The following is a 50,737-nucleotide window of genomic DNA, read 5'->3' as shown; positions in this document are numbered from 1 at the left end:
ACCCCCGCCACACCGACGATCTCCCCCACCCGCACGGTCAGCGACACACCGGCCAGGGCGGCGCGGCCGGGTCCGGGCGTGACCACGCCCTCGACGGTCAGCACCGGGTCACCGGCGGGACGGCCCGCCCTGCGGGGACGCAGATCGATCTCTCGTCCGGTCAGTTGCCGGGCCAGCTCCGCGGTCGTCGTCTTCGCGACCTCGGCGTCGAAGACCCGCCGTCCGTCGCGCAGCACGACGACTCTGTCTGCGACAGCGGCGATTTCGTCCAACTTGTGCGTGATCAGCAGTACGCCGTGGCCCTGCTCGGCGAGCCTGCGCAGCACGACGAACAGGGCGCGGGCCTCCGACGGCGTCAGCACGCCGGTGGGCTCGTCGAGTATCAGCAGCTCGGCCCGGCGATAGAGCGCCTTGAGGATCTCCACCCGCTGCAGCACCCCTACCGGCAGTGCGCCGACCGGCTCACGCAGCGGCACCTCCAGGCCGTATTCCACCGCGAGCGCGGCCACCCGGCGCTCGGCGCCCCGGCGGTCCAGCACTCCCCATCGGCCGGGTTCCGCGCCGTACACGATGTTCTCCAGCACCGACATGTCCGCGAACAGCTGAAAATGCTGGAACACCATCCCCAGACCGTGCGCGATGGCCGCGGCGGGCGATCGGAACGCCACCTCGCGGCCGTCGATCAGGATGCGGCCGGAGTCGGGCCGGTGCACCCCGTACAGAATCGACACCAGCGTGGACTTGCCCGCGCCGTTCTCGCCGATCAGGCCGAGAATCTCGCCTCCCTGCACGGTCAGCGAGATCTCGTCGTTCGCGAGCACCGTGCCGAACCGCTTGGTAATCGCGTCCAGGGTGAACGTGTGCATCGGTTCAGTTGTCCTTGTGCGGCACGGTGATCCGGCCCGCGATGATGTCCTCGCGCACCTGGCGAACCCGGGTCAGCACGTCCGGGTGTCGCAGTATCGCGCAGCCGCTGCCGGCCGCGTCCGCGGTCAGGCTGGTGACGGTCGAGCCGTCCTCGGCCAGTCCGAACGCGGTGGACGTTCCGCCCGGCCTGCCCTGGTGAATCTGGGTCAGCAGATCCAGCACCACCTTGTCGACCCGCTTGATGGCGTTGTCCACGATGACCCCCGGCGCCTGCGGGCACTGGTTGACATCGACGCCGTAGGCCAGCACGTGGTTCTGCGAGGCGGCCTCGAACACGCCGCCGTTGCCGCCGCCGGTCACCCCGTAGATCTGATCGACGCCCGATTGAATCGCGGTGAGCGCCAACTCCTTCGACCGTGCCGGATCGCCGACCGCGTTGGCGCCGCCGACGAACAACTGGGTGTCGGTCACCTGCGGGTTCACGCTGCGTGCACCTTGCGCGAACGCGTCGGACCAGCGATGGAAGAACGCGGAGTCGATCGCCGCCACCGTCCCGACATGCCCGCTGCGATCCAGCAGACCAGCCTCCACCCCCAGCAGATAGGACGGCTCGTACTCCTTGAACGTGCCGCACCGCAGATTGGGCGGGATCTTGGCCGGGCACGAATCCACGAGCACGAACTGCTGATCCGGGTACTTCTCGGCGAATTCCGTGACCAGGTCGTTGAATTCGTAGGTGATCAGCACGATGGCGGTCGGCCGGCGCTGCACGGCGGCCTCGAGATTCGACCGGCGTGACTGCTCGTCGGTGCTCTCGTAGGTGCGCGCGCTCTCGCCCAGTTGCTCGGCGGCCTGCTCCGTACCGGTCTTGCCCAGTTGCAGGAACTGGTTCTGGCCGATGGGCGCGTCGGTGATGTAGACGATCTCCTTGGCGCCGGAGTCGGCGGCGTCGCCGCCGCACCCGGCGACCGCCGCGAGCAGGGCCGCGGCCGCCGCGATCGCGGCTGTCCGGAGGATCGGTCGAATCATGAGCACGGTGTTCTCCTGCGACGTTATCTGAGCTCGAAGCCCTGGCGGTGGAAGGTGTTACGGATGCCCTGGCGACCGTGCAGGCTCTCGGGTGTCGAGATCCGGCCCGCCAACCGGTTTTTCACCCAGTCCTCCGGAAGCTCCTGCTCGCGGTAGTAGGCGTTGATGCGATCCAGATAGTCGGCCACGTCGGCCTCGGCGGGCGGGGTGTAGGTGTTGCGGTGCACGACCACGCTCTGGCCGTACCGCGGTTTGATATCGGCCGGGTCCGCGGGATCGGGAATCCCGATCGCGAGCCCGTACACCGGAAAGGTCCACTCCGGCAGTCGAAGCGCCTCGATCACGTCGTCGATGTTGTTGCGCAGCGCACCCACGAAAGTGATTCCGTAGCCCAATGATTCGGCGGCGACCGCGGCGTTCTGCGCCGACAGCGTGACGTCGACGATGCTCGATATCGTGCTGTCCAGGTACGAGGTCGCCTCGATGGTGTGCCCGTGCGCGCGGGCGAGCGCGACGTTGCGCGACCAGTCGGCCACCCACACCAGGAATACGGCTGCGTCGAGCACCAGTTGCTGCCCGCCCGCCAGTTCGGCCAGCCGGGCCCGCAGTGCGGGATCGTCGATCACCACGACGCTCGTGAACTGGAAGTTGGCCGACGTCGACGCCGACTGCGCCGCCGCGAGGATCAGGCCCAGCTCCTGTTCGCCGATCACTCCCGGCAGGTAGCGGCGTACCGTGCGGTGCCGCAGCAGCACCTCGAGCGCCGGGTTACCCGACGTCTCGGCGCGCGGCCCGGCCGGTCCGTACCGCTTGTCCAGCTGTTCCTGTAGCTCGCTCGGGATTACCTCGGTCACCGATCATTTCCTGTTCTGTCGATCTGCGTTCTGGGACGGGTCATTCGGTCGGTGGCTCGGCGAAACTCGGTGGCAGATCCGGCGTCCGGGTGAACTGACCGGCCGCGTGCCGATAGGCGATCCAGTCCAGGTCGTTCCACCACTGCCGCAGCACGAACACCAGCTTCGGGTTGTGTTCCTCCTCCTCGAGCCAGGACCGCCGCGCGATGATGTCGAATTCCGTTGTCGCGTACTCGGAGCGGTCCGGTCCGGAGGATGCGTACAGCTCGGCGAGCTTGCGCAGCTTGCCCGGCGACGGGATCTTCCGCTCGGCGGCGAGGATGATCCGCGCTCCCGCCCAATACAGGTCGTAGAGCTCGGCGGACTGCTCGGAGTTCAGCAGTTGCGCGACGACCTCCACCGCGAATAGTGACGTGATCAGGTGCAGTACGACGAAGTCGCCCGGGTCGGCCAGGTAGAGCAGGGTGACCGTACGGCGAACCGCCGAGCGCCGGGCGTCCGGTGCGAGCGTGAGCGCCCACGGGGCCGCGTCCGCGAGTTCGGCGATGCCACTGTGCGCCACTGCGGCGACCCTGGCCTGTAAACCGGACCGGTTCAGTTCGGGATGCAGCTCGGTGACCGCGTCGGTGTCGCCGACGACCGCCTGCACCGCGGCGCGGAAGCTGTCGTCGTGGGCCCAGCTCCGGCTCAGCGCGAGCACGGAATCCCACGGCGTGCTCGCGCCCGCTGGCCGTTGGGCGCCGCCTACCACCGGAACGAACGAGAAGGCAAGGTAGGCAAGCGCTTCTGCGGTCATACCAGGATGCCTGGCCCAGACCGCCCAGCCCAGATGGATGGTGGCGTGGGTGAACGCGCCGATCCAACCGCGCAACAGTTCCGGCGCGTAGCGCGCGACCGCGCCGTCGATCCCGAGCCGCGCGACCTCGCCGTCGAAGAACGCGCTGTAGGCGCTGAAGTACTTGCGCGCCCCGAGAAAGTCCCGCCAGGTATCGGAGTCGATCGGCCGTGCCGACTCGCGTGCGGGTTCGAGCGGATATCCGTAGGCGGTCAGCTGAGCATAGTTCTTGTAGTAGTCGCGAATCAGCGACTCGGGCGCACCGAGTGCGGCCAGTGCGACCACCGCGTGTTTGACGTGATTGGTGAGATGCCCGTTGAATTCGATGTGGTGACTGCGGTCGTCGAGCAGATCCGCAACACCCGCCACTGTGTCGGCCGGCATGTGTCAGCGCCTCTCTGTCTGTTCGTGTGTCATCGAATTCGGTGCCGCCGTGGCCTTTTCCGGATTTCCGGTGGCGAATCCGACCACCGCCTGCAACACCGCGATGGCCAGCAGCACGCCCAGCGGTACGCCCCAACCGTCGGTGAACCGGCGGATCAGGCCGACCGCGTACGGCCCGGCGGCGGCGATGAGATAGCCGATACCCTGTACGGCACTGGACAATTCGATCGGCCGCGCAATCGCGCCCGCACGCACCGTGACCACCGTCAATGCCAGGGAGAACACCGACAACCCCGTCCCGAGCACCACCGACCACACCAGCGGCGCCGCGGCCGGGGCGATCAGGAACCCGAGAACACCCGCCACGGTGCACAAACTGAATCCCGCGAGCCAGCGCGAGGGGTGCGCCGAGGCCGTCACCAGCGGTGGTACCAGGAAACTGATCGGCACCGCCGTGCAGGTGAGCAGCCCCAGATACCCACCCGCGGCTCCCGCGCTCACACCGGCGTCCTCGAGTACGGACGGCAGCCACCCGATCACCACGAATGCGACCATCGCTTGCAGCCCGAAGAACAGCGCCAGCACCACACTGTTCGTCCGGCGCAGCACCGCAAGAGGATTGACCGTCCGACGAGCTTCCACCGGCTGCACATCCCCGCCGCCCAACGGCGACCGCCACAGCGCGAAGATACCGACCACCGCAACCACTGCCCACACCGCCAGCGCCCACCGCCAGCCACCCAGAACATGCGACAACGGCACCACCGCAACAAATCCCGCCGCCGAGCCCACCTGCAGCGCCGTGGTGAACGTCGCCACCAGCACACGGGTGTGCTCCCCGACGCGCACAACCACTGGCAACAGCACCGCCAACAGCCCCACCCCGATCGCCGCCGCGAACGTCGCGACAACGAAGACCACCAGATCCCCCCACGGCCGCACCGCAAGACTGACCCCGGTCACCGCAAGCGATACGAACAGCCCCGCCCGCAAGGAAATTCGTGCGAGCACAACCGGCGCGAGCAAGCTCGTCATCGCAAACGCGATCACCGGCGCGGCAGTCACAACCCCCGCCGCACCCGCTCCCGCACCAAAATGCCCGGTAACCGCGTCCAGCACCGGCCCCACCGAGGTAATACCCGGCCGCAGATTCAACGCAACCGCCGCCACCGCTGTCGCCAGCGCGACAAGCGCGACCGGCCGCACAGACTCCGGATGCCGACTAACCATCACGCCACCCCACACTCACCAGCACTACAAACGCCACCAGACCAGCGCGCTCCAGATGCCGAATCACCACTGAGCCCCCACAACAGCCGCCAGCGCGACAAGTAGCACTGGACCAGCGGACTCCAAGGCCGGGTAGTCATCGGACTCTCACCATCGCGACCAGGCCGACGTTCTCCAGACACCGCATCGCCGCACACCACAACAGTCGACAGCTCGACGGGCGTCACCGGATCGACGAGACTCGCGGGACGGGTTGCCGTCGAACTCTTACCGACACGACGAGCTTCACCGGGACGACGGATTCGGGGGTGCCGGGTCATCATCAGTAGTCCGGTGAGCGCAGGGGCGCGGCGCCGGCTCGGTCGGTGATCAACGGGCGGTAGACGCGTTCTTGCCAGTGGTCGGGGTTCACCGGGGCGAGGCCGATCGAGACTGCGCCGTCGCGAACTCCGAAGGCGCGCGTTACCGCCGCGACGATGTCCTTTTCCAGTCGTTTTCTGGTCGGCTCGGTCAGATCCGCTGGGAAGTGGGAGATCTCAACGTGTGGCATGTGGCACCAACTCCTGACTCATGCTGTGTTCCAGGACTGCCGCGGCGATGTCGAGTGCACCGGCGGTCACGATCTCGTAGTGGTGGTAGGGCAGGTTGCCGACCGGACGGACGCGCTCGCGCAGCGGGACGACCGGGATGTCGGCGAAGCTCGGTCCGTCACCGCGCGCACGCAGGAATACGCTGTGGTCCAGCAGATCCGGATCGACGGCGCTGGGTTCGGAACGGAAACGGTAGGTGTGTTCGACCACCGCGACGATCCGTTTCACGATCTCGCGCCCGAAGTCCGGCACCCGCTCGGCGATCAGATCCACGAACTGCTCTCGCGTGGTGACCAATTCGTCGAGTTCGGCCGTGAACGGCGGATCGATGCGCCCGCTGAACACCGACGCCAGCACCCGCTTGAAATATCCGGTGGCGTAATCGATCTCGCCGGTGTCGGGCAGCCCGGCCAGCACCGGCGATCCGGGCGCGATCAGCACCAGCACCTCGACCTGCCGCCCCGCCGCGCGCAGTCGATGAGCGACCTCGGTGGCGATCCGGGCGCCGAAGGAGTATCCGACGATGCGCAGCGGTCCGGCCGGCCGAAGCCGCTGTACCTCGGCCACGTCGTCGGCGATCAGGGCCGCCAGATCACCGTGCGGTGTCTCGCCGACGTTGAGCCCTCGGGCCTGCATCCCGTACACGGTGTGACCGTCCTGCTCGAGCTCCCGGGCCAGGGTCCGCAGGCTCATCGGATAGCCGCCCAGCCCGGGCCACAGTACGGTCGCGGCGGTCGATCCGGTCCCGGCCAGCGGTATCAGCCGGGACACGCGTCGATCCGGCGTTTCGATTGTGGCGGCGGCCAATTCGGCCAGCGTCGAATGCCGAAAGAGGGTCTGCACCGGCAGATTCACCCCGAACCGCTCGGCCAGCGCCCGCAGCAGCCGCAGCGCCGACATCGAGTTGCCGCCCTGGGCGAAGAAGTCGTCCCCGCGGTAGACCGGCTCGTATCCGAGCACCTCCGCCCACACCTGCGCCACGGCGCGCTCGCGGCCGGATGCGGGCGGATCGGCCTGCCGCTCGCCGGCGGCGAGTTCGGCCGCCAGCCGGGACAGCGCACTGCGATCCTGCTTCCCATTCTGCGACAACGGAATACGGTCCACGACGTGAATCGTGGCAGGTACCATGTAAGCGGGCAGGACGGAGCGCAGGTCCTCGACGAGCAGTTCCTGCGGGCCCTGCATGTGCACGACGTCCTCGCCCATGCCGGTCGCGGCGAGTTGCTCGTCGCTCACCTGCCCGGCCAGCGCGAAGTAACTCAGCGACCGCAGCCCGAGGATATCGTCGAAGCGCCGGGCGGACGGCAGGTCCCGGCCGGTCAGCGAGGCATAACCCGCCGACATGAAGCCCAGGTTGGCCGCGGCGCCCAGTTGTTGCAGATGCGCAAGCGCCCGGCCCAGCGCGGTGAAACCGGCCCAGCCGCTGTCCGGGGTGGTCGTGAGCATCACCGCGAAATCGGAGCCGTCATAGCTGCGCTGGTTGATGGCGATCACGTGGCGCCGCTCGATCTTCTGCTCGGTGACCGGACTCAGCCCCGCGCCGGTGAATCGATAGATTCCGGGCCGGGCCCCAGCCCGGTCGCCGTGCACCTGTACCCAGGCCGTCACCGGCGGTTCGAGCCCCGGCCCCGGCACGACGCCGAGCTGAACCGACGCCGTCACGATGCCTTCGCCGATGCCGGAAACCGGTTCCGCGCCAACCGGACCCACCTGCCAGCCGAATTCGGCGGCTACCTCGTCGAGTACCCCGAGCAGGTGTCCGGCCTCGAACTGCAGCACCTCCCGCACATTCGTGGCATAGACCGATTCGATCACCCGCGGCAGGCCGACCAGATGCAGCCAGGTTCCGGCCCGCTCGGCGTCCGCGACCCGATACAGCGCGTGCCGCAACGGATGGAAATAGTGGACACCGGCGGCGATTCCCGCCGAGCCGTCCGTTTCGAGGTAGATCCGGGTGGCGTTCAACGCACCGGGCGAGGCGTAGGAATATTTGGGCAGCAACCGATCCGGGCTCTCGAATGGCCCGAACCAGCGCAGTAACAGGCCCAGCCGCTCGGCGTCGGGCGCGGACGCGCAGGGCTGCGGCGGTGTGCGCTCGCGCCAGCGGCGCAGTAACGCCTCGACCCGGTCCGGTGACACCGACGCGGCCTCGAAGGTCCGGTACGTCTTGCGCGCGAAGACGCGACGCCGCTGTTCGGCGGTCGGTTCGGCGCCGGCCAGCGCGATGCCGGGCGCGTCGCCGACAGCGAGGATCCCCAGGTTCGACAATTGGGCGGTCACCTGAGTGCGGGTCGACTTGGACCGGTGGTGACGGGCCGCCTCGCCCTGATCCATCAGCGGCGCCTGCTCCGGATCCAGCTCGACGAAACCGGCCAGCTGCGCCGTGCCGCGCGTGGTGATCCACGGAACCACGGCGGCCGCCCGGACCCAATCGTGGGATTCGATCCAGAATCGGACCTCGGTGGTCTCGATGCGGTAGCCGTTGATCTTCACCTGGTCGTCGGTCCTGCCCAGGAACTCCAGTACGCCATCGCCGTTGCGGCGCACCAGATCCCCGGTGCGGTACCAGCGTCCGGACTCGCGCTCGACGAACCGCTCCGCGCTCGCCTCCGGGCGGTTGCGGTATCCGTCGGCCAGCTGTACGCCGCCGATCAACAACTCCCCCTCGGCCGCCGGTGCACCCGACTCGTCGATCACCAGCAGCAGGCACCCGTCCACCGAGCCGCCGATCGGAACCACGTCCGTATGCGACAGATCCGCGGTGGTGAAGTCGAACCAGGTTGCGTTGATGGTCGTTTCGCTGGGGCCGTAAAGGTTCACCTTGCGCACACCCGGCGCCATCGCCTGCAACCGGCGGGCCACCGCGGCCGGCAGCGCCTCGCCGCCGCTGGCGATCGTGCGCAGCGAGCGCGCCGACGCCAGCGCGGGCAGGGCGGCCAGTTCGGCCCAGGCGGTGGGCACGCACTGCAGAATCGTGATGTCGTGCCGGACAACCTGATCCAGGATCGCCTCGGGGTTGGCGTGGGTGTCCGCCGGCGCGACCACGACGGTGGCGCCCACGGCGTTGGCCAGCAATTCCCATTGCGCGGCATCGAAACTCACCGGCGACTTGAGCAGGATCCGCGCACCGGGACCGAGCCCCAACTCGGCGCGCAGCCAGCTCAGCTGGTTGACGATGGCCCGGTGCGGGATCACCACACCCTTGGGCGATCCGGTGGTGCCGGAGGTGTAGATCGAATAGGCCGTTCCCGTAGGCGACCGCGGATCATCGAGCGACAGATCAGATCCCGTGGCTCCGATCGGGTACGTGCGCACGGACGCCGGGAGGATCCGGCGCGCCCGCTCGTCGGTGCCGGCGTCCGTCACCACCGTTGCCACATCGGCATCGGTCGCCATGTACGACAGCCGCTCGGCCGGATAGTCCACCGCCAGTGGCAGATACGCGGCTCCGGCACGCAGGATCGCCCAGACCGCGACGATCAGGTGCACCGACGGTTGCATGAGCACGCCGACGGTGTCGCCCGGCGCGACCCCCGCCGCTCGCAACGCCACGGCCGCGGCCTCCGATCGAACCGCCAGCTCCTGGTAGGTGAGGGTTGTCCGGTCATCCACGCAGGCAACGGCATCTGGCGACGCGGCGACGCGTTCGGTGAACAGATCGACGAGAGTACGCATGCCGCTCCTCATGCCGTCGCGGTCGTGCCGTGGTATCGGTCGCCGAAGTCGCCGATGCCCGGTCGCATGAATGCCTGGTCGGTCAGGGTCTGGTCGATATGCGAGGTGACGATCCTGATGTCGGGCCGTCGCGACAGCACCGCGGCCAGGGCCTCGGGGCAGGTCAGCACATTGACGACCAGAATGCGCGACTCCTCGACACCGGCGGCGACCAATTCGTTGATCGCGGTCAGCAGCGTCCCGCCGGTGGCGATCGTCGGGTCCAGCAGCAGCACCTCCTGGCCCGCGATCCCCGGCGGCAGCTTGCGGTACAACAGTTCCGGCCGCTTGGTGACAGGGTCGCGTTGGATCAGGATCTTGCCCAACCGCGCATCGGGCCGGATCTCACGCAGCCCGTTCTCCAGGGCGTCTCCGGCACGGGGAATCGTCACCGCGTACAGGGTTGTTTGCGCCGCCGCCACGCCGTCGTAGACGAATCCGGTGGGTGTGGTCACCGCGTGGGGCCGGTATTCGAGATGCGACAGCGCGGTTTCCAGCAGCAGCCGGATGATTCGCCCGGTGGTGCGCACGAACAGCTCCTGCCCGGCGGCGGCGTCACGCGCCTGGGTGTGCAGCGCGATCAGCCCCGGTTCGGCCGGCAGCACGAACAGGTTGGTGCCGAGGTAGCGGTCGAGATCGACCGGACCGGTGTCCGGACGGGTCCAGGTGGTCATGGCCGGACTCGCTTTCGGTTTCGGGTGAGCAGGGTATCGACGACGTCGTCGAAGGTATGGGCGACGTAATCGGGTGCGGTCGAGACGATTTGATGGGCCGAATACACCCCGTAGGTCACACCCACGGTGAATGTGCCCAGCGCGTCGCCCAATTCGATGTCGGCGGCGGTATCACCGATCACCGCGCCGGCGGGCCCGGCATCGGCCAGACCGAGGGTCCTCAGCGCCAGATCGCCGCTGGCCCGGTGCGGTTTCGGATGGTCGACGTCGTCGGCGCCGACTACGGCGCCGAAATTGTCGCGGATGCCGGCGGCCTCCAGGATCAGTTCGGCGCTGACATGCTTCTTGCTGGTCACCACGGCCAGGGCGAGTCCCGCGCCGGCAAGCCGGGTCAGCCCGCCCAGAACCCCGGGGAACACAAGGTCGGCCGCCTTGGGCACGATCACCTCGCGATACCGGGTCAGATACTCGTTCGAAACAGCCTGTGCGGTAGCCGAATCCACCGCAGAACCGGACAACGTCGCCGCCATCTCGGGCAGTGGCCGCCCGACCAGCCGGCGCGCGGCCTCGACGCCCGGGTCGGCGCCGGTCACGGCCTCGACGGCCGCCGCGAACTGCTCGGCGATCGCGCTCGGGGTGTCGAGCAGGGTGCCGTCCAGATCGAACAGCAGTGCGGAGGAGCGGGTTTCAGCGGGCATCGACTACTCCTGTGGCCAAGGCCGCGCGGGCCGATTCGATCTCGGCGGCGGCCGCGGCGGTGCTGATCAGCACCGCGCGATTGGCGGCCGAGGCGTCCCCGCCGGTCGCGGCGTCGACCGCCCGCAGGACGAAGGTGGTGACGGCCGGTCCGGTGATCCGTTCGGCCTCGGCGCGCGCCAGCGCCTCCTGGATCGCCGCCTCGATCCGGTCGCCATCCAGCGCATCGGCCTCGGGGATCGGATGGGTCACCAGCACGGAACCCGATCCGCCCAACTCCAGGTGCAGCCGCGCCGCCTCGGCGATCTCATACGGTTCATCCAGGCGGACCTGAGTGCGAAAACCGCTGTCGCGGCAGTAGAATGCCGGGAACTCGAGCGATCGGTAGCCGATCACCGGGGTGCCCTGGGTTTCCAGGAATTCGAGGGTCAGTCCGGCGTCGAGAATCTTCTTCACCCCGGCGCACACCACGATCAACCGGGTGCGGGCCAGCTCGGTCAGATCCGAGGAGATGTCGAAGGTGCTCTGCGCGCCGCGATGCACGCCGCCGAGCCCCGCCGAAGCCACCGTCGCGATGCCGGCCCGATCGGCAATGGCCATGGTCGCCGAGATCGATGTCGCACCAAGTGCCTTGCGTGCCAACGCTACCGCGATATCACGACTGGTCACCTTCGCGGCGGCATTGCCCGCAGTGGACAGAGTCTCCAGTTCGGCTGCACCGCAACCGATCACGAACTGTCCGTCGGCGATCGCGACGGTCGCGGGCACCGCGCCGGCCGCGCGCACGGCCTGCTCCACCTCGAGCGCGACGGCAAGGTTTCCGGGTGAACGAAAGCCGTGGGCAACAACATTGGATTCCAACGCCACCACCGGCCGGCCCCGGACGAGGGCGTCGCGGACCTCGTCGGCGAAGCGGAACAGTGGCGACCCGAGAGCCGGGGTTCGCAGGGCTGGGGTTCGGAGAGCAACGACATCCGACACGCGCATGACGTCCTTCGCAGTGGTGAGCGGGGTTCAGCGACCCCCTGTGCGCCTCCCATGGTGCGCCGCCCGACCGCCCTACCCCACCGTTGCGACCACCGTGAACATATCCCTTGCAGTAGGTCAACGGCACCGATACTACAAATGAACTGCCCCAGTACTACTTTCGTGCGTCGATTCTCGAAATGCCGCACACGCCTGGAGAGGTGCCGATGACTGCAATCGACGAACTGCCCGCCCGGTTGGCCACGATCACCGCGGTAGCGCGGGAACTGGCCGAGGAGGCCGTGATTCGCGATGCCGAGCACATCCTGCCGACGGAGCAACTACGGAAACTGCTCGACGCCGGGGTCGGCGCCCTGCGGGTACCGGTGGAGTTCGGCGGCTCCGGAGCCTCGGTGCGAGCGCTCGCCGACGTGCTGATCGACATCGCGGCCGGCGACTCCAATCTCGCGCAGATCTTCCGCGGCCACCTCGGTCTCACGGAGATCCTGCGTTTCGCACCACCCGGCCCGGCGCGGGAGACGCTGCTCACTGCCGCCGCGACCGGCGAATTCTTCGGACCCGCCGGCGCGGAACTCAATACCGCGAACCTCTCGGCGCTGAGCACCAGCCTGGTCCGATCCGGCGACCACTACCTGCTGTCCGGCCGCAAGTACTACACGACCGGCAGCCTGTATGCGAATTGGCTCAACGTGCTCGTGCGGGAGGGCGGTGAATTCGTCTCGGCCATCGTGCCACGCGAACGCGCCGGGATCGCCATCGTCGACGATTGGGACGGGTTCGGCCAGCGGCTCACCGCCAGCGGCACCGCCGTCTTCGACCAGGTCCGTGTCGATCCGGAATACCTTCTGCACCATCGTAATCCACTGGCCAACGACTATATGGAGGCGTTCTACCAGTTCGTCCACTCCGCGACGCAGGCCGGCATCACCCGCGCGGCGGCCGACGACCTGGCCGTCCTGGTCCGCGGCCGCACGCGCTCCTACCCGCTGGCCTCGACGCCCGACCCGACCGCCGACCCGCAGGTGCTTCAGATCGTCGGCGAGGTGTGGAGCAAGGCCTACACCGCCCGCGCCAACGTGCTGCTCCTGGCCGATTCCCTCGACGAATTCCACACGGACCCTTCCGCGCAACGCGCCCAGCGCATCCTGCTGAATTCGGCCGCGACCCAGGTCGTCACCACCGAACTGGCCGGTGCGGCAATCTGGCAACTGTTCGACGCCGGTAGCGCCAGCGCCGTGAAATCCGGCCTCGCCCTCGACCGTCACTGGCGCAACGCCCGCACGGTCTCCTCCCACAATCCCCGCATCTACAAGGCCACCCTGATCGGCGACCATGCCGTCAACGGCACCGCACCCCGCAGCTACCTCAACAGCGCGGCCGAGCCGGGGGCGTGATGACGCATGGGGCGTGCGCAACATGCCCGGCGAGACGGCATCCTCCTGCGCCGCACCGAGGTAGCCACCACATTCAGCATGATCGTTTGGGGCACAGCTGAATCAGCGAGACCTTACGGCCGTTGGCGAGATAACGTCGCCACATGGGGATTCAGCCGCATCGGGTTCCGCCGGGCCTGAGCCTCCGCGCGGAGAGGTTTCTCATGGCTGACTGTCACCGCGACGAGCGCCCGTCGGTGAGTCGGATGCGCGGGCGATGGCTCGAAATAGGTGTTCCCGCAGCGGAGATCGATCGCACGGAAGAGTTCGACCTGCGCTGGGGTGGGCTTGCGTTGCCACCGTTGCCGATGGATCTGTACGAGGGCGGCCCGCTGTGCCTGAAAGCCGACCTTCCGGAGCAGGATGATCGCGGTGAGTGGTACTTCGGCGCGGGGGACGCGGCGACGGCCTGCGACATGTGCTTCGAGATCAGCCCGACCGATGAGTTCGGGATCCGGCGCGGGGACCGGTTTCATCCGGTCCACGCCTCGGTCGCAGGCTGGATCGAGGCGGTAGCGCTGTCCTACTTCGCGGCCGCCGCGGCGACACGGATTACCCAGCTCACCGGTGCCGAGGTGGATCAGGTATCCCTCGATGGGCACACACCGATCCGGGAGACCGCCGGCATCGCCGACACGTGGTGGCGACGTGGTGATCAGCTTGTTGCGCTCTACGATGGAGAATCTCGCTGCTTCAACATTCCGGAGTGGCGAACAGCCATCATCTACGACGGAGTACCTTCCGTCGCACCAATTCTGGCCCGCTGAAGACCTCCGGACACTTTCTCCTACCTCGGTAAGAATTCCGGTGGCGCGTGTCGAAGTACGCTTGAACACACGAAGCCTGAATCCACTGACGCGGGGTTTCGTGCGCCCGAAGTAAGCTGATGAATCCTGGTCTAGGTGGACGAAGTCGGCGGCGTCCTTGCCGGCCAAGAAGGACACTCCAGGGTCGGACACCGACAGCGCTTGCGCTGCGATGCCGTAATAGTCCATGAACGCCAGTGCCTGTTCAGGCGACCAGTCCGGGGTGGGGTAGCCGCCGATGGTGAGGTGGCCGTGTTCGAGCAGCGTTGTCCGGTATTCGGGCGGCAGGAAGTGCGCATGCAGGTCGATGCGGTAAGAACCGGCCGGCGCGGGCCGTCCCGATCGGCTCGGGCGTGCTGAGCCGGCTGCGGATGTCGTAGCTGCGGCGCCTGCCGGTGTCACGGCCGCAGCCGCGGCAGCAAGTGTCAGTGCGGCGCTGCCGCCCAGGATGCGGCGGCGGCCCATCGGCGACATCGATATCGGGTCCTGCTCGGGCATAAGAGTTCTCGCTTTCCTACGGGGCGTTCGGCGCGGGAGGTGTGGTCATGAAATCGCTGCTGATCATTCCATCAGATATGATTTCGGAAACACTCTCATGGAGTAGGGCCGATGACTTCCGAACCAATGACACGCAACCGCGTCGACCGACGTCGCGAACGCACGCGCAACGCCCTGCTCGGCGCGGCGCGCAAGTTCTTGTCCGAGGGCCGGTCCACGGTGAGCATCCAGGAGATCACCGATGCGGCCGACGTCGGTTTCGGCTCGTTCTACAACCATTTCGACTCCAAAGACCAACTGTTCGACGAGGCCGTGCGCTCGGCCCTGCAGGTCTACAGCGAGATGCGGGACGGCATCGTGGCGCTCTACGACGATCCGGCCGAGGTATTCGCGGTCAGCTTCCGCATGACCGGTCGGATGCAGCGCCAGATCCCCGAGATGATCCGGGTGATCCTGAATTCCGGCCTGTCGGTGCTGCTGCGCGACGAGGGGCTGGCCCCGAGGGCCCGTCGCGACATCGTCGCCGCCCAAGAAGCGGGGCGCTTCGAACCCATGGACCCAGATATGGCCGTGATGGCCGCGGGCGGATCGCTGCTGGGACTGTTGCAACTGCTCGATGCCCAGCCAGGCGCCGATGCGGGCGCATTGGCCGACGAGATGACCTTCCACATGCTGCGCATGTTCGGCATGAACAAGCGCAGCGCGCAGAAATTGACCAGCACTACCCTGCCGCCGCTGCCCCAGATCTAACCGCCGCGGCGCCCGACGAGGTGGCAGCGCCACGGCGGGGCGGCGTCCCGACGTCATCCGGCCCGGCGGCCGGCGAGCTGGGCAAACAGCTCAGCGACCAATCGGCCGCCGCCGTCGGCGGCGATACCGAAGACATACCGGTCCGGGCGCAGCAGCAGCAAACCACCGCTGCGGACACAGGCTTTGGCGAACCATCGGGTCAATGCGCGGGTGTGGTCCTCGACATCGGCGTAGTCCGCTCCGGCGGCACGGCCATCGCCCGGCACGCCCTGCGGTCGTCCGCCGATCGGATACACCGTCACGAAGCGTGTGCCCAATGCCCGTAAGGCGGCCACATCGGTCTCGGTCAACGCGACGCGCGGATCGACGCCATAGCCGACGACCGAAAAGCCGATGCCCAGCACGTCATCGAACCGGCAGTGCCGGCCGTCATAGGTCCGCACTTCCGGCTGAGGCACGAGGGTGCCCTCGGCTCCGCGCAGCCCGCGGCGGGGCAGCCCCAGATACTTGCCGCGGCGGAAGCGCGGTGACGGCTTCATCTTCGCCCCGCGTATCCATCCGCCGATCCCGGGTAGCCGAAGTGCCGCGCCGAGTGCGATATCACGGCCCGCGGCAACGAGTTTGCTGTCGACCGAGACCAGCTTCTTGTTGAACACCGACAAGTCGATCATTGCCTTGACGTGCGGACGACGCTCGGGTTCGTAACTGTCCAGAACCTCCGGCGCGGCACCGTATTTCACGATTGCGGCAAGCTTCCACGACAGGTTGTCCGCGTCGCGCACACCGGAATTCATGCCCTGCCCGATGAACTGCGGTGTCATGTGCGCCGCGTCACCGGCCAGCAGGATCCGCCCGTCCCGCCATCGCTCGGCGATCACCGCATTGAACGTGTAGACGAGCTTGCGCAACACCTCCACCTCGTCCGGGTCGACGAATCGGGCGATGTGGCGGCGCACGGTGTCAGGGTCCTCCATCTGCTCCTTGGTCTGATCGTCGCTGAGCATGAACTCGAAGCGGTGATGCCGGCCCGGCTGCGGACAGGACACGATCGGCAGTTCGGGATCGCAGACGAAATCGAAATAGGGCAGGTGCCGGAACGCGTCGACACCCGCACGCGCCCGCAGATCCACCACCAGCCAGCGTTCCGGAAAACTGGTGCCCGCCATCTCGATTCCCAGCTGGGTGCGCACCACACTACGGCCCCCGTCGCAGCCGACCAGAAATTTCGCCCGTACTCGTTCGGCGGTGCGCGGATCGGTATCGGGAGCATCCTTGCCGTATCCGGTACCGCGACAGAGCGCATGATCGATGCTGACCCCGAGGTCGTCCTGTTTGAAGTCGAGCATCTCGCGGCCGCGGAGGACCGTGACCCGCGGGTACCGCTCGAGAGCTCGTTCGAGCGTGTTCTCCAGGTACGGCTGGTACAGGAAATTGACCACCGGCCAGCCCAGCGGTCGATCGGTCCGATGAAACTGGACCAGCACTTTCCCGTTTGCGCGCACCCACTGCACGGTCGAGTCCACGTTCATATCCGCCGCGAGTTCATCAGCGGCACCGGCAGTTTGGAAGACGCGCAACCCCTCGTCGTCGGTGTATACCGCACGCGCCAGCCCGTAGAACTCCGGCTCGCGCTCGAGGACCAGCACGCTCAGTCCGCGCCGACCCAGCAGATTCGCCAGGGTCAGCCCGGTCGGTCCGAGACCGACGACCACGACATCGTAGTCCGTACTCATCGCCGGGGTCCTGTCTGCAGTTCGGGAACGGTTATTTCGGGTTCGGCCGCAGCGCGCAGGGCCTGACGGAACCGCACGAACTTGTCCAGCACCGTCTCCCCCACCGGTGTGTGCCCCCAGATGCTGATGCTCGGATAAGTCGCAGGCTCCCAGGTGGATTCACACTCGGGACCGATCACGACCGGATTCCATCCGACCTCGAGCTCGAAGTCGGAGGGGGTACGGCAGTAGAAGGACAGTTCGCGGTCGTTGGTGTGCTGGCCGACCGACCATTGCATCCGGAATCCGAGATCGGTGACCCGCTCGAACGCGGCGAGCATATCGTCCAGCGTCGTGGACTGAATATTGATGTGCTGCACCGACGTCCGAATCGGATCGAGTTTGATCCCGCGAATATTGGCGATGGCGATCGAGTGGTGCCGCTCGTTGACCCGCAGGAACCGGATCTTCATCTTCAGGCCCGAGATGTTCTCATCGACGTAGTCGGTGAGCCTAGAATCGAAAACGGTGTGATAGTAGCCCCGCATCGCGTCGGGCTCCCGGGACAGGATCGCCACGTGCCCCATCCCGGCCTCGCCGGTCACCCATCCCGAGCTCAGCATCCGCAGCGGTTCGGGCATCGTCACCGGGACTGTGAAGATCTCCTGCGCAATCCCTTTGGGCCCGGCGAAGCGCCACAACCGCTCCACCCCGCGCAGCGCCGCCTCGTGTGCGCCGCCCTCCACGACCGGGACACCGCGATCGGCCACCCGGGCCACGATGCGGTCGAAGGTCTCGTGGTCATCGACCTGCCAGCCCAACGCGGTCACGTCCTCGGCCGGCCCGCGGCCGATAATGAAACGGGCGGCCCGGTCATCCAGGCGGAACCGCAGTGCACCGTCCTCGGCGTCGTCGACGTGCATGCCGATCGCGTCCGCGCCGAACCGGCGCCACTCGGCAATCCGATTGGATTGCACGACAACATATCCCAGATGAACCGCACCGAACACCGACCGATCGCGCGTCAGCCCGGGCGTACGCATCGATCGCTCACTCACGATTTTTCCTCGAGGAACGCGGCGGCCACGGAGTTGAACAGGTCCGCTCGCTCCCATTGCACCCAGTGCCCGGTATCGGCGGCCAAGTACAGATCGCAGTTGGGCATCGCGGCGGCGAGCATCCGGCCCCCCTCGGGGCGGTTGACTTTGTCCTGCGCACCCCACATCACCAGGGTCGGGTGGGCGACCTTACGCAGCCGGGCGTCCCGGGTGAAATCCATCCGCCACACAGTGCGCAGCGCCAGCGGGCCGGACGGACGTCGCAGCGGCGGATTCGCAACGACCTCGGGATCGAGGCTGGCCTGATAGCGCTGGTCGATGACCTCATCGGAGACGGCAGTGCCGTCGAATACCAGATACTCGCGAATGAACCGTTCGAGCTTATCCCGGCTCGGGCCGCTGCCGCCGTAGTACGCGAGCAATTCCTGCAGGCCCTTGGTGGGCAGCGCACGGGTGGTCCCCACACCGCCGGGCCCCATCAGGACCATCCGGCCCACCTTCTCCGGTCGATCCATCGCCAAACGCAGCGCGGCAGCGCCGCCGTACGAATTTCCGACCAGATGGGCGCTGGGCACCTCGAGCTGGTCGAGCAGGCCACCGACCGAGCGGGCCAGGTCGCCGAACGGATCGGACTGATCGAGTTGCTTCGAAGACCGGCCATAGCCCGGCATATCGGGCACGATCACGCGAAATCGCTGCGCGAGCACCTCGACGTTGCGCGAATAGTTGGACCACCCCGAAGCGCCTGGACCACCGCCGTGCAACAGCACCACCGCCGGACCGGAACCCGCCTCGCCGACGAAGATCTCACGCTCTCCGACTCGGACAGTCCGCCCAGCCCCGACGCTCTTGCCGATAGATGTCACAGCTACCTCCACGACTGTAGTTGATCAAATCATCAGACACGATCAGGTTCTCCGTCAAGAGAAAATGATGAAAACGTCAGAATCGATGCCGCGGCCGTGCTCGACCACAGCTTCGAGCAGCCGGCGCATTCGGTCCAACCCGGCGGCACCGGTGTGCCGGGATCGCGGAACTTCCATGCCGTTCAGTTCGCCTCATCGCCCTCGTAGCACCCGGGCCTGCCGCAGCCGCCATCGCCGGCTTTGCCGCGCTGTCGTGCATCACGTCCATTCGTGTCTGCCGCGCACACCTGTGTGCCTTTTGTACGACTCTCCAAATCGGCGCATGATGGCGTTACAGACAAATCGTAAGAATTGAGGTCAGAGCCATGAAGGCGAGGTGCATCACAGAACGCACATGAACCTCGGGCAATTCGACCTGACACGTCACGACCTTTCCCTTATCGAAGACAAGCCTTCAAGAGAGGTACATTCATGGCCATCCATCGGCTGAACCATGCTGTTCTGTACGTCCGGGACGTTGCGCGCAGCGCCGCCTTCTACCGAGAGGTCCTTCATTTCGAGGTCGTATTCGACATGGGTGCGAAAGCGGTTTTCCTGCGGGCCGACGGCTCGACGAACGATCACGACCTCGGATTGATGAGCGTCAGCGCACAAGGCGGAAACTCCACAGCGGGAACCGGTACCGTCGGCCTGTACCACTTGGCATGGGAGGTCGAGACACTGCGCAACCTCGACGAACTGGCGAAACGACTCACCGACGCCGGTGCCCTGATCAGTGCGATCGACCACAACACGACGAAATCGCTCTACGCTCACGACCCGGATGGCTTGGAGTTCGAAATCGCCTGGATCCTGCCATCCGATCAGTTCGACGAGACCACAAAGACCCCATACATCGACACCCCACTGGACCTCGAGCGCGAGATCGCCCGTTATGGCGCGGACACTCCCGGTGGCTACGGCGTCAGCCGGGCGCGACCTCTGATGTCAACCGGGGCCGAGTAGGTCGGGGACTGGCGCGGTGGCGTAACGCTCGGATTCCGGCCCCGGCCGCCTTGAACCGTGCATGCGGTTCTGGTGAGTGGCTGGAGGAATCGCACCCTCCCGCCCTCGTAGCGCACCGGACAAACCGACCTACATCCGCGCCAGCATTCAAGCGGTCCCCGAAGCGCGTGGGTGCGCTGACTATTGAGCGCTTCGCTTTGGCCGGCGGCCGAGGAGACTCCATACATACCAACACCACCCATCCACGGGGTGGGCCTGACCGCTGGTCCGCCAAGCGATGAGGGCTAACCTCATTCACATGGACACTCCCAAAGTGCCCAAAGGTGTCAAACCCCTCCGGACACAGTTAAGCAGGCCGTCATCGCTCTCACTGGCAGTGACACCACCGGAAGGCGCTGCGCCAGCAGTGGCGTCCGCACTGCAAGGCGGTTGTCAGCCGACCCAGGTCACACTGACCACGACCACGCGGCGGTCCTGTTCCAAGACCACGTACACGACCAAGCCTCCACCGTCTGGACCGAAGATCATCCTGCGCATGGCACCGTCGGGTTTGTCCTCCCGTTAGGGAGGCCCCTCCCACGGGGTCAGCTCGAGGAATGCGATCAGCTCCGCGTAGTGCACCAGTACGTCTGTAGGTAGGCCGTCGACCTGTGCGCGTGCATCATCGACGATCTCGTAGCGGTACATCCCGGCCTTATCGGCCGAGTTTGGCGTTGATCTCCGCTCGGTGCTCGGCCGCACCGATAGTGGGCACAGCGTGGCCCTGTTGGAGATTCTCGACCTGCGCGAGCATTCGAAGATGGTCGTCTGCGCCGTGGCGTTGGGTGGTTTCGGCTATCGCGCTGAAGGTGGCTAACACTGCCAGCACACCCGTCAGGTCCAGTGACTCGGCCGCGCTGGCCATTTCCTGGCCGTAGCGGCGAGCGAACTCTGCTTGCTCGTCGCCGACCAGTGCATCGTGGATGGCTCGTGGAGTCGAGGCAGCGACAAACGCGGGACGCGCTGATGATCTGAACAACTCGGGTGATGCCATGCCACCAACCATAACCCGTGCAGGCCCTGCCTGAGGGCAGTCCCCATCACCGAAACACCAGACAGGCGGGGATGTCCTCACGCTCCAGATACGGGTAATCCGTGAGGGTCGAGCCTCGGTCTCACCAGCGGCCAGCGGTTCCAGCACGTCTCCTACTCGGATCCGCAACCCGCGAATGCAGGCCCTGCCGCCGAGTACCGAAACGGTCAACCGACCACATGCCCCACTTGTGGAGGTCTTGCACGGGCCGCCGCCTCACGCATCGACCACGGCCGATCGAGGCTACCGTCACCCGCATGAACACCCGCAGCCTTGCTGCGGGACGGAAAGCTGTGTCCGAGTCCTTGCTACTGCACGTTCCTGGCGAGGATGCCGAGAGTCGCGCGCAAGGCCGCCTCCGGAATCACCGGGAAGATGCCCGCGGCCCGGTATCGTTCATCGATCTGGCTCCAGTCGTAGTAGGACGTCACACGGGTGCCGGCCTCGCTGGGCTCGAGTCGATAGCCGTACAGATGCTTGATCGGCGGCTGGATTGCGCCGGAGATCGTCCATTCGATGAGGGCGTCCTGCTCGAATCGGGTGATGATCACCGTCACGTCGTACTTGCCCATCGGGAGGTCGCCCAGCGCCTCCCGGTCCATGTGCACGACGAATTCGTCGCTCACCTGTCGCACCGGAGCGCCGTCGGCGGATTGGAGCATCCCCGAACTGTCGATCGCCACGTGACCACGGGGGTCACACAGTAGCGCGAATATCTTCGCCGGATCCGCCGCGATCTCCCGCTGGACCTCGAACCGCTCTGTCGTCATGGTCGTTACCCTGTCATACGGCTCGCTCTCGCGTAAACCGTGGACGCCCATTCTTCGACGCACGTTCAGCGACGGTCCGATCACCAATCACCGAGAGTCCGGCCCGATACGATGTAATAGGAACCACCCAGATACCATGCGAGCTTCGCGTTCATCAGATCCGAATGTACGGATTCGGCGAATGCTCGGCTGCGCGCCAAGCTGCGGTGGGTATTGCCCGCTATGAGATCGATCAGGGTGTTGAACGGGTTCAGAAATGCTTTTCGGCCGGAGAACGAACAGACATCACCGATGACTATCTTCCCGTCTTTGCCAACGGCATTCTTCAGTGTGCGGAAGGCTTTGTCGGGCTCGCCGAGGATCGACAGGCCCAGCGTGCATATCCCCGCGTCGTAGGACGCTGGCGGGACCAGGCTCTCCGGCAGTGCGGTCACGTCGCCTTCGAACAACTGGACGTTGGACCAGCCGTTGTCCTCGATCCTGCGCTGAGCCCGTGCCAGCATGCCACCCGACCAGTCGATGCCGAGAATTTTCCCCTCCGGGCCGATGCATTTCTGGATGAAAGGGAACTCCAGACCCGTCCCGCAGCATAATACGATGACGCGATCGCCGGGCTCGAGGTTCAGCTCGGTCACCGCCATCTTCTTGAAGGGAATCATATGGCGTTGCCCCGAGTCGTAGAACGACGATACATGGTCATAAACAAAACGGAACATCCGTACCCATTTTGCGCTGATTGCGGGAACGTGCGAAGTCATGATCACCACTTCCGCCGATAATCTGTCACGTAGCGAGAGGATATATCCCGGTTGAACCTTCATCCGCGTGTCGCGGTGCGTTTCATCGCCGCCTCGTCATCGCCACCCCGCCGGTCACCCGGTGCGTGACCGCCGTGCGCTGGGGGTCGGTCGGCGACCGCGCCACCGGGGCGATCCGGATCAGGGCCGCCAATGTTCGACGAACCCCAGGTAACGTTCGGCGATCCGAGCCCGCGCCTCGTCGGCCGCTTGCCTGCCGCGGTCCGACGCCTCGTAATCGCGGATCGGGTCCTCCCAGATGCTGCGGCCGATCGCAAAGCCGACGAAACCCGGTACACCGCAAGCGATATCGATCCAGCGGTCGAGGCGGTCGGCGGGCGCGTCCCGGCCCAGCACGATCAAATCGGCGATGTGCCCGCCCGCGACGGCCTGCTCCGCCACCTGCCGCGCACCCTCGACGGTGTCGAAACCCTCGACCTTCCACAGCGCGGGCCGCACCTCGTGTATCTGATTGTCGGCGATGACCCGCGCTACCAGGGCTGGACGTAGATCCCGGTCGTACCGGTCGGTATCGCCCCCGACGCTGCCCAGTTGCGCCGGGGTCGCGGGCACCAGCAGCTCGTAGAGCATCGGCACGCCGATCTTCCGCAGCCCGTCGCTGACCACCGCCAGGTCCGAGAGCTGTTTGCGGCGACTGTCCGCATCGAAGTCGGGGTTGTCGCGGACCAGCACCTTGGCGTAGTCGGGCCGAATCCGCTCGACGTGTTCGAGCCACTCGTCCCCGAAGGCCAGCGTGAACCATTCGTGCCCGCTCGCCTCGACCGGCACCGCCAGCACCACCGACGTCCGACGGGCCACCGAGTCGATCACCGCCCGGCCGTACTGCTCGTCGACCAGCAATCCCGCCCGACCGATCGTCAGCCGCTCGGCCGCGGCCCGCAATCCCTCGAAAATCAGCTGTTTGGCGGACCGCATCGCGGCCCCCTGTTTCGCATCCGGCTGGTCGTTCACCACGCCGAACAGGGTCTTGCCGAACGAGTCGCGATGATCCATCGCCATGATCATCAACGGATCGTCGTGCCGAGGCCGCCATCGCGATGTGGCTGTCACACCGCGGGACGCTACCACCGGCAGGAGCCGGCCGAGGGGAATCAGCCGCACCAACACCTGGCTGTGATCGGACGGGGCGCACGGCGAAATATGCCCAGATCAGCGCGTATTTTCCCGAAACCAGGTCGATAATGATATGGCGTCCCGGCCGACGATCTTCCCGGTCCCACACGCGATTCGGCCAGATCAACGAGCGTTCCGGCAGTTCACGCATATTGGCAGCTCATGCCGGTATGCAGGCAATGCCGCGCGGCAACGTGCGCGAACTGTTCACCGAGCGTAGCCGCCGCCGCCGGATCAGGCCGTGCCGACGCCGCGCAACAGTGTCTCGACGACGAGATCGGCCCCACGCGCCGCACTCAGCTCCGGTAACTGCCGGATCAGCACGTGCACGAGTTGCGGCAGCACACGGGCGGCCCAGTGCTCGGGGAGGCCGGGCCGAAGCAATCCCGCATCGGTGGCGCGGCGCAGGAAGGCATCGACCTCGCGGGCCGATTCGTCGCGCCGGGCGCCGATGGCCGGGTCGGCCAGCATGCGGTCGAGGTCCACCGGCCAGCGGCGATTGACCTCGATGACGTTCTCGACGTAGCGGTGCAGTGCGACGGCGACGGGCGCCTCCCGCAGCCGGGCATCCGCGATCGCCTGCTCGATCGCGTCGAGGCGGGCCAGGTAGACGGCCTGCTCGAGCTCGTCGCGAGAGGCGAAGCGGCGGTAGACGGTTCGGCGGTCTACACCGGCCGCGGCGGCGATACTCGCGATGGTGGCCGACGGATCGGTGGCGAGCACGCGTGCGGCGGTGCGCAGGAGCGTCTCCAGGTTGCGCTCGGCGTCTGCTCTCACCCCGCGAGCATAACCAGTCGTGTGGAGCATGGGTCGATTACCAGCACTTGGGAATAGCAGTAGTATCAATAAGTGCTACACAAGCGTGACAGATAGTGAAGAGGTTCGGAGGAACAGACGATGATCACCTATGACCGGCTCTACCTCGCCGGTACGTGGACCGCCCCGAGCGACCCACACCTGCTGGACATCCGCTCCCCGCACGACCGGTCGGTGATCGGACGCGCCGCCCAGGCACAGCCCGCCGACGTGGACCGCGCGGTCGCGGCGGCCCGCGCGGCCTTCGAGAACCGCGTGTGGCGCGACACTCCCCCGGCCGAGCGCATCGCCGTCCTTCGCCGCCTCGCCACGCTCCGCGAGGAGAATGCCGATCGAATCGCCGACCTGATCACGCTGGAGAACGGTTCGGCCTCCTGGTTCACCCGCGCGGGCCGATCCGGCCTGACCCGGCAGGCGAACGCCTACCTGCGCGCCGCCGAGGAATTCGCCTGGGAGCAGACCCTCACCCCGACCGAGCCGGACGCGCGCACGCGCAGCCTGGTACGCCGCGAACCGGTCGGCGTGGTGGCGGCCGTGATCCCCTGGAACTCACCGTTCTCCTCCGCGACCTCGAAGATCATCCCCGCCCTGCTGGCCGGAAATTCGGTGGTGCTCAAGGTCTCTCCGGAGAACTCCCTCAGCATGGGCCTGCTCGCCGAACTCGTGGACCGGATCGGATTGCCCGCGGGCGTGCTCAGCGTGCTGCCCGCCGACCGGGAGACCAGCGAGTACCTCATCTCGCATCCAGAGGTGGACAAGATCGCGTTCACCGGATCGACCAGCGCCGGCCGCCGCATCGCCGCCATCGCGGGCGAACAGCTCAAGCGAGTGAGCCTGGAACTGGGCGGCAAATCGGCCGCGGTGATCCTGCCGGACGCGGACTTGGACGCCGTCATGGCGGGACTGAAGTTCGGATCGCTGCTCAACAACGGCGAGGCATGCATCGCGCAGACCCGAATCCTGGCGCCCCGCAGCCGCTACGACGAGATCGTGACCGCGTTGGGAGCGCTGGTGAGTTCCCTGCGCGTCGGCGATCCGCGGGATCCCGACACGTTCATCGGCCCGATGATCCGGCTCGAGCAGCAGCAGCGCGTCCGTGACTACATCGAGATCGGCATCCGCGAGGGCGCGCGCGTCGTCTGCGGCGGACCACAGGTGCCTCCGGGTCTGGAGGACGGCTTCTACGTCACCCCAACGGTTTTCGCCGACGTTCGACCGGATATGCGGATCGCGCAGGAGGAGATCTTCGGCCCCGTCCTGGTCGTGATCGCCTACGACGACGTGGCGGACGCGATCCGCATCGCCGACGATTCCGAGTACGGCCTGTCCGGCGGCGTGTGGTCGGCGGACACGGACGCCGCCCTGGCGGTGGCGCGCCGCATCCGCACGGGTACGGTCACCGTCAACGGCGCGGCGATCGGATTCGACGGCCCCTTCGGCGGTTTCAAGGCCAGCGGGATCGGACGCGAGTACGGCGCGGTCGGCATCGGCCAGTACACCGAATACCAGACGATCACCGTCTGACGCCTCGGCTCGGGGAGTGTCTTAGCCCGGAAGCAGCGGCGCATGGCAGCTCGACCTCACATCCCAGCCCCGAACTCGCTCCCTCCCAGCGAATTCCGCGAGAAGTGCCAGGGCTGCATACGCCCGAACCTCGTTGGATCGGTCGGTCCCCACTGTGGAGTGGGGACCGACCGCACGCGTCTCAGAGCAGCCCGAGTAGTTGCAGGCTGGTGACGTACTTGACGATGATCGGCACGGTGATGTGCGGAATATCCTCGCCCGGACCGATTTTCGCTTCCCGCACCGCCGCGCGGAACCGATCGGCCGGCGCCATCGATCCGCGGATCGGCTCGGCCGGACGCTGATAGTTGTGCAGCAGGGGCAGGAGTGAGTTGCGGCCTTGCCGCTCGGGCAGTGCGCGCATCGCAGTCTCGAATCGCGGCAGCCATTCGTCGTAGTCGCCGACTCGGGTGATCGCGTACCCGGCATCGATGAGCCAGTCGACGTATTCGTCGAGGCCGATTCCGTCGTCGTGCGGGTTCATGACGTGAAAGGTCTCGAAACCCTTCTCCCGCCCGCCGAGAGCGGCGATCGCCTCGGCGATGAAATCCACCGGCAGACCGTCGTAGTGGGCGCGCCGGCGGCGGCCGTGCTCGTCGAGTTCGTAGAACGAGGTGGGCGCGATGCCGGTGGCCGCCAGTGAGAGCATCATCCGGGTGAACATGTCCGGGACATTGAGCTGGCCACGGAATCTGGTGTCCGCCATGATCATATCGCAACGGAACACTGCCACCGGCAGCCCGAACAGGTCGTGGGCCTCGCGCAGCAGCACCTCGCCGGCCCACTTGCTGGTGGCGTAACCACCGGCGTAGCTGTCCTCGAGGGTTCGGGTCGCACTGATCGCCCGGATGTCGGCATCCTCGGTGAACGCACCCGGTGCGACCTGATCGCCCACGCCGACCGTGGACACATAACTGTAGGGCTTGAGCCTCGTGGTCACGGCGAGCCGGATCAGCTCGGCGGTGCCCACGGTGTTGGGGCCGAACAGCTGGCTGTAGGGCAGGACATGGTTGACCATCGCGGCGGGGTCGACGATCAGATCCACGGTGTCGGCCAACCGCTGCCACGCCTGCGGATCCAGCCCGAGCCGCGGTTCGCTCTTGTCGCCCGCGATCACCTCGAGATGCCCGGCGGCCAGACCCCGGTAGTGCGTCAGCAACTCCGGATCGCCGCTGTCGAAGGTCCGATCCAGCCGCTCACGGGCCGCCGCGTCGTCTTTCGCGCGCACCAGGCAGATCAGCGTGCCGTCCACGGGCGCCAGCCGCCGCAACCATTCCAACGCCAGGAATCGGCCCAGGAACCCTGTGGCCCCGGTCAGCAGCACCGTGCGAACCTCGGTAATCGGCGCGGCGAGTTCGGGCGCGGACAACGTCGCCAGGTCCAGGAAGGCATCCAACGTGAGCTCTCGCGCGTGCACCCGCTGCCCGTCGGCGTCGTGCACGCCGGCGAAGGTGAGCCGGGCACTGCTGGGCTCCAACCGCGCGGATATATGGTCGGCCAATGCCGCCAGATCGGTGGCCGGGCTGACGATGATCCCGACCGGCACCTCGACATCGAAGATCTCACTCAGCAGATTGCCGAATGTCAACGCCGACAACGAATCCCCGCCCATATCGGTGAAGTGGGCATCGGGTTCCGGCGCGGCGCCCGACGTGCCGAGCAGGGCTTGCGCGGCCCGGGCGACCGTCTCCAGCACCGGCCGCTCCCGGCCATCGCGACGCAGCGTGCGCAGTTCGTCGGCCTGGCCCTGGACCAGGTCCGCGTAGAGCTGTTCGAGACGAGGGCCGTACTGCTGTTTCAGTACCGGCCGAGCCAGTTTGCGCAACCCGGTCAGCAGGCCGTTCTCCAGCGTGAACGGGGTGGTCTCGAGGATGAAATCGCGTGGGATCTCGTAGGATTGGAGTCCGGCCTCCTTCGCCACCTGTTGCAGCGAACCGGCGATCAACCGCTTGACCTCGTCGACAGGCCCGCGCGACAACGCCTCGGGGGTCGGCACGATCACCGCCAGCAGGTACGGGTGTGCACTGTTGCCGTAGACATAGATCTGCCGCACCAGCGCACTGGCTTCCAGCGCCGCCTCCACCGCCGCGACGGTGACGAACTCGCCCTGCGCGAGCTTCAGCACGTTGTTGCGACGATCGAGATACGTCACCTGATCGGGGCCGGTCTCGGCGACGATATCGCCGGTGCGGTAGTAACCGTCCTCGTCGAAGACCTCGGCGGTGACCTCCGGTCGTTTGTAGTAGCCGGCGAACAGGCTCAGGGTCTTCACCAGCAGTTCGCCCCTCGGGTAGGGCCGGTCGGTGCGGTAGTAGCCCAGTTCGGGCACATCCGCCAGCCGGTAGTCGATCACCGGCGGGCGCTGCATGCGGCCGTCGACGAAAACGCCTCCCGCCTCGGTGGATCCGTAGCCGTCGACCAGAGGCATGTCCAGGAGGGACTCGAGGAATGCCTTCGTCTCCTCGGAGATCGGGGCTGACCCGGTCATCGCCGAGAGGAACCGTCCGCCGAGCAGGTTCCGGCGCAGATCGGCCATGACCTCGGACTCGATCTCGGCCGGGTCGCCGCCGGCCGGCCGCTGCTCGATCTCGCTGCGACACCGCTCGCGGACCATATCCCAGACTCGCGGGACCAGGAACAGCTGCGTGGGACGCACCAGCGCGAGATCATCCAGCAGAGTCGACAGATCGCTGCGCGCCACGAAATACCCCGTACCGCCCCTGCTGAGGGTCGCGAACAGGACGACCCGCCCCATGCCGTGGCTCATCGGCATGAAGTTCAGCGTGATCGACGGTGTGGCCGCGCGCCCGCTGAACGGCGCGCTGCGCCATAGGTTCGTGGCCAGGCTCTCGGTGTACATCGCGCCCTTGGGCGCGCCGGTGCTGCCGGAAGTATAGAGCAGCAACGCGAGCCGATCGTCCCCGGCGGCGACGTCCGGCGGTGCGGGAAGCGACGCGCCGCGATCGAGCAGATTACCCAGCACATCGACCGTCACCGGGCGGCCCGCCGCCGTCAGCCGCGACCGGGCGGCCTCGACCGCCTCGCGATGATCGTCCACCTCCGGGTGGTAGTCGAACACCACCAATCGCTGTGGTGCGGGGTTACTCAGCGCCAGATCCACCGCATCGGCGAGATACTCGACGCCCGCGGCGATCACGCGCGGCTCGGTCTCGGCGACGATCGGCGCCAACCTGTCGGCCGCGGCGCTGGTCTGCAACGGGACCGCGACCGCGGCCAGCCGGATCAGAGCGATATCGATGACGGTGAAGTCCACGCCGGTGAAGCCCAGGACACACACCCGATCACCGAGCTGCACCGTATCGGCCAGCGCCGACGCGAGCGCGCCCGCGCGGTCCCACACCTGCGCGTAGGTGACGGTATCGAACCGGGGAAGCAGTTCCGCCGAAGTGCGTCCCGTCTCCGAATCGGTAACGAAGCCGACGGCCCGCTGCCCGAGCGCCGGACGCTCGGCGTAACCCTCCACGACCGTGCGCACGATCTGCGCCAACCGCAACCCCGGCCGCCCGGTAGCCTCGACGACCTCCGCGCTCGGCGCCGCCGCCGCGAACTCGGCGTCGGTGGCGTACAGATCGGCGATACGGGATTCCAGGCGCTCTTCTCGATGATCGATCGACATCACACAACCTCACCAGCGGTCGAAACAACTTGACAGATAACGTCTTACGCTAATTCTCGCTCAGCGCGTACCAGTATGACTTTGATACATGGACAACCTCACTCCACCATATGCCGTACCGCACGACGGCCCGACGACCATCGAGACCGCGATCGACCTCCCGATGCTGCCGACACAGCGCTCCGCGACGGCGCTCACGAAGCGCTCGGGATCGTCGGCTCCCGAATGCAGCACGGAGGCAACGGCTCTCCGAACTTCGGGAGTGGGCCGCACTGCTGGACATGCCCCTGGCCGCAGCGCCGTCGGTGAGCGCTGGTCGATCAACCCTCCGCAGGCGTCGACATCGCCCAGGCATGCCTGGTAGCGCGTAGAAGGGCGCTCACGCAAGCGATTCGAGGCGCGCATTTAGCTGGTTGACCTGTGGGCCCGGAGTGATGCGCGGTGTTCAGGACGCGCGGCTACTGACATTTCTGCTGTGACCGAGGATGTTTCGTCGATAGCCGAAAGGTCCGCGGGCAGTTCGGATTCGGGCCCCTGTTAGGCACTCACTGCCGCAATGCATTGTGTGCAATGCTGCCATGCGCGCACCGAACGTCCGACAAAGCGGCTCTTCACGCCCAACGTATTCCACCGATCGGCATCGCCACGGTCGCAGCTGAGCCGTCTGATGCGCCATCCTCCACCAGCGCCGTATCCGGTCGTCGCCAGCCCTCCGCGAACCGCAGCCGTGGCCGGCGCGCGGCCTGTCCTATACCGAAAACGCTTGCTCGGTAGCAGCTCAGTGGTGTCCGGTGAGAGCGTCGACGGCTTCCCCCACCGACGGATAGAAGTGGTCGGCGCCGATGCGCTGTTCCAGGCCGCTGAGCCGCAGGGACGCCTCGAGGTGACCGCCGGCGCGGGCCACCGCGACCGTGATGTGGCGGCCGTCGAGTTCATCGAGGACCGAACGCAGTGCCGCGCAACCGGTGTAGTCGATATCCGTCATTCCGATGGTGTCGATGACGACGGCCGTGATCGTTTGCGAGGCTCCGGTGAGCGCGGCGATCAGCTCGGTCTGGAAGTGGGCGGCATTGGCGTACCACAGCGGCGTCGAGAACAGCACGACACGGATTCCCGGCGCCTCGGCCGCGCGCTCGGTGCCCAGTGGAGCCCAGCTCGAGGTGCCGGGGATGCGGCCGAGCACGTGCAGCCGCGGCCGGGCGGTGAGCCGGGTGCGGTCGAGCACGGCCAGCCCGACCGCGACGAGGATGCCCTGCTGCACGCCGATCAACGCGACCGCCAGCAGGGTGACCACGGCCAGCGCGAACTCGACCTTGTCGAATCGCGCGATGCGCACGAAGTCCCGCACATGCAGCAACCGGCCCGCCACGACCATCAGCACCGCCGCTAGCGTCGCAACAGGAACGTCGGCCAGCAGTCCGGCCGCGGGCAGCAACACGATCAGCGCGATCACGGCCATGAGCCCGGCCATCCGGGTGCGTCCGTGCGCTCCCGCCACGGCCGCGGTCCGGGGCGGGCTGGCGTCCACCGGGAACGAACCCAGCAGGCCCGCCGCGATACTGCCGGCTCCGACACCGATGAAGTCGCGGCCCTGATCCGGCCCGTGCAGGCTCTCACCGGCGAACGCACGACTGGTCGCGGCCGACTGAATCAGCACGACCAGCGCGACGACACCGGCCGTCGGCACCAACTGGCCCAGCGCCGACCAGGTCAACCCCGACACGCCCACATGCGGGAATCCGTGCGCGAAACTCCCGAGCACCGCCACGCCGTGCGAGCGCAAGCCGATGAGCGCGACGGCCAGGGTCGAACCGACCAGTCCGAGCAGCGCACCCGGAAAGCGGCCACCGCCGACTCGTTCCGCGACGATGATGCACGCCCCGACGCACACGCCGATGCCCAGCGCCCACAGATTGGTGTGGCCGAGATGCTCGGCGATCGAGACGACCCGCGATGCCAGCGCCCCACTCGGCCCCGGCAGTCCCAGCAGATCCGGCAGCTGATGCACAACGATAATCACTGCCACGCCCCCGAGAAAGCCCGTAATGATCGGCGCCGACAGCAACTCCGCGATCCATCCCAATCGCAAAACCCCGACCGCCACGACGAGAATCCCGACCATGAGCGCGAGAATCCCGACCAACTCCGGATACCGCGCCGACCCCAACGGTGCGAGCTGCGCGACCCCCGCCGCGAACAACGGCGCGATCGTGGAATCGGCCCCCACCGACATCCAGCGATTCGACCCCAGCACAGCGAACATCACGCCGCCCGCGATAAACGCGTAATACCCGGTGATCGGCGGCATCCCGGCCAATTTCGATGTCGCCAGCTGCTCGGGAATCACGATCACCAGCAGCGTTGTCGCCGCGATCAGATCCGCCCGCGCCCAGGAGCGCCGATATTCCGGCCGCTTGGCCGCCCGCACTCGCGCGGCAAGTCTGCTCGTCTGCGCCGTCCACATCCGTTCATCATCGCCGCCCCTGCGGCACTCGACGCGAATCTGCGCATTCTGCGATTGTGCGTCGCCTGCAACCGGGTGGTCGGTTACCACACGAGCCGCGTATCGTCCTCGTACACCGCGCTGGTGGGCCTCTCGGCATCGAGGGTCCCCGGCGGACGGAGGGGTCCTGGTAGAGATCACCCCCAAAGGCCGGAAACTCGCGGCATCCGCGCGCCCCGTCCATGCCACGGCGGTCCGTCGGCACTTGTCGGCCCATGTGCCCGCCAGCCGCGTACAGGAGTTCACCGCCTTCCTCGAGCAGCTCTACAACACCTCTCCGTGAGGGGTTCGATCCGCAGGCGCCGAGATTTCCTCCTTCGTGGACATCGCGACCTCCGTTCAGGACGCGCTCGGCGAGGGGTTGGGCTGCTGAGGTTCGGCCGGTGAACGGGTTGTGATCTCGACGATGTGCGGCCGGCAGACAGCACCGCGAGGCCAGCTCACGACCGGTGACCTGGGCGTGCCAAACCGCTCGGCTCAGTCCTGGCCGAGAACCTCTCGCAGGAAGCCGATGGCCTGGGTGATGGCGGCCTCGGCGGCCCGGGTGGGGCGCAGGGCGTTGAGCATGACGAAGTCGTGGATGATGCCCGGGTAGCGGGTGGCCGTTACGGGGACGTCGGCGTCGCGGAGTTTGTTCGCGTAGGCCTCGCCCTCCTCGCGCAGCACGTCGGCCTCGGCGGTGATGACCAGCGCGGGCGGTAGTCCGGCAAGGTCCGTGTTGGTGGCGCGCAGCGGGGAGGCGGTGAGCTCGCCGCGCTGGTCGAGGTCGGGGATGTACTGGTCCCAGAACCACTGCATGGCGTCGCGCCGCAGGTAATAGCCGGTGGCGAACTCGTCGTAGGTATCGGTGTCGAAGGCGGCGTCGGTGACGGGGTAGAACAGCACCTGCCCGGCCAGGTTCACCGCGCTCTCGCCCTTGGCCATGAGGGTGAGCGCGATGCTCATGTTGCCGCCGACCGAGTCGCCCGCGACCGCCATGCGGGTGGCGTCCAGACCGTGCTGGGCGCCCTGAGCCGCGACCCACTGGGCGACCTCGAAGTTCTGGTTGATGGCGGTCGGATAGCGGGCCTCCGGAGACAGGTCGTAGTTCGGGAACACCACCGCCGCGCCCACGCCCAGTGCGAGTTCGCGGGCGAGGCGGCCATGGGTGTGGTCGTTGCCGAACACCCAGCCCGCGCCGTGGATGTACACGATGACCGGCAGCGGCGTCGGAAGGCCGGTCGGGCGGAAGATCGTCATGGCGGGGACGCCCTCGATCTCCAGCACCTCCCGCTCGGTTCCGGGCACCTCGATCTCCGGCGTCTGCAGCTCGTCGACGGTCTTGCGCCCCTCGATGGGACCGAGGTCGAACAGGTACGGCGGGTTAGCGGTCGCGTCGGCCAACTCCTGCGCCTGCGGTTCGAGCACTGGCTTGCTCACGGTGAACTCCCTTCGGCTTCACCGGTGCGGATATGGCACACCGGTATGGCAGTGGGTCATGTCCTGAACTCGTGCGCTGTAATCCTCCTTCTCCATCGCCTGTGGTCACAACCCCCTTCGACAATCGATCCGTCAGCAGCCACGCTCGCGTAGTACAGAGAGTATTCGCACCGGACGACACGGTCGCGTCTTCATACAGCGGTGAATTCAGCCGACCCCGCGCACGGCGACTCGGTCCTTCACGGCCTGTAGTTCAGTCGCGGATCGGTGCACACCATCGCGGACGACGCCGGTGATCGCCTGGAGGTGCGCGGAGTCGGCGATCGGGTCGGCGGACAGCAGGACCAAGTCGGCTTCCTTGCCGACCTCGACGCTGCCGGCGAGATCTTCGCGGCCGAGGAAGCGGGCCGGGGAGAGGGTCGCGGATTGCAGGACGGCCAAGGGTGGCAGGCCCGCTCGGGCCAGGAGGGCGAACTCGCGATGCAGTGAGGAGCCCGCGACCACCCAGGCGGCCCCGACGGCGTCCGTTCCGGCCAGCAGGGGCACGCCCTCCTCGTGGAACAGGCGCACCAGTTGCAGCTGGCGTTCGAACTGGGCGGCGAAAATCTCGCGCTGGCCGGCGGAGAACTTGCGCTCGAAGGAGGCCGCGGCCTTCGCCCAGGTTCGGCGCACCTTCGGGGTGATGTATCGCAGATCCGGATCCGAGGCGAATTGCGGACTGTCGCAGAGTTCTTGGGCCTGCACGCGGATGAGGGTCGGGCAGTTCCAGGTGTCGTTCGCGGCGAACTCGCGAGCGAGTTCGCGGGACCTGTCCTCGTCGAAGCTGTCCAGCGCGTCGCGCATGGCGAGCAGCTGGGCGGGCGTGGTCATCTGCGACGGGTTGACGACCAGTCTCGCCATGAGCCGGCCCATGATCTTGTCCATGAACGGAATCTTGAACGGCGGCAACGGAAGTGACCGGCCGTGATCGTTCGCGACCAGTTCGTGTTCGTGATGCGAGCATCCGGCGAGCACGCCGAGCCCCGGGCCGAGATGTTCGATCGAGCGGAACCCTGCCTTGGAGGCCGCGCGGACGTCGACACCCGCGGGCAGGTGTCCGAGGACGGGGATTTTGTGCCGATCGGCCTCCTGCTGGGCGGCGAAATAGACCTCCGGAGTGATGAGCGCGGCTTTGATGAAATCCGCACCGGCCGCGGCCTGCTCGGCCACCTCCCGGGTCGCCGCGGCGGGAGTGCCCGCGTTGAGCGGGGTGAGCACATCACCGGGCAGCCCGAACAGGCGCGGGGTATCCGGCGAATCATCGAATGCACCGGTCCGCCTGCGGCGCAACAGGTCCCGGCTGCCTGCCATCTGCCGGTACCCGGTGATGCCGAAGGACAGCATGAGCCCGAGCGCGTCCGCCGGATCGGGCAGTCCGAGAACGTGACTGTGCATGTCGACGTAGCCGGGAACCAGGAACATGCCACTGCCGTCCACGTCCCCCGCCTCGGGCGTGCGACCGGCCGGACCGATCTCGGAGATACGGCCATCGGCGATCCGGACGTCCTGGTGAGCGGTCCGGACCCCATCCCGGGTATCTACGACGGTGACATCTGTAATCCGGTACGCAGCAGGCGAATTCATACCCGTCCCTTCCGCCGGGCCGCGCCACCGCAGGCCCGGGATAATCGATTATTCGATTCGAATGCAGTCTATAGGCCAGAACTGCCGCAGCGGTGCGGAAGAGACGGTAGGAGTCCCCGAACGCCCGACACGGACGGTCAGGCCGCACTGGATCGGGGCTGCGCGTGGAGCAATCACCGCGCACCCACACCGCGTCGAGTGCGGCTCGAGATCCCGCACTCGCGATGTCCGGCAGGAACGTCCTCGATCTCCGGTGTCAGCCGCCCAATTCGACCGCACGGCGTACGTCGCCGGCGTATGCCTCGGGCTGCTCCCAGGCCGCGAAGTGACCACCGGCCCGGTGTTCCACGTACTCCCGGATGTTCAGGAACGCCTCGGCATAGCTTCGCGGCTCCGGCTTGATGTCGTGCGGGAACACCGACAGCACGGTCGGCGTCTCAACCCGGCCGGGAAGGGTGGCCGGTTCGGTGTAGGTGGCGAACGAGGTGCCGATCGTGCCGGTGACCCAGTAGGCCGTGACCCAGGTGAGCAGGTCGTCCACGGTGAAGGCCGACTCGTCGGACCAGCCCTGGAGCTTCTCGACGATCCACGCCGCGAGTCCGGCGGGCGAGTCACCGAGGGCGACCGCGAGCGTGTTCGGCCGCGTCGACTGCTCCGCGATGTACCCGCCCTCGGTCCGGAACCATTGCGCAGCCCGGCCGAGGTAAGCCGCGGCATCGGGCGCGAGCTTCGCCGGGTCCGCTGTGAACGCGTGCTGCGGTGCGACATTCGTCAGGTGCAGAGAAGCAGCCCGGTCCGGGTGTTGCGCCGCAAGGATTTCCGCGACCGCGCCACCAACGTCGCCGCCGGACAGTGTGTACCGGGAGTAACCCAGCTCATCCAGTGCGTCCGCGACGATCCCGGCCATCCGGTTGACCGACATCCCGGCATCGGTGAGCGGAGCCGCGAACGGGAAGCCCGGCAGCGCGGGAACCACGACGTTCATATCCGCGAGCAACGGCAGCACGCGCTCGAACCGCAACACCGAGTCCGGCCAGCCATGCAGCAGCACCACCACCGGGGCACCGGGATTCGCAGACCGCCGGTGGATCACGCGCAGATCGGTCGCTCCGGAACGAACCGTCTCCCAAGGCAACTCGCTGATACGACGCTCGTGCACGCCCCAGTCGTACCCGTTGGCCCAGCGTTCGAGCAGTTCATCGAGAAAGGCGCCGTCGATACCGCGCGCCGGGTCCTCACTCCACGGAATCGTGACGCGCCGCGTCCGCTGAAGCCGGTCTCGAATCTCATCCATGTGTATCAGCGTACACATAATGTGTATGCTCGTACACATGACAGAGCGCAATGCGGCCGCCACCAAGCGGCGGATCCTGGAACACGCGCAACGCCAATTCGCCGAGCACGGCTACACGGCGATCACGGTCAAGGGCGTGGCCGATGCGGCGGGCGTATCCCCCAACCTCATCACGCGCTATTTCGGCGGCAAGGACGGCCTGTTCCTGGCGGCAGCCCAGGTGGAAATCGCGGTCGCGGACTCCATCGACGGCGACCGTTCCACACTGGGCGCGCGTCTCGCGGCGAATATCGTCCAGCGCTGGTTCGGCGCGCCCGGCCCGGATCCGATGCTCGTCCTGCACCGAGCGTCCGGCGAACGCCCGGAGGCGGCCGAGGCACTCGCCGCCTTCCTCGACGCGAACTCACTCGACCCACTGCACCGCTACCTGCGCGACACCGGCCTGGACGACGCGGAGGCCCGCAACCGAGCCGCGGCGATCGACGCCTTCGTCCTGGGCGTCTCGACCCGCCGCCGAGTCCTGCGTTCCGAACTCGGCGACCCCGCCGACCTGCGAGCCTGGCTCAGCGCCACCATCCAGCGCCTCGCCGACGGTTAACCGCTGAGCCGGGCCCCGGAGTCGAAACCCCACAGCACAACATCATCAGCAGGTTCACACAGATCATCACCGTGGTACTGGCGCGCATGGCCCGGCCCGCAGCGATCCCGACTCCTTCCGGGCCACCGGCGGACGATCGCGGCCACCGCCGCTCTCAGGCGGGTCGTCGCCAGATACGGAATGGAACGTAGCGCTTCCATGGCGTCGGTCAGGCGATTTGGTGTGAGCCGAACAACCCTCACCGCAGATCGGATCGTGTCGCCCGGTTCGACCGCACGATCACGACCGCAGGGCCCGGTAGCGCGGAATTCTCAGCACCAGCCGGATCATCTGATGCATTGCCGCGGTCGGCAGCATCCCGTTGCCGAGCAACGACATTCGAGCATCGGGACCGACCGCACGGCGAGCGAACGGCGCGTTGCCCTCCAGTGCGGCGGACAGGCGGGCGGCGAATCGTTCCGGCGGACGGGCTGCACGCCGCACCAGATGACGCCCGCGCCGGTCGATCCCGCGATGGTGGCGAGCGTACGTCCCTCGAAGTCGCGGCAGTCCGTCGTCCCCGCGTCGGCGATGATGTCGGTGTCATAGGCGCCGGTGATCAGGACCGTCACCCCGATACCGAACGGCGCGATCTCACCCGCCATCGCCTCGCCCCACCGCGCCCTTGACCGCCGAATACGGTGCCGTGGCAGGCATTCCCCGGACGCCGGCCTGACTGGACACCAGTTGGATATCGCGAATAAGAGAACCGGCCTCCCGCTACATTTTCCTGTCGGATTCGTCGGAAACCGGATGTTCGAGCCCTCAGAATGCAGCGGGAGGCCGGGCCGACTCTCCAGGCCAAGGCATGCGCCCGGTTGATCGCCGGTAAACCCGTTGCGTTGTCCTACGGCGGACGAGCATCCTTCGGTGGTGAGTGCAAGACTACGGGGCATTGCAGTCGAAAACGAAAGTTTCATCGACGCAGGTGGTTATCGTGGCCCGGGTGAGGGCTGGGTCGATCTAGCCGAGCAGGTGGCCGCCGCGGAAGCGGGATCTCGGATGTTCGGGCCTGAGCCGGTCTCGCTGGTCTCTTCCCCGTCCGGGGCAACGACGATAGAGGTCACCGGCGAGAGCAGTATGGCGGCGGCCGCCAGGCTGGTCGGAGCTGGTACCGAGCCCGTAGCGGTGTTGAATTTCGCGTCGGCTCGCAAGCCGGGCGGTGGATATCTCAACGGTGCGCAGGCACAGGAGGAGGCGCTGTGTCGAAGTTCCGCGCTGTATCGCACCCTGCTTACGGCTCGATCGGAGTATTACGACCACCACCGTCACGACCCGAGCCCGTTCTACACCGACCGGGTCATCCACTCACCCGCTGTACCCGTCTTCCGTGACGATCGCGGCACTCTGCTCGACACTCCCTACACCGTCGGATTTCTGACCGCCGCGGCGCCGAATGCTGGTGTGATACTGCGGGATCGGCCGGACGAGGCGGACCGGATTCCGGAAGCGTTCGCCTCGCGCGCCGAACGTGTTCTGGAAACCGCAGCGTCGCAGCAGTATTCACGACTCGTGTTGGGTGCGTGGGGATGTGGGGTGTTTCGCAACGATCCGGCGATGGTCGCCGAAGCCTTCCGCGGTTTGCTCGCAGGGCGCTTCGCTGGGCGATTCGGGCACGTGAGCTTCGCCGTCCTCGATCGCACCCCGGCCGCCTCGACGCTCGGCGCGTTCCGGCGGACCTTCGAGCGCGACAGGCCGCGGTAATCGATCAGTCCGCCAATCCGGCGTCCTTGCTGCCGTAGTCCTTGCGCAGGGCCGGCTTGACGACCTTTCCGCTGGCGTTGCGGGGCAGTTCGTCGACGAGCACGAGATCCTTCGGATGCTTGAAGCGAGCGAGGTTCTCGTTGAGGTGGGGCTCGAGGTCGGCGAGGGTCAGCGCGTCGACACCGTCGGCGAGCACGACGACGGCCACCGGTACCTCGCCCCACTTCTCGTGCGCACGGCCGATCACCGCGGCCTCGGCGATCCCGGGGTGCGCGTACAGGACGTTCTCCACCTCGGCGCAGTAGATGTTCTCACCGCCGGAGATGATCATGTCCTTGGCGCGGTCGACGACGTAGAGGAATCCCTCCTCGTCCTGGCGAACCAGATCGCCGGAATGGAACCAGCCGCCGCGGAACGCGTCCTCGGTGCCCTGCGGGTTCTGCCAGTAACCCTTCATCAGATTCGGTCCGCGATAGACGATTTCGCCGACCTCACCGGGTTGTACGTCGTTCATCATGGGATCGACGATGCGGGCGGTCACCGCGGGCACCACCTTGCCGATGGAACCGATCTTGCGCAGTGCGTCCTTACCCTCGAGGACGCAGGTGACCGGGGACATCTCGGTCTGGCCGAACGCGGTGATGTTGAGCGCCTGCGGGAAGGTCTCGTTCATCGCGGTGAGCACCGTATCGGAGGCCGGTGCTGCTCCCCAGCTGATGGTCCGGAGCTGGAGGTTGCGCGGCCTGACCCGCTGCGCCGCGCACACGGCCTGCCATTGGGCCGGCACCATGAACACCGAGGTCGTGCCCTCGCGTTCCAGGGTGTCCAGCATGGCGTCGGCGTCGAACGCGCCCAGCGGATGAATCACCGCGCGCACACCCCGGTAGAAGACCGGCGCGAACGCCGCGAGTCCGGCGATGTGAAAGATCGGCGGTACGACCGAAGCGACGTCGTCCGGCGTACCCCCGTCGGACGCGTTGATCGTGGTCACCGCCTGCGCCTGCAGGTTGGTGTGAGTGAGCATGGCGCCCTTGGGTTTTCCGGTGGTGCCGGAGGTGTACATGATGAGCGCGACGGTGTCCTCGGGTACATCAATCTCGGGCAGCTCGCTCGGGTCTTCGGCCAGGAGCGACTCGTAGTCGAGATGCGCCGGATCGCCGTCGCCCCCGACCACGATCATCGTGTCGATCGAACCGGTGGACGCGCGCACGGCATCCATCAGCGGCGCGAGCGCTTTCTCGGTCACGATGACTGCGGCGCCGCTGTCGGTGACGAGGAACGACACCTCGGCGGGACTCATCCGGATATTGACCGGCACCGGGATCGCGCCCAACAGATTCGCGCCCAGCACCGCCTCGACGTACTCGGTACGGTTCAGCAGCGCCATCAGGACGCGGTCACCGAACCGCACTCCCCGCCGATGCAGGGCGGCGGCGAACGCACGGGACCTCTGGTCGAGCGCGCGCCATGTGGTCGACTCGTCGAGGTACGTGATGGCAGCGCGGTCCGGCGTCATGAACGCATGCCGACGCACCTGGTTGTTCCAATGATTGCGCCGCGAGTGCAACGGCTCGGTGGTCGATTCGCTGGTCGACTCCACGATGGCGGTCATGCTCACTCCTGTCGTACGCGCGACCCGACGAACCTGAGCCGCTGCGGACAATGTGCCCTCGATCACACACTAGCGCGGCCGCCCCGACTCCCATCCGGCATCGCCCACGCACCGCAGGACTGCTTCGTCTGGCGGCCAGGCCAAGACACTAGGTCTCCCCCGGCGCACCCGCCGCCGTCAGCGGGCAGCGATGCGTGCGGCCGACCCGACTGAGCACTCTCCCAACCAGCCCAGATCCCCGCCGAATACGGACCGGCCTGACTACTCTTCTCATATATCCTTGCGAGTCATAGACTTTCGCCTCCGGGAACGGCCACTGACATGCCGCCGTCATAGCGGCTGCACCGGGCTGCTTATCCCCGTCGAGTACGGCAGCGCCGAGGCTGGGTGGACGCAGGCGTGGTCCTCGGGGAACTGGACCGTACGCTGGACCCGGCCCCCCGCTGTCGACCGCGGTCACCCTGCCACGCGCACCGGCACGATAACGTCAGAGGTGACTTGTCGCGAATGCCGCTCCGGCGACAGTCATTCCGTTCACGGCATACAGCCCGTGCAGTGCGTTGGGCTGGCCGACGGGCGCGCCATCGCATACCGTGTCGCCCGGAACGCAGTATTCGACGGTCTTGGCCTTGTACAGCGGACCGATGCTGACCGCCGGTGCACCCGCACTGTGCATCCACCGATCCGACGGCTTACCGAACAGCACCACCGCCGCCACGTGGCCGGCCACCCAGGACGGCATCGGCGCGGGTATATCCGCCGCGTACTGCGGAGGGACGTCGACCGGTACACCACCCATGGTGGCGAACCCGGACACCACCGCCCCCTGCGAATATCCGCCGAGCACGATCCGCGTACGAGGGCAGTTCGCGGCCACGGCCTCGATATGCGCCTGCGCATCCCTGATCCCGGCCATCGCCGTCCGAAGCACCACCGCGGGATGGTTGAAGTCACTGCTCGCGGCGTAGTTCACGGGATACGACCCGACCGATCGGCCGACGGCCTGCAGGCGCATCGCGGCGAGGAAGGAGGTTCCGACGACGCCCGGACCCGGCGCCTCGGCCGTGCCCCGAGCGAAGACGACCTCCACATCGGAACATGGCACCACGGGCTCGGCCGACGCGGACGCGCCTATCGGCAGTGCGGACATCACGGCCGCAGCACACATCAACCGCGCTAGGGAATGTGCGATCATCGTGGCCACACTATAACCGCTCAGCGCGAATCGAGCCGCCCAACCCATCAGCCGTCACGTGATCGCATCAGCCCGGGTCGTCGTCCTGGACGACGGCACGATCCAGGCCACCGGCACCGCCGAACAGGTGATCACCGCGGACATGCTGCGCGAGGCCTACCGAGTCGACGCCACGGTCCATCGCACCCCGGACGGCACACTGACGCTCGCTGTTTCGGGCGCCCGCCCGGACGTTGCAGATGACAGCGGAGCCAGTCAGCAAGCCGACCGACGCTCTTCCAGCGCAGCCGGGAATGGTTCGGGCGCAGCCGTGCCTCGCTGATGGCACGTGCGACATGTCTGGATCGCCGCGAGGCCGTGCTGACCCGCATCCAGCGAGGCTCCGGACCCAGGCCGGTATCCCGGCCTAAGCGAGCACGATCTCGAGCGGTACCGCGTTGCGCACTGTATGACCTACCGGCGAACTGGCCTGCACCTTCGCATGCAATTGCGCGAGTTGCTCCGGCGAGGCATCACTGTCGATCCGTACCGTCGCGGTGATCGCTCCGAAGCCCGCGTGACCTTCGGCCAGACCCAGGAAGACGTGCAGGTCGACGTCGCCCTTCAGGTCCACGCGCAGATCCTTGATCCGGATTCCCGCGATCGTGGCGTTCGCCGCGTACCCGACGGCCAGGCAGTTGCCGAGCGCGCCGAGCAACTGCTCCACGGGGTTCGGCGCACCGTCGGCGCCGCCCAGCGCGACCGGCTCATCGGAGCGGGCCGGTGCGAAATCGCGGATACGCGCCTCCGAGGCGAATGCGCCGTTCCATGTCACGTGGGCGGCCCACGTGGTTTTCGCCTTTTCCGGATCGGCCCTGATGGCCTCGACCAGACCGCCGACGGCGGCGATATCGACTTCATTGAGCAAGGTGCTGGCATCTGCGGTCATGAACACCAATTTCCCCGTATCCCGCTGCTGTAGAAAGGTTTTCACGCAAGAGGAGTTTTAGCTGGCCCGCGTCGGCAGCGAGAGTTCAAGATGACCGGAGAAATATTTGCGCAGAAGTTGCGATGGCGGCCGGAGTGAGGCACTGTATGTGCGACTTTAAGATCAATCAGCGGAGGGAACCTGCCGTGACGATGACGGGGGCGGACAACGCCCAGATTCGTGACGTCCTGCGGAGATACGACAGAGCCGTCAGCGCCGCGGACGCCACCGCCGTTGCCGAACTCTACTCCGCGTACGCAGTGCATTTCCCCGATCGACATCCCGAAGCGTACGGCACCGAGATCGAGGAACGATACCGCTGGCTGTTCAACTTCGAACGCCCCCAACCCGGCCACCAGCTCCGAGAACTCGTCGCTACGGCGAACGTGACAGTAGCCGCGACGGTACAGCGCCATCACCCTTCCTCGACGACCGGCACACCCTATCTGTTCGTCTTCACCTGTCCAGGTGGCCAATGGAAGATCCTCGCCTCCATTCAGGGCTCGCGAACCTTCCACCCGATCACCAGGCCGAACCACCACGAAGTAGGCAAATCCGACCTGCTCCGCCAAGTCCAGGCCCGGCTGACCACAACCAATGCCACCATGCTCGCCACCCTGTCGAATCACCCCTGGCAGTCCTGACCGAGCACGAAGGAGAGAACCGGCCTCCCGCTACATTTTTCGAGCGGAATTGTCCGAAACCAGAGTTTCGAGGCCGAAAAATGCAGCGATAGGCCGGTTGTGAGCGGGCGAAGGCCGACAGTTGCCTCCGCGCGGCATGGTCGTCGTCGCCACGTCCGACGAGGCGTCGTTTCCGTTCGCCGACGCGGCATTCGAGCTGGTTATTTGCCGGCATCCGGCGACTATCCCGTGGAACGAGATCGCTCGCGTCCCGCGGCCCGGTGGCGCCTACTTCGCTCAGCACGTCGGCCCGCCAGCGTGTTCGAGCTGATCGAATACCTCCTCGGCCCGCAGCCCGTGGCCCCCGCGGCCGTCACCCCGACGACGAGGCCGCCGCCGCGCGTGCTGGCCGATTCCCGGCTTCACCGTCGACGCCCACTACGACCGGCTACGCCGACTGCACGATCAGATCCGTTCATCGCCCACTCCAGCCCTACCCTGATCGAAGCCGTCAAACTCTGAGCACGATTGTCTACGGGGGCGAGCCCACTCACGCAGTGGCAAACCGGAGGGGAATGATGTGCGCCGCTCAGTATGGTCGCAAATCCCCACGCGCACACCGACTTCGGTCTTAGCACCCCGGTCTTCGCCCGGACGCTACGGAGAAGCGGTTTACCGGTTGTCCGTGAGTTGCCGGGTGAGGTCGGCGGGTACGCGTAGGCCGCTGGTGCGCAGGTCGGTGATCAGTTGGGCGGTGAGGGGGTCGTTGGGGTCGGTGGTCAGGGCGGCGATGTGACGGGTCCAGCGCGGGTCGAAGGGACGGATCAGCCCGGAGAAGCCGGCGGCGATGGCGCTGATCGGGACGACGGTTAGGCCCAGGCCGGCGGCGGCCAGTTGGGGAGCGTGGGTTGTCACGGCGGTGCGGACCGCGATCGACCCGCGGAGGTCGACGGCGAGGCGGGTCTCGATCCAGGCGCCCAGTTCGTTGTCGGGGGTGAAGTGGACGAAGGGGTGGCCAATGAGATCCGTTGGCCGGATGGCCTTTCGAGACGCGAGTGGATGTCGTGGCGGGAGGGCGACGACGATCTCCTCCTCGGCGACGGTGCTCGTCTGGAAAATCGTGTCGCCCGGATCGGCGAACAGTCCGAGGTCGGCCTCGCCGGACTCCAGCATGGCGAAGCTCATCTCCCAGTTCGTGCTCTCGTGCAGGGCGATCGTGACCTCCGGGCGGTCGAGGTTCCAGCGGGCCAGTACCGGCGCCAGCAATGCGACCGTGAGGCTTTGCGCATACACCACGCGGACAGTGCCGCCTCTGCCCTGTCCGACGGTACGGGCGAGCCGGATGGCATCGTCGGCTGCTGCCACGGCCTTTCGTGCCTCGGGCAGCGCTGCTCGGCCCGCGGTGGTGAGGCGCACTCCGCGGCGGTCGCGGATCAGCAGTGTGGTCCCGGCTTCTCGTTCGAGGGCTGCCAGCTGATGTGAGATCGCGGGCTGTGAGAGATGCAAGTGTCGTGCGGCGCTGGTCACCGACCCCAGATCGGCGACGGCGAGGAGGCATTCGAGCGCTCGCAGGCTTGGCATAAGGAAAATCTATCGTAAGTCGTACTTCTATCGATTCTGCGAAGGGAATCTCGGCGTTCCGACCCCCGTTGACACACATCATGAGCAGCATCAGCATCATCGGACCCGGAGGCATGGCGCGAGCCCTGGGCGCCCTGGCACTGAAGGGCGGCAACGCCGTCGAGGTCATCGGCCGCGACGAGGCCAAGGCCACCGACCTGGCGCGCGTCCTCGGCAGCGGCGCCACCGCGAGCACGATCGGCGTGGCCCCGGCCGGTGACATCGTCATTCTTGCCGTGCCCTACGCCAGCGCGGTACCGATCGTCGCACGGTACGCGGACGCATTGGCCGGCAAGATCATCATCGACGTCTGCAACCCCTTCGCACCCGATTTCACTACGCTTGCCACCCCTGACGGCACCTCCGCCGCGCAAGAGATCTCCGATGCCGCTCCCGCGGACACCCCCGTGGTCAAGGCGTTCAACACCGTCTTCGCCACGGTCTTGGCGGCCCCGCCGACGGGCCACACGCTGGACGTCCTGCTCGCCGGCGACGACGCATCGGCCAAGAAGAGTGTGGCGGCATTCATCGAAAGCCTCGGCCTGCGCGCAGTGGACACGGGCCCTCTGGAAATGGCACGCCGCCTGGAAGAAATCGGCCTGTTCATGATGGGCCTCGGCCACCACGGTCTGAAGCACTACCACTTCTCACTCGGTATCGATACCCACGGGAACCAGGAATCATGAAAATCGGACTGGCACTCCCCCACCTGGGACAACAAGCAACCACCGAGAACATCCGGGATTTCGCCCTGTACGCCGAGCAAGACGGATGGGACTCCCTGTGGACCGGCGATCGGACGCTGTACCCCGTCAACCCGCGAACCCCCTATCCCGCCAGGCCCGACGGCAGACTCCACCCGGTGAACAAGCGAGTGTTCGAGCATCTGACGGTCATGAGCTACGTCGCCGCCATCACCGACCGGATCCGGCTCGGCGTCAGCGTCCTGATCCTCCCCCTCTACAATCCCGTACTGCTGGGACGGCGTCTCGCGACATTGGACCAGCTCTCGCACGGAAGGGTAACGGCCGGTGTGGGACTCGGCTGGTCGGCCGACGAATACGAGGCCGCCGGATCACGGTTTGACGAACGCGCCGCGATGGCCGAGGAGGCGGTTCGCGCGTTGCGGGCGATCTGGGGTCCCGATCCGGTCGAATTCTCCGGCGACTACTACACCATCCCGGCCTCGATCATCGGCCCGAAGCCCGTCCAAGCTCCGCTGCCGATCGTGATGGGCGGCTTCGGGCCGAAGGCGCTGGACCGAGTCGGCCGTCTCGCCGACGGTTTCACCGCCGCCGCAATTGATGTCGACACTCTCATCGGCATGATCGGCCGCGTCCGATCGGCGTCCGAAACCGGCGGCGATCTTCCAACGGTCGTGCGCGCCAACGTCGAACCCACCCCCGACGACTCGGACCTGCCCGAGCAAGGCCGTCGATTGGCCACCGGCAGCTGGAAGCAGATCACCAGCGATATCCACAGGATCGACGCAGCGGGCATCGAGGAGGTGTTCTTCGACCTCAATTTCCTGCCGGACTCCGAGGATCTGCGGACCCGATTGGATATCGCGAGCCGCCTGAAAGCAATCGCGCACAGTGGGACCTCCAGGGCGACATGACCGAGCTAACATATTCGGCGTAAGTCGCGGCGCCCACTCTCGGATCGGCGCGTTCGAACACCCACGGGGACAACGACGATGACGATCGCATCCATCGCGGCGCTGGCAGCCGAACGGCGGTCCGGCCGCCACGGGCAAGCGCGCGGCGAGACGCCCGGCGGCGCGCAGGTCCAATCCGGTACCGACACAACGCTTCTGGCAAAAGCAGTGCCGACCGACATCATCGCGTTCTACACAGCGGTGGTGGGGCTGCTCGCAGGCATCCAGAAGGACAGCCCCGATACCTACCTGCCGCTGCGCTGGATCTTGTACGGGGTGACGATCGCCGCCACCGTCGCCGCCGTTCTGGTCGCCAGCTACTTCACCGTACCGACCGCGGCCAGCCCAGCACAGGCCGCGGTCGGGCAACCGGAAGCCCTGCTCGAGGCCACCGATCAGCCGCCGCGATGGCAGCCACCGATCATCGAAACAGTGACTGCCGCTTTCGCTTTCGCGGTCTGGGGCCTGATCACCCCGGGCTCCGCACTGTACGCGACACTGTCGTCACCGGTCTTGCCGATCATCATCGGCATCCTCACCGGCGGCGGCGCACTCGTGATGAATATCGTGTTCGTACCCATACTCCGCAGCCAGGCGGGACCCCGTTACTGATCGCGTCGGAGATGGCTCGAAACGCCCGATCAGCGCGGCGGTGCGCAGGCACAGCCTCTACGCCCGTTCGCCCCGTGACAAGAACCGTCGTCACAGCGACCCTCGCTGACCGGCGGTACCCATTTCCGGCTGCGGACGGATCCATTGCACCGTCGCGGATTTCAGGCCCGCGGCTCCGGGAGCCGCCCGTGGTACACATCGCCCATCTGCGGCTTGACGACATTCGTGATCGGGAGTTCGATCCCGACGCCGCCCGCGAACTCCTGGGCCGCGGCCAGGTCCTTCTGGGCGAGGGCCTCCACCCGTTCGAGGTAGTCCTGCGGCACCTTGATGCCCGCGGCGTGTACCTGCAGCATGGTCAGCGGCGCCGCGCCGCCTTCGGTCTGCTGGAGAACCGACAGCAGCCGGTCCAGCGATACGCCCCCGGCCGCGGCGATCGCGGCGCCTTCGCGGACCACGGCCCAGGTCCCGTAGGTGACCACATTGCGGGCCAGTTTGGTGACCATCCCGGTGCCCAGATCGCCGCAGTGCACAACCAGTTTCGCGAAATCCTCGAGCACCGGCCGCACGTGCTCCACGGTCTTGTCCGGCCCGCCGATCATGACGGTCAGCCCGTTCTTGGCCGCCGCGTTGCCGCCGGTGACCCCGGCGTCGAGCAGTTCGATCCCCGAATCCGCGCACAGCGCCGCGAGCTCGCGCACCGCCCCGACCGACACCGTCGACAACAGCACGACCACCAGCCCCGGGCGCGCCCCCGCCGCGATGCCGTCCGCACCGCTGATGACCTCGCGGGCCTGATCCGCCGAGACGACGGCCACGAAGACCACGTCGCTCTCGCGCGCCACCTCGGCGATCGTCCCGACCTGATCCGGCACCCCGTCCAGGGATGCGGCGATGTCCGGCCGCACGTCGTACACCGTGGGGATCCGCCCGCTGCGAGCGAGGCTCACCGCCACTCCGCCGCCGATCATGCCGAGACCGACGACGCCCGCGCGCAGCGATGTCTCCGGAGCCGAGGTGTCGCCAGCATTCGTCATGGGGGTCCTTTCATTTGTGTCAACACGGTTGACCCCAGCGTGCGCCGCGCCACACGATCTGTCAATGGCGTTGACTTAATATCGCTGACCCGCGAGACTCGACACCATGCCTCCCTCATCGCCCGAGCGATCGACCGCCCGGCGACCGCCGGGGCGTCCGCGATCGACCGCCACGCCCGCCGCGATCCAGGCGGCCGCCGCGCACCTGTTCGCCGATCGGGGATTCAGCGGCACCTCCGTGCGCGACATCGCGGCACAGGCCGGCGTCGACCCCGCGCTGGTGATCCGCCATTTCGGATCGAAGGAGGCGTTGTTCCTCGAGACGGTGTCGGTGGACCTTCGCTTCCGCGGCCTGGTCGACGGACCGCTGGACACGCTCGGCCGCACGATCCTCGAGCGACTGATCGAAAACGTCCCCGAGGAGACCCGCGGACTGTACGGGACGCTCATGGGGTCGGTGGACCGGCCGGAGATCCGGACCTTCCTGGCCAAGTCCACCGTCCGGCACATCACCGGACCGCTCACCGAGCGCCTGCCGGGACCGCACGCCGCGATGCGCGCCCAGCTCATCGCGGCACAGATCGCGGGCCTGCTGGTCACGACAATGGGCCACCAGCGCTCGGCCCCGGACCCGGCGATGCTCGATATGTACGCACGTGCCATTCAGGTCCTCATCGACTACGACGAGCCCGCTCGACCGATCCAGTAGTGGATCGCCCGGCTGAAGTCGGGCACCACTCCCCAGCTGGCCGCCGAATTCGACGCCAGCGCACCGGAACTCGAACAGATCCTGCTCCCGTTGCAGTGGACGTCGAAGGCGACGCCGCTGTCCGCGACGGTCACCTCCGAATCCGGCGGCATCTACACGGTGGGCGCCTACCTCGACATCAACTCCACCAGCGTGCAGAGCACGGACGGAGCCCAGGCCACGGTCGCCTACTCCTCACCATTGACCGCAACTCAGACTGGAAGATCACCGATGTCGGCGGCGGCCTCCAGAGCGCACTACCGACCAAGTAAATCGTCCGCACCGAAACCCTATGCCCTGTCGGCATTTTCGGCCATGGACTTGACCCGAGCGGGAATATCCGGGTAGCGGCGCAGATGCGCGCCGCCGTTGAGATCGATTGCCGCACCGGTCATCCAGGCCGCCCGATCCGAGGCGAGAAACGCCACGGCGTCGGCGATCTCCTCCGGCCGCCCGCTGCGCCCCAGCGGCGTGTTCTCGAGATACTCCTCGGTCAGCCCCGGCACCAGCGAAATCCCCGCGACCAGCGGCGTATCCACCAGCCCCGGCGAAATGGCATTGACCCGCACACCGCGATCGGCCAGCTCCAGCGCGGCCACCTGTACCAACATCAGCACACCAGCCTTGGCCGCACAGTAAGACGCCATACCCGCACCCGCCTGACGCCCGTTGAGCGAGGCGATACAAACAATGCTGCCCCCATCGGCAACATGCCGACCAGCATGCTTGAGCACCAGGAACATCCCCGTCAGACACACATCGAGCGTGGTCCGCCAGTCGGCCAGCGCAAGCTCGGTGATCACCCCCGGAATACTCATTCCAGCGCAGTTCACCACAGTATGCACACCGTGAGCAGCGCTCAGCCCCCCTTCGACGCTCGCCTCATCGGTGACGTCCATACCAATCGCACTCACCTCACCGTCGATCCCCTCGGCAGCGGACCGTGCGGCACCCTCATTGATATCGGCGATAATCACCCGATACCCCTCAGCAGCCAGCACCCGAGCACTCGCCAGCCCGATCCCCGACGCCCCTCCGATCACCATCGCCCCCCGCGAATCCCCGCTCATGCCTTCACCTCTCTGGCACCCGGCTCCGATACAGCCGCGAGAACGGCTGCGCCTCGATGGCATTCGGCTCCGGCACGAGCGACAAGCCCGGCCGCGTTCATTGATCGCTCGTTCATGAGATTTCCTCAACGCTAACAACTGTATTGGCGGCCAGCAGATGCTGCCGCAGGACTCAGCCGATGGTCGACAGTGGTCGGGAACCGCGTACCACCCGCACAGCCGATGCTCGATGTCCCGTGGATCGCCATCGCCGCTCTCATGCCCGCACCAGCATTGGCAGCCGATTGATCACGCGGCAGATGCCGGTTCAGTCGGGTCAGCCGATGATCAGTTGCGCTCCACGGACCACCGGCAAGACCGATGCCAGACACCCCGGCGATCGCCACCACAGCACGAGGTGCTCGCTCACGCCGATTCATCTACGCCCACAACAGTATTGGTGTCCTGATCGGCAGGCGGCAGGTGGCGGCGCAGGAAGCTCAGCTGGTGGTCGACGGCGCTGTCGAACCATGGGTTGCCGGAGAACAGGTCGAAGTGGTCGCAGGGGTAGTGGCGGACCTCGGCGCGGGCCTTGAAAGCGGCCTTGGCGGCGGCGTGGGGTGGGGCGGCGCGGTCGAAGTCGGCGATCTGGACCAGGAC

General features: G+C 67.0%; 43 protein-coding genes and 3 pseudogenes. 13 read left to right on the top strand and 33 right to left on the bottom strand.

What is annotated here, in order from left to right; translation table 11 throughout:
• The 10 genes from JZ791_RS23795 to JZ791_RS23750 form a co-directional block, all read right to left on the bottom strand.
• Positions 1-866 (bottom strand): ATP-binding cassette domain-containing protein (locus tag JZ791_RS23795; protein ID WP_216897422.1); only part of this gene is annotated, 866 nt, incomplete at its 3' end.
• A 4-nt stretch (positions 867-870) separates the two neighbouring features.
• Positions 871-1,896 (bottom strand): BMP family ABC transporter substrate-binding protein, encoded by a 1,026-nt coding sequence (locus JZ791_RS23790; RefSeq protein ID WP_254206202.1) that lies wholly within the window; start codon positions 1,894-1,896, stop codon positions 871-873.
• Between the two features lie 23 nt (positions 1,897-1,919).
• On the bottom strand, positions 1,920-2,750 hold the full coding sequence (locus JZ791_RS23785; RefSeq protein ID WP_216897420.1) for a nitroreductase family protein: 831 nt from the start codon (positions 2,748-2,750) through the stop codon (positions 1,920-1,922).
• A 40-nt stretch (positions 2,751-2,790) separates the two neighbouring features.
• Entirely contained in the window at positions 2,791-3,969 is a 1,179-nt protein-coding gene (locus JZ791_RS23780) for a questin oxidase family protein (RefSeq protein ID WP_216897419.1), read from the bottom strand.
• Between the two features lie 3 nt (positions 3,970-3,972).
• Positions 3,973-5,199, bottom strand: coding sequence for an MFS transporter (locus tag JZ791_RS23775; protein ID WP_216897418.1), 1,227 nt, complete (start codon positions 5,197-5,199; stop codon positions 3,973-3,975).
• Between the two features lie 322 nt (positions 5,200-5,521).
• Positions 5,522-5,749, bottom strand: a complete 228-nt coding sequence (locus tag JZ791_RS23770; protein ID WP_216897417.1) for a tautomerase family protein — start codon at positions 5,747-5,749, stop codon at positions 5,522-5,524.
• On the bottom strand, positions 5,736-9,464 hold the full coding sequence (locus tag JZ791_RS23765) for a non-ribosomal peptide synthetase family protein (protein WP_216897416.1): 3,729 nt from the start codon (positions 9,462-9,464) through the stop codon (positions 5,736-5,738). Before JZ791_RS23765 ends, JZ791_RS23770 begins: the two co-directional genes overlap by 14 nt.
• 8 nt (positions 9,465-9,472) lie before the next feature.
• Positions 9,473-10,177 (bottom strand): uracil phosphoribosyltransferase, encoded by a 705-nt coding sequence (upp, locus tag JZ791_RS23760; protein ID WP_216897415.1) that lies wholly within the window; start codon positions 10,175-10,177, stop codon positions 9,473-9,475.
• Positions 10,174-10,875, bottom strand: coding sequence for an HAD family hydrolase (locus tag JZ791_RS23755; protein ID WP_216897414.1), 702 nt, complete (start codon positions 10,873-10,875; stop codon positions 10,174-10,176). The genes upp and JZ791_RS23755 overlap by 4 nt, the downstream gene beginning before the upstream one ends.
• Entirely contained in the window at positions 10,865-11,854 is a 990-nt protein-coding gene (locus tag JZ791_RS23750) for a pseudouridine-5'-phosphate glycosidase (protein WP_216897413.1), read from the bottom strand. Before JZ791_RS23750 ends, JZ791_RS23755 begins: the two co-directional genes overlap by 11 nt.
• 212 nt (positions 11,855-12,066) lie before the next feature.
• Between JZ791_RS23750 and JZ791_RS23745 the strand changes: the two genes are divergently transcribed.
• The 3 genes from JZ791_RS23745 to JZ791_RS23735 all read left to right on the top strand — a co-directional run bounded on the left by JZ791_RS23745 (position 12,067) and on the right by JZ791_RS23735 (position 15,347).
• Positions 12,067-13,254, top strand: coding sequence for an acyl-CoA dehydrogenase family protein (locus JZ791_RS23745; RefSeq protein ID WP_216897412.1), 1,188 nt, complete (start codon positions 12,067-12,069; stop codon positions 13,252-13,254).
• A gap of 203 nt (positions 13,255-13,457) precedes the next feature.
• The gene (locus JZ791_RS23740) at positions 13,458-14,060 is read left to right on the top strand and encodes a hypothetical protein (RefSeq protein WP_216897411.1); all 603 of its coding nucleotides are present in this window, start codon (positions 13,458-13,460) and stop codon (positions 14,058-14,060) included.
• A 648-nt stretch (positions 14,061-14,708) separates the two neighbouring features.
• Positions 14,709-15,347, top strand: coding sequence for a TetR/AcrR family transcriptional regulator (locus JZ791_RS23735; RefSeq protein WP_254206194.1), 639 nt, complete (start codon positions 14,709-14,711; stop codon positions 15,345-15,347).
• Positions 15,348-15,400: 53 nt separating this feature from the next.
• On the opposite strand, the gene mhpA is transcribed toward JZ791_RS23735, so the two are convergent.
• From mhpA to JZ791_RS23720, 3 genes are read right to left on the bottom strand one after another with little or no spacing between them, the layout of a single operon-like run.
• Entirely contained in the window at positions 15,401-17,080 is a 1,680-nt protein-coding gene (mhpA, locus tag JZ791_RS23730; protein ID WP_216897410.1) for a bifunctional 3-(3-hydroxy-phenyl)propionate/3-hydroxycinnamic acid hydroxylase MhpA, read from the bottom strand.
• Complete coding sequence (locus JZ791_RS23725; RefSeq protein WP_216897425.1) at positions 17,077-18,102, bottom strand: VOC family protein; 1,026 nt, start codon at positions 18,100-18,102, stop codon at positions 17,077-17,079. The genes mhpA and JZ791_RS23725 overlap by 4 nt, the downstream gene beginning before the upstream one ends.
• Before the next feature lie 11 nt (positions 18,103-18,113).
• On the bottom strand, positions 18,114-18,974 hold the full coding sequence (locus JZ791_RS23720) for an alpha/beta fold hydrolase (protein ID WP_216897424.1): 861 nt from the start codon (positions 18,972-18,974) through the stop codon (positions 18,114-18,116).
• Positions 18,975-19,454: 480 nt separating this feature from the next.
• On the opposite strand from JZ791_RS23720, the gene JZ791_RS23715 reads away from it, so the two are divergent.
• Entirely contained in the window at positions 19,455-19,988 is a 534-nt protein-coding gene (locus tag JZ791_RS23715) for a VOC family protein (protein WP_216897409.1), read from the top strand.
• Positions 19,989-20,549: 561 nt separating this feature from the next.
• On the opposite strand, the gene JZ791_RS46095 is transcribed toward JZ791_RS23715, so the two are convergent.
• From JZ791_RS46095 to JZ791_RS23690, 6 genes are all read right to left on the bottom strand, one after another.
• Positions 20,550-20,675, bottom strand: a complete 126-nt coding sequence (locus tag JZ791_RS46095; RefSeq protein ID WP_256461940.1) for a hypothetical protein — start codon at positions 20,673-20,675, stop codon at positions 20,550-20,552.
• A 7-nt stretch (positions 20,676-20,682) separates the two neighbouring features.
• The gene (locus tag JZ791_RS45230) at positions 20,683-21,021 is read right to left on the bottom strand and encodes a DUF6247 family protein (protein WP_254206193.1); all 339 of its coding nucleotides are present in this window, start codon (positions 21,019-21,021) and stop codon (positions 20,683-20,685) included.
• 347 nt (positions 21,022-21,368) lie between these two features.
• Entirely contained in the window at positions 21,369-21,830 is a 462-nt protein-coding gene (locus JZ791_RS23705; protein WP_216897407.1) for an SRPBCC family protein, read from the bottom strand.
• 80 nt (positions 21,831-21,910) lie between these two features.
• Positions 21,911-22,588: a class I SAM-dependent methyltransferase gene (locus JZ791_RS23700; RefSeq protein ID WP_254206199.1), complete on the bottom strand. Its 678-nt coding sequence runs from the start codon at positions 22,586-22,588 to the stop codon at positions 21,911-21,913.
• A gap of 180 nt (positions 22,589-22,768) precedes the next feature.
• The gene (locus JZ791_RS23695; protein WP_216897405.1) at positions 22,769-23,698 is read right to left on the bottom strand and encodes a 2-deoxy-5-keto-D-gluconate 6-phosphate aldolase domain-containing protein; all 930 of its coding nucleotides are present in this window, start codon (positions 23,696-23,698) and stop codon (positions 22,769-22,771) included.
• A gap of 297 nt (positions 23,699-23,995) precedes the next feature.
• Positions 23,996-24,538 (bottom strand): TetR/AcrR family transcriptional regulator, encoded by a 543-nt coding sequence (locus tag JZ791_RS23690; RefSeq protein ID WP_216897404.1) that lies wholly within the window; start codon positions 24,536-24,538, stop codon positions 23,996-23,998.
• 120 nt (positions 24,539-24,658) lie between these two features.
• Here JZ791_RS23690 and JZ791_RS23685 point away from each other — a divergent pair, with 120 nt between their 5' ends.
• A complete protein-coding gene (locus JZ791_RS23685) occupies positions 24,659-26,101 on the top strand; it encodes an aldehyde dehydrogenase (RefSeq protein WP_216897403.1) in 1,443 nt (480 codons plus the stop codon).
• A gap of 181 nt (positions 26,102-26,282) precedes the next feature.
• On the opposite strand, the gene car is transcribed toward JZ791_RS23685, so the two are convergent.
• The 5 genes from car to JZ791_RS23660 form a co-directional block, all read right to left on the bottom strand.
• On the bottom strand, positions 26,283-29,777 hold the full coding sequence (gene car, locus JZ791_RS23680) for a carboxylic acid reductase (protein ID WP_216897402.1): 3,495 nt from the start codon (positions 29,775-29,777) through the stop codon (positions 26,283-26,285).
• A 778-nt stretch (positions 29,778-30,555) separates the two neighbouring features.
• Entirely contained in the window at positions 30,556-32,241 is a 1,686-nt protein-coding gene (locus JZ791_RS23675) for a SulP family inorganic anion transporter (RefSeq protein WP_216897401.1), read from the bottom strand.
• A 516-nt stretch (positions 32,242-32,757) separates the two neighbouring features.
• Entirely contained in the window at positions 32,758-33,699 is a 942-nt protein-coding gene (locus JZ791_RS23670) for an alpha/beta hydrolase (RefSeq protein WP_216897400.1), read from the bottom strand.
• A gap of 207 nt (positions 33,700-33,906) precedes the next feature.
• A complete protein-coding gene (locus JZ791_RS23665) occupies positions 33,907-35,322 on the bottom strand; it encodes an amidohydrolase family protein (protein ID WP_216897399.1) in 1,416 nt (471 codons plus the stop codon).
• Between the two features lie 256 nt (positions 35,323-35,578).
• Positions 35,579-36,616, bottom strand: coding sequence for an epoxide hydrolase family protein (locus JZ791_RS23660; protein WP_254206191.1), 1,038 nt, complete (start codon positions 36,614-36,616; stop codon positions 35,579-35,581).
• Between the two features lie 37 nt (positions 36,617-36,653).
• On the opposite strand from JZ791_RS23660, the gene JZ791_RS23655 reads away from it, so the two are divergent.
• On the top strand, positions 36,654-37,214 hold the full coding sequence (locus JZ791_RS23655) for a TetR/AcrR family transcriptional regulator (RefSeq protein ID WP_216897397.1): 561 nt from the start codon (positions 36,654-36,656) through the stop codon (positions 37,212-37,214).
• Here JZ791_RS23655 and JZ791_RS45225 read toward each other — a convergent pair.
• Together JZ791_RS45225 and JZ791_RS23650 are read right to left on the bottom strand one after the other, a co-directional pair.
• Positions 37,211-37,347: pseudogene (locus tag JZ791_RS45225) on the bottom strand (ABC transporter permease); the annotation flags it as partial. The gene JZ791_RS23655 and the pseudogene JZ791_RS45225 sit on opposite strands and share 4 nt — an antisense overlap.
• 146 nt (positions 37,348-37,493) lie before the next feature.
• Positions 37,494-37,946: pseudogene (locus JZ791_RS23650) on the bottom strand (Rossmann-fold NAD(P)-binding domain-containing protein); the annotation flags it as partial.
• A gap of 177 nt (positions 37,947-38,123) precedes the next feature.
• On the opposite strand from JZ791_RS23650, the gene JZ791_RS23645 reads away from it, so the two are divergent.
• Positions 38,124-38,957, top strand: coding sequence for a TIGR02452 family protein (locus tag JZ791_RS23645; protein WP_308163056.1), 834 nt, complete (start codon positions 38,124-38,126; stop codon positions 38,955-38,957).
• A gap of 4 nt (positions 38,958-38,961) precedes the next feature.
• On the opposite strand, the gene fadD5 is transcribed toward JZ791_RS23645, so the two are convergent.
• Positions 38,962-40,569, bottom strand: a complete 1,608-nt coding sequence (gene fadD5, locus JZ791_RS23640; protein ID WP_216897394.1) for a fatty-acid--CoA ligase FadD5 — start codon at positions 40,567-40,569, stop codon at positions 38,962-38,964.
• A gap of 487 nt (positions 40,570-41,056) precedes the next feature.
• Complete coding sequence (locus JZ791_RS23635; RefSeq protein ID WP_254206189.1) at positions 41,057-41,764, bottom strand: cutinase family protein; 708 nt, start codon at positions 41,762-41,764, stop codon at positions 41,057-41,059.
• A gap of 58 nt (positions 41,765-41,822) precedes the next feature.
• On the opposite strand from JZ791_RS23635, the gene JZ791_RS23630 reads away from it, so the two are divergent.
• Positions 41,823-42,086: a hypothetical protein gene (locus tag JZ791_RS23630; RefSeq protein ID WP_216897393.1), complete on the top strand. Its 264-nt coding sequence runs from the start codon at positions 41,823-41,825 to the stop codon at positions 42,084-42,086.
• A gap of 84 nt (positions 42,087-42,170) precedes the next feature.
• On the opposite strand, the gene JZ791_RS23625 is transcribed toward JZ791_RS23630, so the two are convergent.
• Positions 42,171-42,692, bottom strand: coding sequence for an OsmC family protein (locus JZ791_RS23625; protein ID WP_216897392.1), 522 nt, complete (start codon positions 42,690-42,692; stop codon positions 42,171-42,173).
• A 191-nt stretch (positions 42,693-42,883) separates the two neighbouring features.
• On the opposite strand from JZ791_RS23625, the gene JZ791_RS23620 reads away from it, so the two are divergent.
• On the top strand, positions 42,884-43,375 hold the full coding sequence (locus JZ791_RS23620) for a YybH family protein (protein WP_498049405.1): 492 nt from the start codon (positions 42,884-42,886) through the stop codon (positions 43,373-43,375).
• Positions 43,376-44,026: 651 nt separating this feature from the next.
• Here JZ791_RS23620 and JZ791_RS23615 read toward each other — a convergent pair.
• Positions 44,027-44,935 (bottom strand): LysR family transcriptional regulator, encoded by a 909-nt coding sequence (locus tag JZ791_RS23615; protein ID WP_216897390.1) that lies wholly within the window; start codon positions 44,933-44,935, stop codon positions 44,027-44,029.
• An 80-nt stretch (positions 44,936-45,015) separates the two neighbouring features.
• Here JZ791_RS23615 and JZ791_RS23610 point away from each other — a divergent pair, with 80 nt between their 5' ends.
• From JZ791_RS23610 to JZ791_RS23600, 3 genes are all read left to right on the top strand, one after another.
• Entirely contained in the window at positions 45,016-45,660 is a 645-nt protein-coding gene (locus JZ791_RS23610; protein WP_216897389.1) for an NADPH-dependent F420 reductase, read from the top strand.
• The gene (locus tag JZ791_RS23605) at positions 45,657-46,592 is read left to right on the top strand and encodes a TIGR03619 family F420-dependent LLM class oxidoreductase (protein WP_216897388.1); all 936 of its coding nucleotides are present in this window, start codon (positions 45,657-45,659) and stop codon (positions 46,590-46,592) included. The genes JZ791_RS23610 and JZ791_RS23605 overlap by 4 nt, the downstream gene beginning before the upstream one ends.
• 78 nt (positions 46,593-46,670) lie before the next feature.
• Positions 46,671-47,243, top strand: a complete 573-nt coding sequence (locus JZ791_RS23600) for a hypothetical protein (protein ID WP_216897387.1) — start codon at positions 46,671-46,673, stop codon at positions 47,241-47,243.
• Between the two features lie 161 nt (positions 47,244-47,404).
• Here the strand turns inward: JZ791_RS23600 and JZ791_RS23595 are convergent, their stop codons facing one another.
• A complete protein-coding gene (locus tag JZ791_RS23595) occupies positions 47,405-48,280 on the bottom strand; it encodes an NAD(P)-dependent oxidoreductase (RefSeq protein WP_216897386.1) in 876 nt (291 codons plus the stop codon).
• A gap of 106 nt (positions 48,281-48,386) precedes the next feature.
• Here JZ791_RS23595 and JZ791_RS23590 point away from each other — a divergent pair, with 106 nt between their 5' ends.
• Complete coding sequence (locus JZ791_RS23590) at positions 48,387-48,989, top strand: TetR/AcrR family transcriptional regulator (protein ID WP_216897385.1); 603 nt, start codon at positions 48,387-48,389, stop codon at positions 48,987-48,989.
• A 329-nt stretch (positions 48,990-49,318) separates the two neighbouring features.
• Here JZ791_RS23590 and JZ791_RS23585 read toward each other — a convergent pair whose 3' ends face one another.
• Positions 49,319-50,098 (bottom strand): SDR family NAD(P)-dependent oxidoreductase, encoded by a 780-nt coding sequence (locus JZ791_RS23585; RefSeq protein ID WP_216897384.1) that lies wholly within the window; start codon positions 50,096-50,098, stop codon positions 49,319-49,321.
• A 405-nt stretch (positions 50,099-50,503) separates the two neighbouring features.
• A pseudogene (locus tag JZ791_RS23580) lies at positions 50,504-50,737 on the bottom strand (alpha/beta hydrolase); the annotation flags it as partial.

The organism is Nocardia alni (genome assembly GCF_019038435.1).
GTDB classification, from domain to species: Bacteria; Actinomycetota; Actinomycetes; order Mycobacteriales; family Mycobacteriaceae; genus Nocardia; species Nocardia alni.
Note: the sequence above shows the minus strand (reverse complement) of the source record. Positions and strands in the feature narration are given on the sequence as shown.

Coding starts and splice junctions, on each gene's coding strand:
- JZ791_RS23790 (WP_254206202.1), bottom strand. CDS start 1,896: ATGATTCGACCGATCCTCCGGACAGCCGCGATCGCGGCGGCCGCGGCC.
- JZ791_RS23780 (WP_216897419.1), bottom strand. CDS start 3,969: ATGCCGGCCGACACAGTGGCGGGTGTTGCGGATCTGCTCGACGACCGC.
- JZ791_RS23775 (WP_216897418.1), bottom strand. CDS start 5,199: ATGGTTAGTCGGCATCCGGAGTCTGTGCGGCCGGTCGCGCTTGTCGCG.
- JZ791_RS23770 (WP_216897417.1), bottom strand. CDS start 5,749: ATGCCACACGTTGAGATCTCCCACTTCCCAGCGGATCTGACCGAGCCG.
- JZ791_RS23765 (WP_216897416.1), bottom strand. CDS start 9,464: ATGCGTACTCTCGTCGATCTGTTCACCGAACGCGTCGCCGCGTCGCCA.
- upp (WP_216897415.1), bottom strand. CDS start 10,177: ATGACCACCTGGACCCGTCCGGACACCGGTCCGGTCGATCTCGACCGC.
- JZ791_RS23755 (WP_216897414.1), bottom strand. CDS start 10,875: ATGCCCGCTGAAACCCGCTCCTCCGCACTGCTGTTCGATCTGGACGGC.
- JZ791_RS23745 (WP_216897412.1), top strand. CDS start 12,067: ATGACTGCAATCGACGAACTGCCCGCCCGGTTGGCCACGATCACCGCG.
- JZ791_RS23740 (WP_216897411.1), top strand. CDS start 13,458: ATGGCTGACTGTCACCGCGACGAGCGCCCGTCGGTGAGTCGGATGCGC.
- JZ791_RS23735 (WP_254206194.1), top strand. CDS start 14,709: ATGACTTCCGAACCAATGACACGCAACCGCGTCGACCGACGTCGCGAA.
- mhpA (WP_216897410.1), bottom strand. CDS start 17,080: ATGAGTACGGACTACGATGTCGTGGTCGTCGGTCTCGGACCGACCGGG.
- JZ791_RS23725 (WP_216897425.1), bottom strand. CDS start 18,102: ATGCGTACGCCCGGGCTGACGCGCGATCGGTCGGTGTTCGGTGCGGTT.
- JZ791_RS23715 (WP_216897409.1), top strand. CDS start 19,455: ATGGCCATCCATCGGCTGAACCATGCTGTTCTGTACGTCCGGGACGTT.
- JZ791_RS46095 (WP_256461940.1), bottom strand. CDS start 20,675: ATGTACCGCTACGAGATCGTCGATGATGCACGCGCACAGGTCGACGGC.
- JZ791_RS45230 (WP_254206193.1), bottom strand. CDS start 21,021: ATGGCATCACCCGAGTTGTTCAGATCATCAGCGCGTCCCGCGTTTGTC.
- JZ791_RS23705 (WP_216897407.1), bottom strand. CDS start 21,830: ATGACGACAGAGCGGTTCGAGGTCCAGCGGGAGATCGCGGCGGATCCG.
- JZ791_RS23700 (WP_254206199.1), bottom strand. CDS start 22,588: ATGACTTCGCACGTTCCCGCAATCAGCGCAAAATGGGTACGGATGTTC.
- JZ791_RS23685 (WP_216897403.1), top strand. CDS start 24,659: ATGATCACCTATGACCGGCTCTACCTCGCCGGTACGTGGACCGCCCCG.
- car (WP_216897402.1), bottom strand. CDS start 29,777: ATGTCGATCGATCATCGAGAAGAGCGCCTGGAATCCCGTATCGCCGAT.
- JZ791_RS23675 (WP_216897401.1), bottom strand. CDS start 32,241: ATGTGGACGGCGCAGACGAGCAGACTTGCCGCGCGAGTGCGGGCGGCC.
- JZ791_RS23665 (WP_216897399.1), bottom strand. CDS start 35,322: ATGAATTCGCCTGCTGCGTACCGGATTACAGATGTCACCGTCGTAGAT.
- JZ791_RS23660 (WP_254206191.1), bottom strand. CDS start 36,616: ATGGATGAGATTCGAGACCGGCTTCAGCGGACGCGGCGCGTCACGATT.
- JZ791_RS23655 (WP_216897397.1), top strand. CDS start 36,654: ATGACAGAGCGCAATGCGGCCGCCACCAAGCGGCGGATCCTGGAACAC.
- fadD5 (WP_216897394.1), bottom strand. CDS start 40,569: ATGACCGCCATCGTGGAGTCGACCAGCGAATCGACCACCGAGCCGTTG.
- JZ791_RS23635 (WP_254206189.1), bottom strand. CDS start 41,764: ATGATCGCACATTCCCTAGCGCGGTTGATGTGTGCTGCGGCCGTGATG.
- JZ791_RS23625 (WP_216897392.1), bottom strand. CDS start 42,692: ATGACCGCAGATGCCAGCACCTTGCTCAATGAAGTCGATATCGCCGCC.
- JZ791_RS23620 (WP_498049405.1), top strand. CDS start 42,884: ATGACGGGGGCGGACAACGCCCAGATTCGTGACGTCCTGCGGAGATAC.
- JZ791_RS23615 (WP_216897390.1), bottom strand. CDS start 44,935: ATGCCAAGCCTGCGAGCGCTCGAATGCCTCCTCGCCGTCGCCGATCTG.
- JZ791_RS23610 (WP_216897389.1), top strand. CDS start 45,016: ATGAGCAGCATCAGCATCATCGGACCCGGAGGCATGGCGCGAGCCCTG.
- JZ791_RS23605 (WP_216897388.1), top strand. CDS start 45,657: ATGAAAATCGGACTGGCACTCCCCCACCTGGGACAACAAGCAACCACC.
- JZ791_RS23600 (WP_216897387.1), top strand. CDS start 46,671: ATGACGATCGCATCCATCGCGGCGCTGGCAGCCGAACGGCGGTCCGGC.
- JZ791_RS23595 (WP_216897386.1), bottom strand. CDS start 48,280: ATGACGAATGCTGGCGACACCTCGGCTCCGGAGACATCGCTGCGCGCG.
- JZ791_RS23590 (WP_216897385.1), top strand. CDS start 48,387: ATGCCTCCCTCATCGCCCGAGCGATCGACCGCCCGGCGACCGCCGGGG.
- JZ791_RS23585 (WP_216897384.1), bottom strand. CDS start 50,098: ATGAGCGGGGATTCGCGGGGGGCGATGGTGATCGGAGGGGCGTCGGGG.